Annotated in this window: 66 protein-coding genes (2 of these 66 only partly in view); 11 read left to right on the top strand and 55 right to left on the bottom strand. The window is 39.2% G+C overall.

All coding sequences use genetic code 11. From position 1 onward, the window contains the following. The 11 genes from AC0KUU_RS02675 to AC0KUU_RS02625 all read right to left on the bottom strand — a co-directional run. On the bottom strand, nt 1–55 hold the 5' end (the start) of the coding sequence (locus AC0KUU_RS02675; RefSeq protein WP_013084918.1) for an ATP-binding protein. 1,718 nt of this gene lie to the left of the window's left edge; only the first 55 of its 1,773 coding nucleotides appear in the window; the start codon lies at nt 53–55; its stop codon lies off the left edge, out of view. After that, complete coding sequence (locus AC0KUU_RS02670) at nt 55–771, bottom strand: response regulator transcription factor (RefSeq protein ID WP_013059051.1); 717 nt, start codon at nt 769–771, stop codon at nt 55–57. The genes AC0KUU_RS02675 and AC0KUU_RS02670 overlap by 1 nt, the downstream gene beginning before the upstream one ends. Before the next feature lie 349 nt (nt 772–1,120). Next, nucleotides 1,121–2,299 carry a c-type cytochrome biogenesis protein CcsB gene (ccsB, locus tag AC0KUU_RS02665; RefSeq protein ID WP_025750430.1) on the bottom strand — a complete coding sequence of 393 codons (1,179 nt, stop codon included), beginning with the start codon at nt 2,297–2,299 and terminating at the stop codon, nt 1,121–1,123. A gap of 11 nt (nt 2,300–2,310) precedes the next feature. After that, nucleotides 2,311–3,933: a cytochrome c biogenesis protein ResB gene (gene resB, locus AC0KUU_RS02660; RefSeq protein ID WP_043976340.1), complete on the bottom strand. Its 1,623-nt coding sequence runs from the start codon at nt 3,931–3,933 to the stop codon at nt 2,311–2,313. A gap of 12 nt (nt 3,934–3,945) precedes the next feature. Then, nucleotides 3,946–4,467 (bottom strand): thiol-disulfide oxidoreductase ResA, encoded by a 522-nt coding sequence (gene resA / locus AC0KUU_RS02655; protein ID WP_013059054.1) that lies wholly within the window; start codon nt 4,465–4,467, stop codon nt 3,946–3,948. A gap of 197 nt (nt 4,468–4,664) precedes the next feature. Then, nucleotides 4,665–5,390 carry a pseudouridine synthase gene (locus AC0KUU_RS02650; protein WP_013059055.1) on the bottom strand — a complete coding sequence of 242 codons (726 nt, stop codon included), beginning with the start codon at nt 5,388–5,390 and terminating at the stop codon, nt 4,665–4,667. 86 nt (nt 5,391–5,476) lie between these two features. Beyond that, entirely contained in the window at nt 5,477–6,010 is a 534-nt protein-coding gene (locus AC0KUU_RS02645) for a spore maturation protein (protein WP_013084923.1), read from the bottom strand. Beyond that, nucleotides 6,007–6,606, bottom strand: coding sequence for a nucleoside recognition domain-containing protein (locus AC0KUU_RS02640; protein ID WP_043976337.1), 600 nt, complete (start codon nt 6,604–6,606; stop codon nt 6,007–6,009). Before AC0KUU_RS02640 ends, AC0KUU_RS02645 begins: the two co-directional genes overlap by 4 nt. Next, nucleotides 6,599–7,747: a D-alanyl-D-alanine carboxypeptidase family protein gene (locus AC0KUU_RS02635; RefSeq protein ID WP_322552417.1), complete on the bottom strand. Its 1,149-nt coding sequence runs from the start codon at nt 7,745–7,747 to the stop codon at nt 6,599–6,601. The genes AC0KUU_RS02640 and AC0KUU_RS02635 overlap by 8 nt, the downstream gene beginning before the upstream one ends. 118 nt (nt 7,748–7,865) lie before the next feature. Continuing rightward, nucleotides 7,866–8,438: an SMC-Scp complex subunit ScpB gene (scpB, locus tag AC0KUU_RS02630; RefSeq protein WP_013084925.1), complete on the bottom strand. Its 573-nt coding sequence runs from the start codon at nt 8,436–8,438 to the stop codon at nt 7,866–7,868. Beyond that, the gene (locus AC0KUU_RS02625; RefSeq protein ID WP_080781556.1) at nt 8,435–9,190 is read right to left on the bottom strand and encodes a segregation/condensation protein A; all 756 of its coding nucleotides are present in this window, start codon (nt 9,188–9,190) and stop codon (nt 8,435–8,437) included. The genes scpB and AC0KUU_RS02625 overlap by 4 nt, the downstream gene beginning before the upstream one ends. Nucleotides 9,191–9,388: 198 nt before the next feature. Between AC0KUU_RS02625 and AC0KUU_RS02620 the strand changes: the two genes are divergently transcribed. Both AC0KUU_RS02620 and AC0KUU_RS02615 read left to right on the top strand, forming a co-directional pair. After that, a complete protein-coding gene (locus tag AC0KUU_RS02620; RefSeq protein WP_170836726.1) occupies nt 9,389–9,487 on the top strand; it encodes a YjcZ family sporulation protein in 99 nt (32 codons plus the stop codon). 132 nt (nt 9,488–9,619) lie between these two features. Beyond that, nucleotides 9,620–10,141, top strand: a complete 522-nt coding sequence (locus AC0KUU_RS02615; RefSeq protein ID WP_043976333.1) for a DUF309 domain-containing protein — start codon at nt 9,620–9,622, stop codon at nt 10,139–10,141. Nucleotides 10,142–10,215: 74 nt separating this feature from the next. Here the strand turns inward: AC0KUU_RS02615 and AC0KUU_RS02610 are convergent, their stop codons facing one another. Both AC0KUU_RS02610 and AC0KUU_RS02605 read right to left on the bottom strand, forming a co-directional pair. Further along, entirely contained in the window at nt 10,216–10,569 is a 354-nt protein-coding gene (locus AC0KUU_RS02610) for a GNAT family N-acetyltransferase (RefSeq protein WP_013059063.1), read from the bottom strand. A gap of 244 nt (nt 10,570–10,813) precedes the next feature. After that, nucleotides 10,814–11,248 carry a peptidylprolyl isomerase gene (locus AC0KUU_RS02605; RefSeq protein WP_013059064.1) on the bottom strand — a complete coding sequence of 145 codons (435 nt, stop codon included), beginning with the start codon at nt 11,246–11,248 and terminating at the stop codon, nt 10,814–10,816. A 388-nt stretch (nt 11,249–11,636) separates the two neighbouring features. Between AC0KUU_RS02605 and AC0KUU_RS02600 the strand changes: the two genes are divergently transcribed. Further along, a complete protein-coding gene (locus AC0KUU_RS02600; RefSeq protein ID WP_013059065.1) occupies nt 11,637–12,512 on the top strand; it encodes a DUF1002 domain-containing protein in 876 nt (291 codons plus the stop codon). A 50-nt stretch (nt 12,513–12,562) separates the two neighbouring features. Here AC0KUU_RS02600 and lysA read toward each other — a convergent pair whose 3' ends face one another. The 19 genes from lysA to AC0KUU_RS02505 form a co-directional block, all read right to left on the bottom strand. Beyond that, a complete protein-coding gene (gene lysA / locus AC0KUU_RS02595) occupies nt 12,563–13,882 on the bottom strand; it encodes a diaminopimelate decarboxylase (RefSeq protein ID WP_043976330.1) in 1,320 nt (439 codons plus the stop codon). Nucleotides 13,883–14,020: 138 nt separating this feature from the next. Beyond that, nucleotides 14,021–15,502, bottom strand: a complete 1,482-nt coding sequence (locus AC0KUU_RS02590; protein WP_043976329.1) for a spore germination protein — start codon at nt 15,500–15,502, stop codon at nt 14,021–14,023. Continuing rightward, complete coding sequence (gene spoVAEA, locus AC0KUU_RS02585) at nt 15,495–16,061, bottom strand: stage V sporulation protein SpoVABEA (RefSeq protein ID WP_043976326.1); 567 nt, start codon at nt 16,059–16,061, stop codon at nt 15,495–15,497. The genes AC0KUU_RS02590 and spoVAEA overlap by 8 nt, the downstream gene beginning before the upstream one ends. 6 nt (nt 16,062–16,067) lie before the next feature. Next, nucleotides 16,068–16,418, bottom strand: a complete 351-nt coding sequence (gene spoVAE, locus AC0KUU_RS02580) for a stage V sporulation protein AE (RefSeq protein ID WP_013059069.1) — start codon at nt 16,416–16,418, stop codon at nt 16,068–16,070. A gap of 3 nt (nt 16,419–16,421) precedes the next feature. Next, a complete protein-coding gene (gene spoVAD, locus AC0KUU_RS02575; RefSeq protein ID WP_322552418.1) occupies nt 16,422–17,438 on the bottom strand; it encodes a stage V sporulation protein AD in 1,017 nt (338 codons plus the stop codon). Between the two features lie 13 nt (nt 17,439–17,451). Then, the gene (gene spoVAC / locus AC0KUU_RS02570; protein WP_025750442.1) at nt 17,452–17,913 is read right to left on the bottom strand and encodes a stage V sporulation protein AC; all 462 of its coding nucleotides are present in this window, start codon (nt 17,911–17,913) and stop codon (nt 17,452–17,454) included. Between the two features lie 18 nt (nt 17,914–17,931). Then, nucleotides 17,932–18,354 carry a stage V sporulation protein AB gene (locus AC0KUU_RS02565; protein ID WP_014458301.1) on the bottom strand — a complete coding sequence of 141 codons (423 nt, stop codon included), beginning with the start codon at nt 18,352–18,354 and terminating at the stop codon, nt 17,932–17,934. After that, nucleotides 18,344–18,964, bottom strand: a complete 621-nt coding sequence (locus AC0KUU_RS02560; protein ID WP_043976321.1) for a stage V sporulation protein AA — start codon at nt 18,962–18,964, stop codon at nt 18,344–18,346. The genes AC0KUU_RS02565 and AC0KUU_RS02560 overlap by 11 nt, the downstream gene beginning before the upstream one ends. Before the next feature lie 161 nt (nt 18,965–19,125). Beyond that, on the bottom strand, nt 19,126–19,887 hold the full coding sequence (gene sigF, locus AC0KUU_RS02555; protein WP_013059074.1) for an RNA polymerase sporulation sigma factor SigF: 762 nt from the start codon (nt 19,885–19,887) through the stop codon (nt 19,126–19,128). 12 nt (nt 19,888–19,899) lie between these two features. Continuing rightward, complete coding sequence (gene spoIIAB / locus AC0KUU_RS02550) at nt 19,900–20,343, bottom strand: anti-sigma F factor (protein WP_013084935.1); 444 nt, start codon at nt 20,341–20,343, stop codon at nt 19,900–19,902. Then, nucleotides 20,343–20,693, bottom strand: coding sequence for an anti-sigma F factor antagonist (gene spoIIAA, locus AC0KUU_RS02545; protein WP_013084936.1), 351 nt, complete (start codon nt 20,691–20,693; stop codon nt 20,343–20,345). Before spoIIAA ends, spoIIAB begins: the two co-directional genes overlap by 1 nt. A 102-nt stretch (nt 20,694–20,795) precedes the next feature. After that, nucleotides 20,796–21,962 (bottom strand): D-alanyl-D-alanine carboxypeptidase family protein, encoded by a 1,167-nt coding sequence (locus tag AC0KUU_RS02540; protein ID WP_025750447.1) that lies wholly within the window; start codon nt 21,960–21,962, stop codon nt 20,796–20,798. A 116-nt stretch (nt 21,963–22,078) separates the two neighbouring features. After that, a complete protein-coding gene (locus AC0KUU_RS02535) occupies nt 22,079–22,909 on the bottom strand; it encodes a purine-nucleoside phosphorylase (protein WP_013084938.1) in 831 nt (276 codons plus the stop codon). 16 nt (nt 22,910–22,925) lie between these two features. After that, nucleotides 22,926–24,107: a phosphopentomutase gene (gene deoB / locus AC0KUU_RS02530; RefSeq protein WP_013084939.1), complete on the bottom strand. Its 1,182-nt coding sequence runs from the start codon at nt 24,105–24,107 to the stop codon at nt 22,926–22,928. 197 nt (nt 24,108–24,304) lie between these two features. Beyond that, complete coding sequence (gene xerD, locus AC0KUU_RS02525) at nt 24,305–25,198, bottom strand: site-specific tyrosine recombinase XerD (RefSeq protein ID WP_013059080.1); 894 nt, start codon at nt 25,196–25,198, stop codon at nt 24,305–24,307. Between the two features lie 6 nt (nt 25,199–25,204). Continuing rightward, nucleotides 25,205–25,432 carry a YqzK family protein gene (locus AC0KUU_RS02520; protein ID WP_013059081.1) on the bottom strand — a complete coding sequence of 76 codons (228 nt, stop codon included), beginning with the start codon at nt 25,430–25,432 and terminating at the stop codon, nt 25,205–25,207. Nucleotides 25,433–25,626: 194 nt separating this feature from the next. Further along, complete coding sequence (gene fur, locus AC0KUU_RS02515) at nt 25,627–26,079, bottom strand: ferric iron uptake transcriptional regulator (RefSeq protein WP_013059082.1); 453 nt, start codon at nt 26,077–26,079, stop codon at nt 25,627–25,629. A 112-nt stretch (nt 26,080–26,191) separates the two neighbouring features. Continuing rightward, nucleotides 26,192–26,836: a stage II sporulation protein M gene (gene spoIIM, locus AC0KUU_RS02510; protein ID WP_013084941.1), complete on the bottom strand. Its 645-nt coding sequence runs from the start codon at nt 26,834–26,836 to the stop codon at nt 26,192–26,194. A gap of 326 nt (nt 26,837–27,162) precedes the next feature. Further along, on the bottom strand, nt 27,163–27,714 hold the full coding sequence (locus AC0KUU_RS02505) for an NUDIX hydrolase (RefSeq protein WP_322552419.1): 552 nt from the start codon (nt 27,712–27,714) through the stop codon (nt 27,163–27,165). A gap of 71 nt (nt 27,715–27,785) precedes the next feature. On the opposite strand from AC0KUU_RS02505, the gene mciZ reads away from it, so the two are divergent. Beyond that, complete coding sequence (gene mciZ, locus AC0KUU_RS02500) at nt 27,786–27,950, top strand: Z-ring formation inhibitor MciZ (protein ID WP_013059085.1); 165 nt, start codon at nt 27,786–27,788, stop codon at nt 27,948–27,950. A 93-nt stretch (nt 27,951–28,043) separates the two neighbouring features. Continuing rightward, nucleotides 28,044–28,961 carry an aldo/keto reductase gene (locus tag AC0KUU_RS02495; RefSeq protein ID WP_322552420.1) on the top strand — a complete coding sequence of 306 codons (918 nt, stop codon included), beginning with the start codon at nt 28,044–28,046 and terminating at the stop codon, nt 28,959–28,961. 27 nt (nt 28,962–28,988) lie between these two features. Here AC0KUU_RS02495 and AC0KUU_RS02490 read toward each other — a convergent pair whose 3' ends face one another. From AC0KUU_RS02490 to AC0KUU_RS02475, 4 genes are all read right to left on the bottom strand, one after another. Beyond that, nucleotides 28,989–29,237 (bottom strand): YqkE family protein, encoded by a 249-nt coding sequence (locus AC0KUU_RS02490; RefSeq protein WP_016765509.1) that lies wholly within the window; start codon nt 29,235–29,237, stop codon nt 28,989–28,991. Nucleotides 29,238–29,301: 64 nt separating this feature from the next. After that, nucleotides 29,302–29,970: a 3-oxoacid CoA-transferase subunit B gene (locus tag AC0KUU_RS02485; protein WP_043976312.1), complete on the bottom strand. Its 669-nt coding sequence runs from the start codon at nt 29,968–29,970 to the stop codon at nt 29,302–29,304. Nucleotides 29,971–29,990: 20 nt separating this feature from the next. Further along, entirely contained in the window at nt 29,991–30,680 is a 690-nt protein-coding gene (locus AC0KUU_RS02480) for a CoA transferase subunit A (protein WP_025750456.1), read from the bottom strand. Nucleotides 30,681–30,915: 235 nt separating this feature from the next. Next, nucleotides 30,916–32,103: an acetyl-CoA C-acetyltransferase gene (locus AC0KUU_RS02475; RefSeq protein WP_043976310.1), complete on the bottom strand. Its 1,188-nt coding sequence runs from the start codon at nt 32,101–32,103 to the stop codon at nt 30,916–30,918. A gap of 177 nt (nt 32,104–32,280) precedes the next feature. Between AC0KUU_RS02475 and AC0KUU_RS02470 the strand changes: the two genes are divergently transcribed. Beyond that, nucleotides 32,281–33,177, top strand: a complete 897-nt coding sequence (locus AC0KUU_RS02470) for a hydroxymethylglutaryl-CoA lyase (protein WP_043976308.1) — start codon at nt 32,281–32,283, stop codon at nt 33,175–33,177. A gap of 68 nt (nt 33,178–33,245) precedes the next feature. Beyond that, nucleotides 33,246–34,157, top strand: a complete 912-nt coding sequence (locus tag AC0KUU_RS02465) for an alpha/beta hydrolase (RefSeq protein ID WP_043976305.1) — start codon at nt 33,246–33,248, stop codon at nt 34,155–34,157. On the opposite strand, the gene AC0KUU_RS02460 is transcribed toward AC0KUU_RS02465, so the two are convergent. After that, nucleotides 34,154–34,492, bottom strand: a complete 339-nt coding sequence (locus tag AC0KUU_RS02460; RefSeq protein ID WP_028410692.1) for an iron-sulfur cluster biosynthesis family protein — start codon at nt 34,490–34,492, stop codon at nt 34,154–34,156. The genes AC0KUU_RS02465 and AC0KUU_RS02460 overlap by 4 nt on opposite strands. A 130-nt stretch (nt 34,493–34,622) precedes the next feature. On the opposite strand from AC0KUU_RS02460, the gene AC0KUU_RS02455 reads away from it, so the two are divergent. After that, on the top strand, nt 34,623–34,838 hold the full coding sequence (locus AC0KUU_RS02455; protein ID WP_013059094.1) for a CDGSH iron-sulfur domain-containing protein: 216 nt from the start codon (nt 34,623–34,625) through the stop codon (nt 34,836–34,838). Nucleotides 34,839–34,911: 73 nt separating this feature from the next. Here AC0KUU_RS02455 and AC0KUU_RS02450 read toward each other — a convergent pair whose 3' ends face one another. After that, the gene (locus AC0KUU_RS02450) at nt 34,912–35,706 is read right to left on the bottom strand and encodes an SDR family NAD(P)-dependent oxidoreductase (RefSeq protein ID WP_043976303.1); all 795 of its coding nucleotides are present in this window, start codon (nt 35,704–35,706) and stop codon (nt 34,912–34,914) included. A 23-nt stretch (nt 35,707–35,729) separates the two neighbouring features. Then, nucleotides 35,730–36,686 carry an MBL fold metallo-hydrolase gene (locus tag AC0KUU_RS02445; protein ID WP_043976301.1) on the bottom strand — a complete coding sequence of 319 codons (957 nt, stop codon included), beginning with the start codon at nt 36,684–36,686 and terminating at the stop codon, nt 35,730–35,732. 268 nt (nt 36,687–36,954) lie between these two features. Between AC0KUU_RS02445 and proI the strand changes: the two genes are divergently transcribed. After that, nucleotides 36,955–37,803, top strand: a complete 849-nt coding sequence (proI, locus tag AC0KUU_RS02440; protein WP_013059097.1) for a pyrroline-5-carboxylate reductase ProI — start codon at nt 36,955–36,957, stop codon at nt 37,801–37,803. 137 nt (nt 37,804–37,940) lie between these two features. After that, complete coding sequence (gene namA, locus AC0KUU_RS02435; RefSeq protein WP_043976298.1) at nt 37,941–38,957, top strand: NADPH dehydrogenase NamA; 1,017 nt, start codon at nt 37,941–37,943, stop codon at nt 38,955–38,957. A 29-nt stretch (nt 38,958–38,986) separates the two neighbouring features. Here the strand turns inward: namA and rnz are convergent, their stop codons facing one another. From rnz to mce, 12 genes are all read right to left on the bottom strand, one after another. Next, complete coding sequence (gene rnz, locus AC0KUU_RS02430; RefSeq protein WP_322552421.1) at nt 38,987–39,916, bottom strand: ribonuclease Z; 930 nt, start codon at nt 39,914–39,916, stop codon at nt 38,987–38,989. A 68-nt stretch (nt 39,917–39,984) separates the two neighbouring features. Further along, nucleotides 39,985–41,343: an aspartate aminotransferase family protein gene (locus AC0KUU_RS02425; protein WP_043976294.1), complete on the bottom strand. Its 1,359-nt coding sequence runs from the start codon at nt 41,341–41,343 to the stop codon at nt 39,985–39,987. 94 nt (nt 41,344–41,437) lie between these two features. Then, nucleotides 41,438–42,907 (bottom strand): CoA-acylating methylmalonate-semialdehyde dehydrogenase, encoded by a 1,470-nt coding sequence (locus tag AC0KUU_RS02420; RefSeq protein ID WP_043976292.1) that lies wholly within the window; start codon nt 42,905–42,907, stop codon nt 41,438–41,440. A gap of 207 nt (nt 42,908–43,114) precedes the next feature. Next, the gene (locus AC0KUU_RS02415; RefSeq protein ID WP_322552422.1) at nt 43,115–44,746 is read right to left on the bottom strand and encodes a PucR family transcriptional regulator; all 1,632 of its coding nucleotides are present in this window, start codon (nt 44,744–44,746) and stop codon (nt 43,115–43,117) included. Between the two features lie 139 nt (nt 44,747–44,885). Continuing rightward, on the bottom strand, nt 44,886–45,077 hold the full coding sequence (locus AC0KUU_RS02410) for a hypothetical protein (protein WP_013084957.1): 192 nt from the start codon (nt 45,075–45,077) through the stop codon (nt 44,886–44,888). 393 nt (nt 45,078–45,470) lie between these two features. After that, a complete protein-coding gene (locus AC0KUU_RS02405) occupies nt 45,471–45,683 on the bottom strand; it encodes a hypothetical protein (RefSeq protein ID WP_043976287.1) in 213 nt (70 codons plus the stop codon). A gap of 33 nt (nt 45,684–45,716) precedes the next feature. Next, nucleotides 45,717–47,135, bottom strand: a complete 1,419-nt coding sequence (gene hydA / locus AC0KUU_RS02400) for a dihydropyrimidinase (protein ID WP_043976285.1) — start codon at nt 47,133–47,135, stop codon at nt 45,717–45,719. 19 nt (nt 47,136–47,154) lie between these two features. Further along, the gene (preA, locus tag AC0KUU_RS02395; RefSeq protein ID WP_097824574.1) at nt 47,155–48,435 is read right to left on the bottom strand and encodes an NAD-dependent dihydropyrimidine dehydrogenase subunit PreA; all 1,281 of its coding nucleotides are present in this window, start codon (nt 48,433–48,435) and stop codon (nt 47,155–47,157) included. A 21-nt stretch (nt 48,436–48,456) separates the two neighbouring features. Continuing rightward, on the bottom strand, nt 48,457–49,818 hold the full coding sequence (locus AC0KUU_RS02390; protein WP_043976281.1) for an NAD(P)-dependent oxidoreductase: 1,362 nt from the start codon (nt 49,816–49,818) through the stop codon (nt 48,457–48,459). 225 nt (nt 49,819–50,043) lie between these two features. Continuing rightward, nucleotides 50,044–51,162 carry a tripeptidase T gene (locus AC0KUU_RS02385; RefSeq protein ID WP_025750472.1) on the bottom strand — a complete coding sequence of 373 codons (1,119 nt, stop codon included), beginning with the start codon at nt 51,160–51,162 and terminating at the stop codon, nt 50,044–50,046. Nucleotides 51,163–51,187: 25 nt separating this feature from the next. Next, on the bottom strand, nt 51,188–52,738 hold the full coding sequence (locus AC0KUU_RS02380) for an acyl-CoA carboxylase subunit beta (protein WP_043976280.1): 1,551 nt from the start codon (nt 52,736–52,738) through the stop codon (nt 51,188–51,190). After that, nucleotides 52,731–53,156: a methylmalonyl-CoA epimerase gene (gene mce, locus AC0KUU_RS02375; protein WP_028411573.1), complete on the bottom strand. Its 426-nt coding sequence runs from the start codon at nt 53,154–53,156 to the stop codon at nt 52,731–52,733. Before mce ends, AC0KUU_RS02380 begins: the two co-directional genes overlap by 8 nt. A gap of 150 nt (nt 53,157–53,306) precedes the next feature. On the opposite strand from mce, the gene prli42 reads away from it, so the two are divergent. Then, complete coding sequence (gene prli42, locus AC0KUU_RS02370) at nt 53,307–53,402, top strand: stressosome-associated protein Prli42 (RefSeq protein WP_149917156.1); 96 nt, start codon at nt 53,307–53,309, stop codon at nt 53,400–53,402. A 75-nt stretch (nt 53,403–53,477) separates the two neighbouring features. Here prli42 and AC0KUU_RS02365 read toward each other — a convergent pair whose 3' ends face one another. From AC0KUU_RS02365 to AC0KUU_RS02350, 4 genes are all read right to left on the bottom strand, one after another. Beyond that, nucleotides 53,478–54,002 carry a L,D-transpeptidase gene (locus AC0KUU_RS02365; protein WP_043976277.1) on the bottom strand — a complete coding sequence of 175 codons (525 nt, stop codon included), beginning with the start codon at nt 54,000–54,002 and terminating at the stop codon, nt 53,478–53,480. A gap of 98 nt (nt 54,003–54,100) precedes the next feature. Continuing rightward, on the bottom strand, nt 54,101–55,051 hold the full coding sequence (locus tag AC0KUU_RS02360) for an aromatic acid exporter family protein (protein WP_013059112.1): 951 nt from the start codon (nt 55,049–55,051) through the stop codon (nt 54,101–54,103). 159 nt (nt 55,052–55,210) lie between these two features. Further along, nucleotides 55,211–55,933 (bottom strand): amino acid ABC transporter ATP-binding protein, encoded by a 723-nt coding sequence (locus AC0KUU_RS02355; RefSeq protein WP_097824577.1) that lies wholly within the window; start codon nt 55,931–55,933, stop codon nt 55,211–55,213. Continuing rightward, nucleotides 55,926–56,562, bottom strand: the 3' portion of a protein-coding gene (locus AC0KUU_RS02350) for an amino acid ABC transporter permease (protein WP_013059114.1). 23 nt of this gene lie beyond the right edge of the window; the window shows 637 of its 660 coding nt (coding positions 24–660); the start codon falls outside the window, past its right edge; its stop codon occupies nt 55,926–55,928. The genes AC0KUU_RS02355 and AC0KUU_RS02350 overlap by 8 nt, the downstream gene beginning before the upstream one ends.

The following is a 56,562-nucleotide window of genomic DNA, read 5'->3' as shown; positions in this document are numbered from 1 at the left end:
TGACGAGCAATAGGATAGTAAACCATAGTTTACCAACTACACTTCTCCAAAACATCAGTTATTTTCAACCTCAAATTTATACCCTACTCCCCATACGGTTACAATCATTTTCGCCGCTTGGGACGATACACGATTTAACTTTTCACGCAAACGCTTGACGTGCGTATCTACCGTACGAAGATCTCCAAAGAAATCATAATGCCATACTTCACGCAGCAGCTGCTCTCTGTCATATACTTTATCTGGCGTTTTTGCGAGATAGCATAATAATTCATATTCTTTTGGAGTTAAGTTAACTTCTTTTCCGTCTGCTGTAACGCGATGTGCATCATTATCAATCGTTAAGTGATCAAAGACAATAAGATTTTTCACGCTCGTTTCTGGTTGAATAAACGTTGCTTGAGAAGAACGTCGAAGCAGTGCTTTTACGCGAAGAACCACTTCTCTTGGGCTAAACGGCTTAACGATATAATCATCTGTACCTACTTCAAACCCTTGGACTCTGTTTACTTCTTCCCCTTTAGCTGTAAGCATGATAATAGGAGTTGCTTTTTTCTCCCGAATTTGTTTACAAACCTCAATACCATCTATGCCGGGCATCATTAAATCTAATACAATCAAATCATAATCTATGTGTAACGCTTTTTCGATTGCTTCATGCCCATCGGCTGCTTCTTCAATGATGTATCCTTCTTTTTCTAAGTACATTTTTAACAATCGTCTAATGCGATCTTCATCGTCTACTAGCAGTAACCTTTGTTCGTTTTGCATGTATTTTCAACCTCCTAGTCTTAGTGTACAAAAAAAAACCGGCGAGTTCTACTTATGATACCCAAACAATGTGACAATTCGTGAACACCTTTACGAAAAACAGCTTTTTTTACCAAAAAGAGGCTGAGACGCAACGAAATCCATGCAGTCTACAGCTGAATAAATAAAATAAAGAAGCTAGTAGGGATCGCTTGTTCCACGGCTATAAGCACCTACATACACGAAACTTGCGTTCACCATCTCAATGAAAAAATCCGAACGAATGAGATTCTCCATCAAGAATCTCATTCGTTCGGATCTTCCTTCAACTAAAATATCTTTGTTTCAGCCTCTATTCTATTTTTAAAGGTTACGCATATGAATGTAAACCTGCAATAATTAGGTTCACAGCCACTAAGTTGAACATAATGATGGCAAATCCGCCAACTGCAAGCCAAGCTGATTTTTCACCGTGCCACCCTTTAGACAGCCGAAGATGAAGAAAAGCAGCGTAAAATAAAAATGTGATCAGCGCCCACACCTCTTTAGGGTCCCACCCCCAAAAGCGCGTCCAGGCCATCTGAGCCCAAATCATAGCAAAAATAAGTGCTCCTAGTGTAAAAATAGGAAACCCAATTGCCACTGCTCTGTAGCTTACTTCATCAAGCAAGTCGCTGTTTACCTGCTTCACAAGCGGCTGCAGCGCGGCTCCAATTCGCTTCCGTAAAATGAAACGAATCAGCCAATATAAGACAAAGCCGCCGCCTAACGACCAAATAACCGTATTTAATTTTTTAGCATTGATAATAGCGGGCATATCAATAAGCGGCTGTATATCGTTCCCGGCTGTCCACTCACTTTGATGCGGCCCCACTAGCGGAACCATATGATATACGACTTGCTCCTGTTCTCCACTTTTATTAATCCAATTAAATGATGACTCGTAGTGAGCCGCATTAAAAGCCAGCGTCACTGCTACAAACCCAAGCGTACTAATAAGCGTATACAGGATGAATTCCAGCCAAAATGCTTTTTTATTTCGCTTGGATTGGTCAATCGTTTTGATTAAATAAATCAATCCTGCAACAAAGCTAATGGAAAGCACGGCTTCACCCGTAGCTGCGGTTGTAACGTGAATATGCAGCCAATTCGTTTGAAGAGCCGGTATCAGCGGCGTAATTTCAGTTGGAAACATGCTTGCATAAGCAATGATCAAAAGAGCCACCGGCAATGCAAACAATCCAAGCATGCTAAGACGATAAATAAAGTAAATAACAATAAATGCGCCAACAAGCATCATGCCAAAAAACGTCGTAAATTCAAATAAATTACTAACAGGAGCGTGGCCTGATGCAATCCACCTTGTAATAAAGTAGCCAATCTGTGCAATAAAGCCGATGATGGTAACCGCAATTCCAAACGTTGCCCACTTTGTTTTCTTTTGAGCTGCTCGCTTATCTCGAATAGCTCCTCCGAAAAAAAAGGTTGCAACTAAATAAGCAATAAACGCCACATACAGTAAATTACTACTTATACTCGCGTAATCCATGCTTTTTCCTCCTATTTTGTTTCTTTATCATTTTGGTCCTTCAGCTGTGTAAGGGATGTTGATTCTAATAAACCATTTAGTTCTTTTTTTAGCCCATACCAGTTTTTATTTGTATGTGCGGCCAACCATATCTCATTATTGACTTTTTGAATCCACATGCGGCGATGATTCCAATACATCCCTTGAACCACACCAATCATAAAGATGGCTCCGCCAATTCCTAAAAACCAAAGCGTATAGTCTCTGCGAACGGTTAATCCCGTTACATTTTTCGTTTCCACACCAGCAAAGGTCATTTTATAATCGTTATTTCCTAGCGGCTCCAAGTTCTCTCTAATTCCAACAAAAGCAACTTCCCCTTTTTTATGCTGAGGGGTAATCATTTTAAATACAAAAGCGGGATTGTTAGGCACTCTGGTCTTTGTATTTGGATTTCCTTCATCATCAAAGAAAAAGTCTGGAAAGTAGCTCATGAGCTTGACTTTATATCCGTTTTTTAGATCATATGTTTCTTTTGGATTATGTAAATCTACTGTAAGTGAACCAACGTTTCTATTTGCATTTTTATCTGTTAAATGGAAAGACATAGAGCTAAACTCATTTAACTTGAAGTCCACTTGGTACATGGCATATCCTTCAAACTTAAGCGGCTGATTCACACGAATCTCTGAATCTTTTATTTTCTTTAATTTTGGATCTGCTCCCGGTATAAGCTTTCCTTCGCGCTTATACAAACTAACATCCGCTTCATATTTTTTGGCCACTTTATTATTCCCTGCACGATCAATTGCTTCTTGAAACACGGCGCTTTCGCTATCTTTATCATACGTTTCAACAGTAAAACGATGGTTTTTCAAAAAATACTCTCCGTTCGTCCCGGGAATAACTTTTGTTTCACCTTCACGGATCCAAAGAACTTCATCTATATACATACCTGGTACAAACCTAAGCATAGCACCTAGTAAAAAGATAATGAGACCGATATGATTAACGTATGGACCCCATCTTGAGAAGCGTCCTTTTTCAGCCAGCAGATTGCCGTTTTCTTCACGAATAGAGTATCTTCTTTTTTTAAGCATACTTTTTACATGTTCATAATCTTGATCCGTCCACGATGATGAAGTGCTATATAAACGCTGTCTTTTTAAGAAGTTTGGATGTTTTGTTACACTCTGCCTTTTTAGAGCTCGGTACAAAGGCACTACTCGATCTAAACTGCAAATGACTAACGACATTCCTAAAGCAGCAATTAAAAGCAAGTACCACCACGATTCGTAGAGATGATGAAAACCTAACTTATAATAAAGCTCTCCTGTCCATCCATATTCCTTTTGGTAATACTCGTCTGCTGTCACATTAGGAGGTATGTAAGCTTCTTGAGGATAAATGGTTCCGACTGCAGACGCAACAAGCGTCACAATAATGATCCAAATACCTACTTTTACAGAAGAGAAAAAGTTCCATATTTTATCGATAACTGTTTTATTGTACGTTTGCGATCGCCTTGCGCTTCCTTCATAACGCATATCTACTAATTTATCAGTTGTTTCTTCTGCAATCGGCTTACCACAGGCTTCACACAAAATCGTACCATGCGGGTTAACGTGTCCACATTCACATTTTACGTGTTTCATTGTCAACACTCCCTATGGTTTAATTTCTTCCATATATTCTTTTATTTTAGATTCTTCCAATCCCCCAATAAAACTGTCTACAATCTTTCCGTTTTTATCAATTAAAAATGTAGTCGGCAGAGGATCTATTCCGTATGCACCCAACACTTGTGAATCTTTATCCATCAAAATCGGAAAAGATAGCTCATACTGTTTAGCAAATTGCTCTACTGCTATATTCGTTTCTGCAACGTTAACAGCTAGAATTTCGACACCTTGCTTTTTATATGATGCATACTGCTTTTCCATAGCCGGCATCTCTTGTTTACAGGGCTTGCACCATGTTCCCCAAAAATTCAAAAAAACTCCTTTGCCTTTGTAATCTGATAGCTGATGAGTTTCTCCATTAACATCTCTTAATATAAAGTCAGGTGCCTTATCTCCTACTGATACCTTTTGTTTATCAGCAAAAAATTGAGCATAAAGGGTATATCCAACCGCGCACAGCAAAACTGCCAATATAACTGTTCGAATAATCAAGCGCTTTTTTTTCATGGCACGAACTCCTTTTAACCGCTTTCAATACGCTTTTTTCTACCATTATATCATTTTTGTGGTAGTGGCTTTCCAATAATATTTCGACGTTTCTGTGAAGTCTTCCTCTCATTCTACAAGTTCGACATTTTTTCGAAAAACCTTGCTTGTTTTTCTAATTCACGACATTTTTCATAAAAAAAACAGGTAAGTGAAAATTACTTACCTGTTTGAGACATTGAATATAATTGTTTGACTTCATGCGCTGTAAGCTCACGAGCTTCTCCTGCATTTAATCCGCGTAAATCTAAAGGTCCGTAGCGTTCACGTTTTAATTTTAAGACAGAATGCCCAATTGCATCGAACATGCGACGTACTTGACGATTTTTCCCTTCATGAATCGTCAATTCCACAATCGCCGTCTGCTTGCTTTTATCAATAGAAAGAACTTTTGCACGAGCTGGTGCTGTTTTTCCGTCCTCTAGCATCACACCGCGCTGCAGCTGTCTGATTTTTTCACGACTTGGAATTCCTTTAATTTTAGCTACATACACTTTGTCCACTTCAAATTTAGGGTGCATTAGCTGATTAGCAAATTCACCGTCGTTTGTTAAAAGAAGTAAACCCGACGTATCATAGTCTAGACGTCCAATTGGATAAATTCTTTCTTCTACATGTGGAAAGAAGTCAACGACTGTTTTTCTTCCCTTGTCGTCGTTAGCAGCTGAAATTACGCCTCTTGGTTTGTATAACATAAAATAAACGGGCGCTTCGCTTTCTACAGGCACTTCGTCTACTTCAATTTTATCGTTAGGACCTACTTTCGTGCCCAATTCTCTTACAACTTTTCCATTTACTTTCACTCGGCCTTGGCCGATTAATTCTTCAGCTTTACGTCTTGATGCTACACCTGCGTGAGCAATCACTTTTTGTAATCGTTCCATTAACACTTCACCTCTTGTAACATCTTACTTGTTTACGAAGTAATACACAAGTGTATTTGCCACTCAGAGGTAGAATTTTCGATTTCTTACCGGCCAAACACAAGGATTACAATGACAACTGATGCAATAATTCCTACCAAATCTGCCAGTAAACCAACCTTCAGCGCATCTCCCATTTTTTTAATGCCAACCGCTCCGAAATAAACCGTTAAAATATAAAATGTGGTATCTGTACTTCCCTGCATGGTCGATGCCAAACGACCGATAAAAGAATCAGGTCCGTATGTAGAAATTAGATCCGTCGTGATACCAAGAGCAGCCGTTCCAGATATCGGTTTGATAAGAGCTAAAGGTACAATTTCAGCCGGAACGCCGACTGCTTGCAGCATAGGTTTTAAAACAGATAAGAAAAAATCAAGCGCTCCTGAAGCTCGAAAAATAGAGATGCTCACTAACATGCCGACTAAGTAAGGAATGATGGAAAAAGCAATTTGTAATCCGTCTTTCCCTCCCTCTACAAACTTTTCATACGTAGGAATTTTTTTATAGGTTCCATAAAGTAAAATGCATCCTACAATAAGAGGAATAAACATCAATGATACTTGATTAAGCATAGTCATTTTCGTTTTCCTCCTTTTCGTGTACGTCGATAATAAAAGAAGCGATCAATGATGATAGCTCCTATCGTAGCTACAACAGTTGCTAAAAGCGTGGTACCGACAATTTCAGTAGGATTAGCCGAGTTATACGTAATCCGAATGGCAATAACTGTGGTTGGTATAAGTGTTAAACTGGTTGTGTTAAGTGCTAAAAGTGTGATCATAGAGCGGCTTGCTTCGTCTCTATCGCCGTTTAGCTTTTTAAGCTGCTCCATCGCTTTAATGCCAAGAGGAGTTGCCGCATTCCCGAGCCCAAACATATTCGCCATCATATTGGACAATATGTACCCTAAGGCCGGATGATCTTTTGGAACATCAGGGAAAAGTCTTGTAATGATGGGTCGAAACAGTTTCGCTAACTTGTCGAGAAGCCCTGCACTTTGAGCAATATTCATCATCCCTAACCAAAAGACCAGCACGCTGATTAACCCAATGCTGATGGTCACTGCTTCGCCTGCTCCTTGAAAAATTGCTTTGTTTACATCACCAATTTTTCCATTTATAATCGCAAAAACAATTCCGATAATGGTCAGCAGCATCCAAATAACATTAACCATCTGTTTTGGCTCCAGACTGAATAAACATTAATCGCTTCACTTTATCAAAAAAACCTTTTTGCTGCTCGGACTGCTTTTCGAAATAAATTGGAACACTGTCAATCGTCTTTCCACTTCTATAAATATCGAGCTTTCCTACCACATTTGGAACTTCCCCTGTTTCTTTCCACTGCTTTTTAGGCTGAATTAACGTTGTTTTTACTTCTACAGAGCTTTGCTCTTTCTTTGTGAGCGGATAGACGACATTTCGTTTAATATACAGCTGATCTTTATAAAAAGAATCCTTTATATCTGCCAACTCGCCTTTTGCAGCTAAACTGGTCATATCATATTTATCAAATGCATTTTCATACATGGAAATGTGATCGTTCCAATCATCTGGGGCATTGATCGTTACGGCGATTAAATCCATTCCATCTTTTGTAGCAGTTGTCACAAGCGTTCGTTTTGCTAATTTTGTATACCCTGTTTTTCCGCCAGTACAGTATGCATATAGTGTTGTCAGCAGTTTATTTTTGTTTTTCCACACTCGATCCCATTTCTCTTCAGGATGCTTCATTCGATAGACTTTTGTTCCTGAAATCTCTTTGAAAATTTTATTATTCATTGCATAGCGCATGAGCAGAGCCATATCGTGCGCGGTTGAGCGATGATTTTCATGGTCGTCTAACCCATGCGGATTTTGAAATGTTGTATTTGTCATGCCAATTTCTTCTGCTTTTTTATTCATCAAATAAACAAATCCATCTTCGCTTCCTCCAACGGCTTCTGCGATAGCTACAGCAGCATCATTACCTGAACGAAGCATCAAGCCATATACTAAATCTTTTAATTTTATTTTTTCACCTTCAACTAAATACACAGAAGAACCTTCAACACCAACTGCGCTGTGGCTCACGGTAACTGTTTTATTTATTTTGCCAGATTCAATCGCCAGTATTGCTGTCATAATTTTTGTAATGCTAGCAATTCGGCTAACTTGATCTGCATTTTTAGCATATAACACTCTCCCTGATTTCTGTTCCATCAAAATAGCACTATGAGCACTTACGCTCCCTGCTGCAGATGATATGGAAGGCCAACCGCTGAGACATAGCAATACAATAAATAGATAGATGATACTTTTTTTGCTTCTTTTCATGTCATCCCCGTCCCTCTACCTGTTTGTACAAGTTTATGCTCGTCTTTTTTGGTTATGAATGAAAAGATTTGTCCATACAAAAAAGAACATAGAAAAAACTCTATGTTCTTTTACATTTTCACTTCATTTCTTGAAACGATTGAAAAAACAAGTCTGCTTCTTGATCGGTTCCTTCTTGTAATAAATCTTCTGGAAGCGGCGGCAGCTCTTCGATACTTTTAAGGCCAAAATAGCCTAAAAATTCTTTTGTCGTTCCGTATAAGATGGCCCGCCCTGCGCCTTCCGCTCGTCCCACTTCCTTTAATAAAACTTTTCCAATTAAAGTTTGAAGAGGTCTTTCCGTTTTCACTCCGCGAATCTCTTCGATTTCAGCTCTTGTAATTGGCTGCTTATACGCTACAATAGCTAACGTTTCAAGCGCTGCTTGTGATAATGATTGATTAGCGGGAGCTTCTACGAGCTTCTCAATATATGGTGCATAGTCTTTTTTTGTGACAAGCTGATAGGCCCCTCCTATTTCAACAAGTGTAACTCCTCTGAACTTACACTCTTGCTCTAAGCTCTCCAAAGCACCTTGAATGTCTTCATGAGGCTTTTCTATAATCTCAGCTAACCGGCTAATGGATAGACCTTCATCACCAGAAACAAAAAGTAAGCTCTCAATAATAGCCTGTAGATTATTCGTTGTCATTCCTCTTCATTCCTTTCTCGATACGATACATAAAGCTCGTCTAGATTGTGCTGCTGTTCCACAACGATTTCATTTTCTTTCATTAATTCCAGCACAGCTAAAAACGTTACAACAATATGATCACGCTCTTGATAAGGAAACAGCTGATAAAAACTTTTTTTCCCTTTAAAGACTTTTAATTCATTCACAATTTCACTCATGCGCTTGTCAATTGGAATGTCTTGCCTTGCTATTTTTGTCTGCATAGGCTTTTTATTTTGCTTTCGTTTCATCAACTTTTGAAAAGCACTTAGCATATCATACAGTGATATATCCAATCCTTCATCCTGAGGCTGCGTACGTTCTTCTGCATTTATTTGCACATTACTTGGAGGTTTTGTATACACATGACTTTGGTCTTCTTCCAGCTTTTGAAGCTCTACAGCCGCTTCTTTAAACTTTCGATATTCAATTAAGCGCTGCATCAATTCTTCACGCGGATCTTCTTCATCGACCATTTCAATTTCATCCATATCTTCTTCATACGTAGGCAGAAGCATTTTACTTTTAATTTGAAGCAAAGTTGCTGCCATGACTAGATATTCACTGGCAACGTCTAGCTGAAGCTCATTCATTGTATGTATAAACATCATATATTGCTCAGTAATTGTCGCTACTGGGATATCGTAAATATCAATTTCAAATCGGTTAATCAAATGCAGAAGAAGATCTAAAGGTCCTTCAAACGCATCTACTTTTACACTATACTCCACTTTTATCTCACCAACACTTTTCAATTGCTTATCATTTCTGCCGCTTTATATAACGTTACTATCATTAGTATAGAGGATTATAGACACATGTCCAATACAAATTAACGTAAAAATAGGTCATTTGCCCATACAAAAAGTTTAAACATACATATGATGTCAAGGTAATAAGATTTTGAAATGGCTGAAGGAGGAACTCGCATGGGTGAAAAATCTTGTGGATACGGTAGCGGTTTCGCTTTAATTGTTGTACTGTTTATTTTATTAATTATTGTTGGTTGTTCTTGCTTACGCTTCTAACCACACATATTGAATAAAAACAAACGTGTTCGCCATACCTTGAGCACGTTTGTCTCTTTAAAGGCACCGCGCTGATGAATAGCTAATTTTTGTGATACACTACATATAGAGCCTTACCAGGAGGGAACAAGATTGTATTCACAAGCCTATATTGATTATTTAGTTCATTTTCATGGCGACCGGGATTACTTTGAATGTCATGAACTGCTAGAAGAACACTGGAAAAAAGACCAAAGAGGACACCGCAATATTATTTGGGTTGGCCTTATTCAAATTGCTGTTTCACTCTATCATCATCGACGCCAAAATTTCGCTGGAGCCAAAAGAACGATGCAAAAGGCGCTGGCAATTTTAACGAAGGAAGAAGAAAATATTGCACAGCTTGGACTTAATTATCCTTCACTGCTTAAACTTCTTCGCAAACAATTAGCTTTAATCGATACCTATCAGCCATATAAAAGTATTAACTTGCCCATTGAAGATCCAGCATTATTACGAGCTTGCAAACAAAGAAGCACTGATAAACAGCTTGTCTGGTTATCAGCTTCTAATCTGCAAAATGATGCGATTGTTCATCGTCACAGCACGCGAGATCGGTCAGATGTGATTGCGGAAAGACAAGCGAACTTATTGGCAAAACAAAACAACAGGTAGCTTCTAGCTACCTGTTGTTTTATGATGACTAAGATGTGAAAGAAGCTTTCACACCTTACCTAATCATGCTTTTTTTATTCATCCGCCTGACACTTTTCATAAAACGGAGCGATGATTTCACTCGGCTTAATTTGTGCAGTCGTATACATTTCTTTAAGAGCTTTAATCATTTTTTTGCCAATGCCCTGTTGGCGGTGTGAAGGGTTTACACTGACGTGTTGAACCTCAATCAAACTTTTATCGAGCATGGAAATGCCAACAATCCCAATAATATCTTCTTCTTGCTTCCAAAGATACAGCTGCCAATGTTCGTTTTGCTCATATTCTTTCATCGTTTGTTGAAGTTTTTTTAAATCTTTTTCCGTAGGTACAAACGATAGAAGACCCATGGCAATTTTTTCATAGTTTCGTTTATAGCGAATAAGCATACGATTCTCCCTCGTCCTCAAACTTTCCTACAAATTAATGCGCTGCGTTTTTTACTGCTTTTATCATACAAAATTTATAAGTAAATAGCAATATTACACAAAAGCTTGTCCTATGTCATGCGTGTATGAGAAACCTAATCTATTACGCTTTTTGAGCTGTTGCGCGAAGAAAAAACGCCGTAACCCCCTGTAAAAGGTTGTTATGACGTTTTATCAGCTAATATCCATTTATAGCAGTATGCTCTTATTCTTCCCAGACTTTTACTTCTTTCATTACGTCGCCATTTTTCATTTTTAACACTGTATCAAGTCCTTCTGTTACTTTTCCAAATACAGTGTGAACACCGTTCAAATGAGGCTGTGGCTCATGAACAAGAAAGAACTGACTGCCGCCTGTGTCTTTACCAGCATGTGCCATTGATAGAGAACCCGCTTCATGTTTGTGAGGGTTTCCTTCTGTTTCACATTTAATTGAGTAGCCAGGGCCGCCAGCACCTGTACCAGTTGGGTCTCCTCCTTGAGAAACAAATCCAGGGATAACGCGGTGGAACGTTACGCCGTTGTAGAATCCTTCATTAGCTAACTTTTCAAAGTTTTCTACTGTTCCTGGTGCTTCGTTAGGAAATAAATCGATTAGAATTTTTTCGCCATTTTCCATTAGAATACTTGCTTTTTTCATATAAATGACCTCCAATATATGTATTAGTACCGCTATAGGCTCTGTTTTTCCTATCAAAGCGGCAAAACGTAAAAGTTGTAAGTGCCACCTAGAGTAGAACACTTACATTTATAAACTCACTCTATTCTACTACAAACAAGCTCATGAATTCAATGAATGCACTTCTTCACTTTCTTCTCGTAGGGATCTAAATAAAAAATAGTAGTTGTGAGATGAAACTTTTTATAGTATCATCCGTCTAATACAGTGACAGAGATACATAGATTTCATTTCATATAGAAATCTACGCCTCTAGACTGATTTATGGGAAAATGATGAATTGACTCTGTTACTTCAGACCTGCCCGTATTATAATAGGGCAAGTATGGGATTAAAGGAGGAAAAAGGTTTGAAATTAACGATAAAAGCAATGATGGTGACATTAGGTCTTCTTCTATTCCTAACCGCACCCTTAAAAAGTTTTGCAGATGCTGCTCCGGGCGATGTTATTATTACATTAGGTCAGGACTTAACCAGCTCTCAGAAGCAGCAGGTATTAAATGACCTTGATGCACCAAGCAATGCTCAAACAGTAACCGTGACAAACCAAGAAGAGCATGAATATTTAGGTGACTTTATTCCAAAGGCTACTATTGGATCTCGTGCTATTTCATCTTCTAGTATTACCCTTGGTTCAAAAGATTCAGGTTTAAGCGTATCAACTCAAAATATTAATGGTATTACAGACGACATGTATATTAATGCTTTGATGACCGCCGGCGTTAAAGATGCAAAAATCCAGATTACCGCTCCATTTGAAGTATCTGGTACAGCTGCTTTAACAGGTATTATGAAAGCATATGAAGTTCAAACAGATCAAAAAATCCCAGAAGAAGTAAAAAAAGCAGCCAATGAAGAGATGGTCCAGACATCTGAGCTTGGTGAAAAAATCGGTAAAGAAAAAGCAGCGCAGTTTATGGCAACGATTAAAGAAGAAATTGCCAAAGAAAATCCTCAAACAAAGGACGATTTACGCACGTTAATTCAGCGAGTGGCTGATGATTTAGGTATTAAATTAACAGATTCAGAGCTTAATACACTTGTTGATTTTTTCAATCGTTTAAAAGATATGAACATCGATTGGAATCAAGTAAAAGACCAACTTTCCGCGACAAAGGAAAAAGTAACAACATTTCTTCAGTCAGAAGAAGGCCAATCATTTCTTGATAAATTAAAGCAATTCTTTGTTGATATTATTAATGCTATTAAATCGTTATTCTCATAAAAAAAAGAGCCTCTTGAACAAGAGGCTCTTTTTTTTACGTTAATCACTCGTTACTTTTTTACCGTCACCTTGTATTTCACGTCATTTTTTACAATGTCTTCATACGTTTCGCGTTTTACGACTAGCTGTGCTTCTCCATCTTCCACGAACACGACAGCTGGCTTTGGCAACCGGTTATAGTGACTTGCCATAGAATAACCGTATGCCCCTGTACAAAACATCGCTAATAAATCATCTGGGTTTGCTTTTGGAAGGTGTACATCCCACATCAGCATATCCCCCGATTCGCAGCACTTACCCGCAATAGATACAAGCTCATCACTCTCATCATTCATTCGATTGGCAATGACCGCTTCATATTTCGCTTGATACAGCGCAGGACGGATATTGTCGTTCATTCCTCCATCAATGGCTACATATTCACGTACATTAGGTACATGCTTACGAGAACCAATTGAATACAGAGTCGTTCCAGCATCTCCTACAAGAGAGCGGCCAGGCTCAATCCAAATTTCAGGGATTTCTACCTCTAACTGTTTAGACTGCTTTTTGACCTCTTCTATAATAACTTCCACATACTGCGAAACAGGAATAGGCTGATCTTCTTCCGTATAACGAATGCCAAAGCCGCCGCCTAAATTTAATACTTGCGGAACAAATTCTATACGTTGTTTCCACTCTTTCATTTTTGCAAAAAGCTTTTGAGTCGCCATAATAAATCCGGTTGTTTCAAAAATTTGAGATCCTATATGACAGTGAATACCTAAAAGTTCTAGCCCCTTGCTATCTTGCACAAGACGCACAGCTTCGTCTGCTTGACCGTTTTGAAGATCAAACCCGAACTTCGAGTCTTCCTGCCCTGTCAAGATATAATCATGTGTATGAGCTTCAATTCCGGGTGTTAATCTGAGAAGAACAGGCATCTTTTTTTGATACTGTTCCGTTATTTCCTGAAGCAATGCAATTTCATAAAAATTATCAACTACAATGCATCCTACATCTTCTTTGATGGCCATTTCTAGTTCTGCTCGGCTTTTATTGTTTCCATGAAAATGAATCCGTTCTTTCGGAAAGTCAGCTGCTAAAGCCGTATACAGTTCTCCTCCCGAAACAACGTCTAACGAAAGACCTTCTTCATGAACGACTTGGACCATGGCAATTGTAGAAAAAGCTTTGCTTGCATAAGCGACCTGTGCTTTTACCCCATACTTTTCAAATGTTTCTTTAAACCCTCTAGCACGCTGCCGAATTAAAGCCACGTCATATACGTAAAGGGGCGTCCCAAAATTTGATGCTAATTCAACCGTATCAACTCCACCAATTTCAAGATGACCCTGTTTATTTATGCGACTTGTTCCGTGTAAAAACATGTTTAGACCCCGTTCCTGTGTATAGTGTAAAAAAGACAGTTAACGGCAATTCGCTGCTAACTGTCTAAATATTTATTATTTTCCATATTTAAAACAAATCTATCACATCTTCATACAGGTTTCAACCACATATTTTGTTTAAGGTTTTGCAGGCTGGCGGTCTTTGTCCTGCGGATGTACAATACTAGGACGCGGATTTGCTCCAGGAACCGGTGTACGAATAATAATCTGCCATAAAGCCTGCGGGTTGAATGGAAGAAACGGCCACAAATAAGGCGTATTCAACGATTTTAATCGCGCCATATAGAGAATGATACACGTTGTTGCAATAAGAAACCCTGGAGTATGAAAGGCCGCCACAAAAATTAACAGAAACAATCGCAGCATTTTATTTGCTACTGCTAACTCATAGCTTGGCGTTGCGAATGAACCAATTGCTGCAATAGCCACATACAAAATAACCTCCGGAACAAAGAGACCTACATCAATAGCAATTTGCCCAATAAGCGCAGCGGCAATCAAGCCCATCGCCGTGGCGAGCGGCGTCGGCGTATGAATGGCCGCCATCCTCAGAAATTCAATCCCAAAATCAGCTAGGAAAATTTGAACAACAGTTGGAATATTTGTTGCTTCGTTTGGTCCAATAAACTGCAATTTTGACGGCAGCAAGTCTGGCTCAAGTACAAATAACAGCCATAGCGGTAATAAGAAAAGAGAAGCAAGAATTCCTAAAAACCGTATCCAGCGGATAAACGTACCGACAGAAGGAGCCTGCCTGTATTCTTCTGCATGCTGCACGTGATGAAACAGCGTAGTTGGCGTAATAATAACGCTTGGAGACGTATCGGTAATAATGATCACATGCCCTTCTAGTACATGAGCTGCTGCTGTGTCCGGACGTTCTGTATAGCGTACCATTGGAAAAGGATTAATTCCTTGTTTGACTAAAAACTCTTCAATTGATTTGTCAGCCATCGGCAAACCATCTATATCAATTGCTTCCAGTTCATCTTTTATCAGTTTAACCAGCCCTGGATCAGCTACGCCATTTATGTACCCAATCGCTACGTCCAGTTTTGATCGTTCGCCTACCTTCATAATTTCAAAACGAAATCTTCCGTCACGAATTCGTCTTCTTGTTAACGCTGTATTGATAATGATGTTTTCAGTGTATCCATCTCGTGCTCCGCGAATCACTTTCTCTGTATCCGCTTCTTCAGGGGATCTGCCAGGATATGTACGCACATCGACTTCAAAGCCAACTTCTTCACCGTCAATTAAAACGAATAGCAGTCCTGATAAAACCGACACCATTCCATCATCCAGCGTCTTTAAAGGCTTGACTTGCTGATGAATAAGACGGTTTTCAACAATATCCTTTAGCTTTGCTCGTTCAACTTCATTATCATTAATTTGAACGAGCACTTTTGTAATTTCAATAATAAATGAACTATCGCACAGTCCTGTTACATAGTAAACATGAACTTCTCGATCCAGAATAAGTAGTTTACGCACGCCCACATCAAAGCTTGTATTCATACTAGCGTTTTCTTTGAACCACTGATCGTTTTTTTGTACTTTCGAAAAAATAGCTGTTTTCTGCTCTGCTAGCTTATCCAAACGAACCGCTCCTTTCTAAAATAAGTCTTGCTGCTTTTTCTGTAATAGGACATCCCAGTTTAACATCATCCATCCTAGCCATTTTGCCGATATCCCCTATTCCTACGACTAAGGGAATATCGAGCTGATCCAAGCAGTAAACTGTATCTCCATTAATTCGTCCGACTTCTAACTCTTGAATTCCGCTTTTATCCACGCCGTAATGCGATATTTCTCCAAAACGATCAATGGTTACATCCACTCTTGTCCATTCGCTTTGATGAGTACGTGACGCGACAGCGATCACTCCAAGAACTTCTACTTGAGGATGCTTTGCTACATGAAGCAAAGCAATTTCCCCAGGTCCTTCCTCTAAGAAACCGCTATCGTCAAACATTACAAAGACAGGGTCATATGGTGCTTGAAGAATTAAATCTACCGTTTGACTACCTGTTAACGTAGTAGGGTTTCCATATGACCTGGAAATGCATCTGCCACCAACCGCTTTAGCTACATGCTCAATTGCTTTGCGTGCATATTCATCCCCATCAGTTACAATAATGACCCTTCTTTTTTCCATAATCTTTTATCCTTTCGGTTTAAAGATTAACGCGATAATAAAAGCAAATAAAATAGCTGCTGAAATTCCAGCTGAGGTAAGTTCAAAAATCCCAATCCCAATCCCGATAAATCCATGGTCATCCGCTTGCTTCATCGCTCCGTGCAGCAAAGAATGACCAAAGCTTGTAATTGGAACCGTCGCTCCAGCGCCAGCAAATTCAATTAACTTATCATAAAGACCAAATCCATCTAAAATCGCTCCTGCAACTACAAACGAACTCATGACGTGTGCTGGAGTAAGCTTAGCAAGATCAAGCAGCAGCTGCCCAATAACGCAAATGATTCCTCCTACAGCAAAAGCTATTACATACTCCATTGATCATCCCCCCCCCCCAATATGTTCTAAGACGACGCCATGAGCAATTGTTGGAATTGACTCTTTTTGCTGAATCATCGTTGGACTTAAAAGAGCTCCTGTTGCCACCATAAACACTTTCTTTAAGTTTCCTGATTTTAATTCATTTAAAATATGCCCATACGTGACAATAGCGGAGCAGCCGCAGCCGCTTCCTCCTGCAAATACATTTTGATCAGGGCGATATACCATTAATCCGCAATCATTATGATTGGTTGATATATCGTAGCCTTCGTCCTTGAGCAGCTGTTTTAAGATTGGACTTCCTACACCTGATAAATCTCCTGTTAAAATAAGATCATACTCGCTTGGAGCAATGTTTAAGTCTTCCAAATGTCTTTGAATGGTATCTGCAGCAGCTGGTGCCATAGCAGAACCCATGTCGTTTGCATTTTTAATCCCGTAATCCATTACCCGACCAATCGTTGCAGACGTGAGACGCACAATACCTTTTTCTTTCGAGACCAGCGCTGCCCCTGCTCCCGTAATGGTTGCCGTTGCTGTATCTGGTTTTTGTCCTCCGTACTCCGTAGGATTTCGAAATTGGCGTTCAGCCGTTGCGTTATGACTGCTCGCTGATGCAATAACACGATTAGCAAACCCTGCATCTACAAGAGCTGCTCCCGTTGCGAGCGTTTCCATTGATGTGGAGCAAGCGCCAAACATGCATAGAAATGGAATTTGGTTATGTCGGGCTACAAAATTAGCCGTTACGTTTTGATTTAATAAATCTCCAGCCAAAAACAAATCAACGTCTTCATAAGATAAATTTATTTTTTGCAAGCAGGAATCAATAGACTCCGTCATAAGCCTTCTTTCAGCTAGCTCCCAGTTGTCTTCTTCACAGTGCAAATCTTTATGTGTAATATCAAATGTTTCTCCTAACGGTCCATCTGCTTCTTTTGGTCCTACAGCTGTTCCTGTGGCATTAATATAAATAGGGTTTTCATAAACCCACGTTTGCTTTCCAGTTTTTCTCATAATCCCCCTCTTTTCATAGCAAATAAGTTTTAAAAAGGTAGCGAATGATTCCTACAACGTAAGCCGAAACCGTCCCAAATACAATGACGTTTCCAGCCAGTTTGAACATGTTCGTCGCAATTCCAAGAACAATCCCTTCACTTCGATGTTCAAGCGCTGCACTCGTCATGGAATTGGCAAAACCCGTAACAGGAACAGCTGAACCTGCACCTGCGAATTGACCAATACGATCGTATATCCCAAACCCGGTTAAAAGCGCAGATATTAAAATAAGGGTTGCAACGGTAGGATTACCTGCATTTTTTTCATTAAAGTCAAAAAATGCAATATAGAAATTTTGAATTGCCTGTCCTAATGTACAAATGATTCCCCCTACCAAAAAGGCTTTTAGGCAATTTGCCACATATGAAGGTTTAGGCTGAAATGGTTTAATGCTTTCTTGATAGTTATCTTTTAATTTTTGATTATTTGCCATGTTACATACATCCTTTTCTTATTGATTAACAAAATAAATCCAATGAAATAATGATCCGCATACTTTGCCTAGTACAATGGCCATTAACAATAAAATAAGCTTGCCTTCCATCCCTATTCGTTTCGTTAACGTCGGCAATACATTAAGCACTTCTGTTAACGCTGCTGCCAGCATCCCAATAAAAATACCGCTCGTTAGACCTATGATCATAATAAGCACCGCAGGAAACTGCCACGTGTATTGATGAAGACTGCACCACCCGCCTGTAACAGCGCCACCCACCACTCCCCATTCATATGCTTGAATATATTTCATGGTTTTGGTCAGCTGCATCAAACGCGGAATAATGCCCAGCACCGTTAAAAATGCTACAAACCCAGCACCTGCAGCCAGTCCTCCCGCAAGTCCAATTACAATGGTCATCACAATGTTAATGATCATCAATTTTTTTCATACTTTCTTTATTCTCGTGCATAATGACGTATTGATCTAAGTCTTGCTGGTAATTAAACATTTCGACTTCGAGAGGACTAGGCTCTTCATTAATTCGTTTTCTAAAGACATGGTTAAAAAACAGAATCATTCCTAGGCCTAAACCGATAGAGTAAGGTACTTGAATCAGCAAAGGCTGCTTATCTCTCAGACCGGTCAGCATATAGAACAATTTTTGATGGACTTGTCTCATACTCACATCTTCGTGAAAGTTCATAATTGCCAAAGCAGCTCCGATGAAGAGAAGAAACCAAACAGCTAGAAAAAACAAAAAGGAATATTGTTTCTTTTTATACACGACCTCTACAATCGTTTGAGCGGGTCCAATCGTCTGAATGTCTAAATGCGGATACCGAGAGGCAACTTTTTCAATTACCTTCATTAAATCAACAATGATAATATTTCGATCACTCATACTTACTTGATATACAACTAGCTTTTCAATTTGCTTTTGAACAGAATCTCCTGCTATAACCATTGCTAATTGTCCAATATTTACAGCTTCATCAGGTTTTACTTGAATACGATGTCTCATTTTAAGATAAAGAACGTTTTCCATTCATATCACACCTTACGATTCATTATCTCCCTGTACGTGTAGTATGGATTTTCTTAAATTTTCTAATTCACGTTTCTGAACAGACCATTAATTACCAAATAAAAAAAGCAATCCGTTTCACTATTCTTCTTTGAATAGCAAAACGGATTGCTTCTTAAGTATTACGTATCATTCATATGCAGCTTCATTTGTTTTAAGATTTTCTTCTCAAGCCTCGATACCTGAACTTGAGAAATTCCCAGCCTTGCGGCCACTTCGGACTGAGTTTGATCTTTGTAATACCTCAAATAGACAATGAGCTTTTCACGCTCATCAAGTTCTTCAATTGCTTCTTTTAAGGCAATTTTATCAAACCACTTCGCTTCCGTATGATCAGCAATTTGGTCAAGAAGGGTAATTGGATCTCCATCATTTTCATAGACGGTCTCGTGAATAGACGAAGGAGCACGATTAGCTTCTTGAGCTAGCACTACTTCTTCAGGAGTGAGATCCAAATGTTCTGCAACCTCAGCGACTGTAGGGACGCGTCCAAGTAATTTGGAAAGCTCGTCTTTTGCCTTACGTATTTTATTGCTCATTTCTTTCAGAGAACGGCTAACTTTTACCGTGCCATCATCACGAATAAATCGCTGAATTTCACCAATAATCATTGGAACAGCATATGTTGAAAATTTAACATCATACGATAAGTCAAATTTATCAACGGACTTTAATAGCCCTATGCACCCAATTTGAAATAAATCATCGGGCTCATAACCACGGTTAATAAAACGTTGAACAACCGACCAAACGAGCCGCATATTTTTTTGGACAATTGTATCTCGTGCAATTTGATCACCTTGCTGACTGCGCTTGATGAGGTCTTTAACTTCATGATCCTTTAAATACGGTTCGTTTTTATTTTTTTTGACCTCCACATCCATTGGCAAGTCTCCTTAATTACATAGCGCTTTACTATTTGTTAAGTGCTTTTTTAAATATAAGGTCGTACCTTCTAATACAGTAGACTCCACTCGAATTTCGTCCATAAAGTTTTCCATTATGGTGAAACCCATTCCAGAACGTTCTAGATCTGGTTTGGTTGTGTATAAAGGCTGCTTGGCTTCATCCACGTTATCGATACCAATTCCTTCATCACGAATCATCAGCTCGACTACACCGTCTTCATGAAGCGTCACAGAAATATATACCACACCATCCGGATTGCTTTCGTAGCCGTGAATAATAGCATTTGTTACTGCTTCAGATACGACTGTTTTAATTTCTGTTAACTCATCCATTGTTGGATCTAACTGCGTAATAAATGATGCTACCGTGACGCGGGCAAACGATTCATTTTGACTAAGCGCGGAAAATTGGAGGTTCATTTGATTTTTCATTATGCCACCCCCAATTTTTGAAGCGCGTTTTCTTCATTAGGTTCAAAACGAATAATTTTAAATAAGCCTGACATATTAAACAAACGTTCTACGGCGGGAGAAATAGCGCATACAACCATTTCCCCGCCGTTATTATGAACCTGTTTGTATCTCCCTAAAATAACCCCCAAGCCAGAGCTGTCCATAAAGGTTAAATGCTGTAAATTTAAAATCAAATGGCTGATAGATTCCTTCTCTATCGCTTCGGTGATTTTGCTTCTTAGCTCTTCTGCCGTATGATGATCTAATTCTCCTGTTAATCGAACCAACAAGACATCTTGTTTGAATTCCAATTCAATCGAAAGACTCACTATACAAACCTCCTCGGAAATCTTATAGTCAGTCTTTCGCTGCCGACAGAATAGAATCCTTCTCACCGACAAAACTAGTTCTATTTCGTCACATTTAGCTGTTTAAGATGTTTGAGAGAAAATAGAGAATGTACGTTTGAATATCTTCCACCAAGAAGCAGCATCAATATCTTCTTTTGCAAGAAGCGGTGAAGAACTAACTACTTTGTTATCCTTCTTAATGGTCAACATTCCAATTTTGTCGCCTTTTTGAATAGGCGCATTTAGCTTCTCGTTCATTTTCACTTCTGTTTTAACGTCTTTGGCTGCATTTCCTTTTTTCAATAAAACCGAAATAGGCTCGGACGTAACAGCTGTTACCTGATCTTCGCTACCCTTGTTTACATCTATCTTGGTAATAACGTCTCCTTTTTTGTATAAAGGCTTCGTTGTATATTGACTGAATGCGTAGTCTAACATTTTGGTTACTTGATTATTGCGATCTTTTGGCGTGCTTGCACCGAATACAACCGCTAACACACGCATATTTCCCTTTTTAGCGGTAGCTGTCAGGCAATACTTAGCTTGACCTGTAAATCCGGTTTTGAGTCCATCAACGCCGGGATAAAACTTTACTAAGCGATTTGTATTTACTAACCAAAACTTCTTATCTGTATCCGTGCGCAAATAAGCTTCGTATTTACTTGTATAGTTAATAATTTTTTCATACTTTAGCAGCTCTCTGCCCATCATGGCCATATCATGAGCTGTACTATAGTGATTTTCTACAGGCAGGCCTGTCGGATTTTGAAATTTTGTATGAGTCAAACCAAGCTCTTTGGCTTTTTGGTTCATCTTTGCTACAAATTTTTCTTCTGATCCAGCTAAATATTCAGCCATTGCCATAGAAGCATCGTTACCGGAACCTATCGCAATCCCTTTTAGCAAATCATTTACCGTCATTTCTTCTCCGGGCTCTAAAAAGATTTGTGAGCCTCCCATTGAAGCGGCATATTCACTTGCCCGCACTTTATCTTTTAAGGTAATTTTCCCTTTATCCAAAGCCTCCATAATTAAAATCATTGTCATAATTTTAGTCATACTGGCAGGGGGAAGTTCTTGATTACTATTTTTTTCGTATAGAATTTTCCCTGTATCCCGTTCAATTAAAATAGCTGACCTAGCACTGTCAGCAAGCTCGGAATTCTTTTTTTCTGCGGCTAAAACAGGTTGCGTCATAAGTGGAAATAAAAATATGACAACGAGTAACTTTACAATAGTTCGCTTCATCTCCACAAACCTCCATTCTTTATACAACCTATTTTTTCCAAGGTATAATCGATTTATACTAAGGGAAATAAAAAAAGCATCGAGAAATTCTCGATGCTTGAATTCATATTTTCTTCTTATTTTTGATAAGCTGGAAGCTGCTTTACTACTTCTTTTACAAGCGATAAAAACTGCTGTTTTACTTTTTCAGTCGTTTCAATTACTTCTTCATGATTTAACGGCTGATCTAAAATACCAGCTGCCATATTAGAAATACAAGAAATACCTAGCACTTTCATACCTGCATGGCGTGCCACAATAACTTCTGGCACTGTAGACATACCGACCGCGTCTCCCCCGATAATGCGAAGCATACGCACTTCAGCAGGCGTTTCATATGTTGGACCTGTATTTCCTACATATACACCTTCTTGTAAGGCGATATTTAAATCAGCTCCTACCTTCTTCGCTAATTGACGAAGATCCTTGCAGTAAGCAGTTGACATATCCGGGAACCTTACTCCGAAATCAGAGTCATTAGGTCCAATCAAAGGATTGGTTCCAAAATTATTAATATGATCAGAAATAATCATTAAGTCTCCTGGATTAAAGGATTCGTTTACTCCGCCCGCTGCATTCGTTACAATCAACGTTTCTACACCGATTTCTTTCATTACGCGCACTGGAAATGTTACTTTATCAAGGGCGTACCCTTCATAAAAGTGAAAACGTCCTTGCATAGCTACAACCGGTACGTCATGAATAGTACCTATTACTAATTGACCTGCATGACCTTCAACTGTTGAAACCGGGAACTCAGGAATGTCGTTATAAGGAATTTTTACCGCGCCTTCAATTTCGTCGGCTAATACCCCTAGTCCAGAGCCTAAAATAAGCCCAATTGTTGGTGTAACAGCTGATTGATTTTTAATATATGCTGCTGCTTTTTCAATATATTCTTTTTTCATACTCCATTCCCCCTGCTTAATTCAACTCTTTTAAAAAACTTTTTCCATGCTTAGGCATTGCTACGCCAAAATTTTCTGCTACCGTTGCGCCAATATCCGCAAACGTTTGACGAATAGAAAGTTCTTTTCCTTCTTGCATGCCTTTATTGTACACAAGAAGCGGCACGTATTCACGCGTATGGTCTGTCCCATGATGAACAGGGTCATTTCCATGATCCGCTGTAATAATCAATAAATCATCTTCTTTTAATAAATCAAATACTTCTTCTAAGCGTGCATCATATTCTTCAAGTGCTTGCCCATATCCTTGTGGATCGCGGCGATGACCATAGAGAGCATCAAAATCAACTAAATTTAAGAAGCTTAAGCCTGTGAAGTCCATGTTTAATGTATCAACTAGCTTATCCATGCCGTCCATATTCGATTTGGTACGAAGAGATTTTGTTACCCCTTCTCCGTCGTAAATATCAGAAATTTTACCGATAGCAATAACATCGATGTCATTGTCTTTTAATTCATTCATTACTGTACGTCCAAAAGGCTTTAATGCATAGTCATGACGATTGGATGTACGTGTAAAGTTACCTGGTTCACCTAAAAACGGGCGAGCGATAACACGTCCAATCATATATGGATCATCAAGCGTTAATTCACGAGCAATCTCACAAATTTTGTACAATTCATCAATTGGAACAATTTCTTCATGAGCAGCAATTTGCAAAACAGAATCTGCTGATGTATAGACGATTAAGTCACCTGTTTCCATATGCTGTTTTCCTAGCTCATCCAAAATTTCTGTACCAGACGCTGGTTTGTTCCCAATGATTTTTCGACCTGTTTTTTCTTCTAATTGTGAAATCAGCTCTTCTGGAAATCCATCTGGAAATACATTAAAAGGCGTATCAATATTGAGGCCCATAATTTCCCAATGACCTGTCATTGTATCTTTTCCTGCAGAAGCTTCCTGCATTTTTGTATAGTAAGCCAACGGTTTTTCGGCTTTATCGATTCCTTTAATTTCACGGATATTACTTAGGCCAAGCTTAGCCATATTAGGCATACGAAGACCGTTGCAGTGCTCTGCAATATGACCAAACGTATCCGCACCTTTATCATTGTATTTTTCAGCATCCGGTGATTCACCGATACCCACTGAATCCATGACAATTAAAAATACGCGTTTATATGTATGCGCCATTTTATTCCCTCCAAATATCAATTTATTTATTCTCTATAAAATTCCCGTTTGGAAATAATTTAACCATCTTCTCTTATTGGTCAGAAGTCTGACCTCTCTATTAGTATAGACGCTTTTTATTTTTTTGTACACATGAATGAAAGTGTTTTCAATCAAAAAAACCAATGTCTATGAACTCATTGGACATTGGAATCTTCCTACGCTCGCGGATGAAACTGATTGTATACATCTTTTAAACGTGCTTTTGTAACATGTGTATAAATTTGAGTGGTCGAAATATCCGCATGCCCGAGCATTTCTTGAACGGCTCTCAAGTCCGCGCCGTTCTCTAACAAATGAGTAGCAAACGAATGCCGTAACGTATGTGGAGTTAATTCTTTTTCAATTTTTGCTTCAGAAGCTAACTTTTTTAATATTTTCCAAAACCCCTGCCTTGTTAAACGCCTTCCGTGATGATTAACAAAGAGTGCTTTGTCCTGTTCCTTTTGCTTTGTTAAAACACTCCGGCTATGCTGTAAATACTCTTCGATAGCCTCCGTTGCCAACCTTCCGATGGGGACAATTCTTTCTTTATTTCCTTTTCCGATACAACGAATAAATCCCATCGTCAAATGTGCATCATCAATATTTAAGTTAACGAGTTCAGACACACGAATTCCAGTAGCATAAAGCAACTCAAGCATCGCTTTGTCTCGTATGCCAAAAGGCGTCGAAGTATCAAACACATTTAACAGCGCCTCTACTTCTTCTGCATTTAGCACTTTTGGCAGCTTGCGCTCAAGCTGCGGGGTATCAATATGAACAGATGGATCTGTATCCGCTGCTTTTTCTCTTAGTAAGAATTGATGAAAAGATCTAGTTGAAGCCACATGTCTCGCAATCGTTTTAGATGACTTTTGCTGATCACTTAAATATTTCAGAAAATTAACGATGTGGAGTCTTGTTACTTCATTAAATGATTTGAGCTGCTCTACATGTTCTAAATATTGAGCATACTTTTTTAAATCTCGTTCATACGAATCAATTGTATTTTTCGCTAGTCCCCGCTCTACTACTAAATAATGAATAAAATCTTGAATTTGATCATTCAATAGCCTCTACTCCCCGTTTTGATAAAACATAAATAAACGCTCTAGCCACGTCTGATCTTTGTTCACACTTGCTTGCATGACCTTAACTGCTGAACCCGACGGCTCATCATAACGTTTATAATTTTGATACTCTTGAGATACCCATATCATTCCAAAATAAAACAAAAGAGTAAACCCGGTAAATAAGATAAATACTTTACATGTATTATATACCATTTCAGCCCATGATTTCATGAAACAATTCCTCCAATTTTTGATTCTATTAGAAGATATGCCAATTGGGACAGGTTTTATACATGTTTCTTGCCTTTATACACTGAGTTCTCTCCTGCTCATTTCCTTTCTTTCTATAAAACCATGTAGCTTATAAACTCGTTATTTTTTTATTTATGTACAACAAAAAACCTTCTCCATTAGGGAAAAGGCTTTTACTGCTTGTCTTCTTTATCCTGACAGCGATGGCAAATGCCATGAAATGTCAAGCGGTGATCTTTAATTTTAAAATTCCATTGCTTTTCCACAATTTCTTCAACGTCTTCAAGCAAATCTTCTTGAATTTCGTCCACAGATCCACATTCCATACACACAAGGTGATGATGAAAGTGTGCGGCTCCTTCTTGTCTTAAATCGTAGCGAGAAACGCCATCGCCAAAGTTTATTTTATCAACAATTTTAAGTTCAGTTAACAATTCTAACGTACGATAAACAGTTGCCAATCCAATTTCCGGAGACTTTTCCTTGACGAGGAGATATACATCTTCGGCACTTAAATGATCCTCTTCATGTTCAAGAAGTACTCTTACAGTCGCCTCACGTTGAGGTGTCAATTTATAGCTAGCTGAGTGCAACTGCTGCTTAATTCGCTCAATTCGACTTTCCATAATTATTCCCTCCCTCGCCATTCACTAATCCATTATATCAGATGTGTCGAGGGTGTCAAAATAAAGTTATTATTAATAAGAAAAAAGAATTCTTTTTACTTAATACTTATTCTTATTTATTTAATAGAGCCATTACACTTTTCATTAAAGTAGGTGATACGTAAGCTTCAATTGTAGCTGCACAGGCAACCAAACATATCATAGCAATCATGGTTCCGCTGTAGCGTAAAAATGAGGCGGAAATAGGCTCCGCTGCTTTTTTAAAAAACTGCTGCCGCACAAGCTTCAAAGAAAAGGCAACTGAAGCTGCAGACAAGATCAGAAATGCCGGTATGAGAAAGATATTTTGCGGCATAACAGATACAAAAGATAGCGCAAACCCAGAGAGTCCCATTTGATTGACTAAAAAGCCTACGGTAAAACCAATCACCATTCCTTTTAAAAACAGCAAAATTAACACTACAGGCAAACCAATAATGGCGATTCCTAATATCCAAATGAGCCCCAAGTATTTAACATTATGAAAAAAACTTTGCTGAAACATTTCAACGCTGCTTGCTACTTCTCCGCTCTTTACCTGTCCGAAAAACCGGTTTAAATAGAAGTACAGGTCTTCTTTTTGATCAAGCGTTAAACTATTTACAACAATAGCCCCAAAAATGATTCCCATTAAAAACAGCACGGTCACAAACAAATAAATAGAACTGTTTTCTTGAAAATGTCTTGCATACGATAATGGCAATTGTTTTTTTCTCATCGTCTTCCTCCTATTAATCGCTTAATAGAGTGTATGATAGAGTACAAAAACTATGCCAAGAATCTTTTGAATCTATCAAATAAAAAAAGAGAATGAAACATAATGAAATCTACATTCACCATCACCTTAAAAAAATCCGAACGAATTTGATTCCCTATCAAGAATCTCTATTCATCGTTCGGATGTTCCTTTAACTAAAATATGGTTGTCACACATTTTTTTTAGTTAGAGATACACGCATGCCTGTTTTTTCTCACACCAAATGACGTTTCAATGTAAACCTCTAATTGCTAGATTGCCGTTCGTATGTAAAAGAAAAAACTCTCTTACTCTCCTAACCCGCTTTTTAACTGTAAGTACTGCACAGCATAGGCTGTTTTTGCATCATAAATTTCCTTGTTTTGAATAAGAGTAAGGGCCTCATCTACCGCAACTTCCATCACTTCAACAAATTCATCTTCGTCTAATTCCGCTTTGGTGGTCATCACTTTTAAATCTTCCGCTAAATAAAGGTGCACCAACTCATCCGCAAAACCTGGTGATGTATAAAAAGAAATAATATGGCTAAGCGAATCTGTCGTATAGCCCGTTTCTTCTTCTAACTCACGTTTTGCCGTCACAATCGGCTCTTCTCCTTTTTCTAGCTTGCCGGCTGGAATTTCGACTAAAATACGATCCATCGGCCTGCGATACTGTTTGACCATAACCATTTTGTGGTCGCTTGTTAACGCAATGACAGCTACGGCTCCAGGGTGCTTAACTACTTCTCTTGTACTCGTTTTTCCGTTTGGAAGCTCTACTTCTTCTAAGTACAAATCAATCACTCTGCCTCCAAATAGCTTTTCAGAAGACAGCATTTTTTCTGTTAAATGATCCATTTTCTACACCTCGTTCTATTTTTTTGACTCTTACATATATTCTATCATACGAACCTTGGGAGGTAGAAAAAATGAAAGTTTATGTTCACGAGAAGCAAATCATTTTGGTCGGTAAAGCATGGGAAATCAAGCAAAAGTTAAAAGAATACGGCGAACAATTTCAGTATGTAGATGAATGGACGAACGCTATCTCTCAAAATTTTAATTCTTACAAACAAGCAGACTGCAGACACTAATTGTGCTGCAGTTTTCTAATCTTCTTATTTGAGTTTCCCTCTATCATAGCGCTACAATAGATAGAAACAAGTAAAAAATAAGGAGTGACATATATGGAAAAAAGACGCTTAGGTACTTCAGACTTGCTTGTCAGTACATTAGGTTTAGGATGCATGTCTCTTGGAACGGAACAAAAACACGCTGTCAATATGATTGATGAAGCTCTCGAATATGGCATTAATTATTTCGATACAGCAGATTTATATGATTTTGGCTTAAACGAGGAGTTTGTGGGACAAGCCCTAAAAAAACGCAGAAATGATATTATTTTAGCCACAAAAGTGGGGAATCGCTGGAATGATGCAAAAGACAGCTGGACATGGGATCCGTCTAAAGCTTACATAAAAGAAGAAGTAAAAGAAAGCCTGCGCCGTCTTCAAACAGATCACATCGATTTATATCAACTGCACGGAGGAACCATTGAAGACAATATTGAGGAAACGATTGAAGCATTTGAAGAATTAAAACAAGAAGGCGTCATTCGCTACTATGGCATTTCATCTATCCGCCCAAATGTGATTCGAGAGTATGTGCAAAATTCTTCTATTGTTAGCGTCATGATGCAATACAGCTTGTTAGACAGACGCCCTGAAGAAAGTTCACTTCCTCTTTTACATGACAACGGCATTAGCGTTGTAGCGAGAGGTCCAGTAGCCAAAGGGCTGCTAACCGAAAAAGGGGAGCAAAAACTTGCTGCATTCGAGGGCAAGGGCTACTTAGATTATAGCGGTACGGAATTAGCAAAAACGATAGAAGAATTTCGTCACGTACGACCAACTCACTCTCTAAACTCAACGGCACTTCAATACTGTTTAGCTAATCCTACGGTAGCCTCGGTTGTAGCAGGAGCAAGCTCTTCTTCACAGCTTCGTGAAAACGTCAAAGCTGTCGAGGCTTCCCCGCTTCAGCCTACTGAAATTAGCAAGCTGCAATCAATCTTTAAAGCAAATCAATACGAAGCTCACCGTTAAAAAATAAAAGCGCCTTTACCGGCGCTTTTATTTTTTAAATTCAGACCAGTTCAAATCACTTTCATTTAACAGTTCTTCAAACGACTTATTTTTTTCTTTTTCTTTTCGAATTCGAGCAGCTTCTTTACGCTCTGTTTCTTTCTGCTCTTCTTCTTTTAAAGAAAGCGCCTGTTTTTTAGCTTGAAGCTGTTTTAATAAGCTATCATTTAGCTGATCTTTGATACTGAGCTGATCATTTTGTTTTTGTGCTGATTGTTTTTGCTTTTTTTTAGCCATCACAATTCCCCCGCTACTTTAATTGAGAGATATTGTATCATATTCTTGCTTTTGTTACCAAAAATCAAAATGCATCTAGTTTTACATGTTCATCAATAATTAAAGTTGGCTCTGTAGATTGTTGTATATCTTCTATCGTATAGCCTTTCGCTACTTCAACAAGCTTTAGACCTTCTGCCGTAATATCAATGACCGCTCGATCTGTAATAATGCGATCCACTACCTCTTTTCCTGTCAGAGGGAGGCTGCACTCATTTAAGATTTTAGGCTCATCTTTTCTCGTCACGTGTTCCATAATAACAATGATGCGCTGTGCTCCGTGAACTAAATCCATTGCACCGCCCATTCCTTTAATCATTTTTCCAGGAATCATCCAGTTTGCCAAGTCACCAGTTTTTGAGACTTCCATTCCTCCTAAAATCGCAATATTAATGTGCCCTCCGCGAATCATTCCAAACGATTCAGCACTATCGAAATAAGAAGCGCCTGTTGTCGCCGTGACGGTTTCTTTACCTGCATTAATTAAATCAGGATCTACTTCTCCTTCTTTCGGATATGGTCCAATGCCTAACAGACCGTTTTCGGACTGAAGCACCACCGTTTTATTATCTGAGATATGATTAGCCACAAGCGTTGGAATACCAATTCCAAGGTTTACATAAAATCCGTCCAAAATTTCTTTTTCAGCACGTTTTGCAATTCGCTCTCTCACGTTCACGCCGTTTTCAATCATGAAAAATCTCTCCCCTTTTGTTATTTTTGAACGGTTAAACGCTCAATACGTTTTTCTTGTTCACCAATAATTAACGATTGAACATATACACTAGGTGTGTGAATAATATTTGGATCAAGTGAGCCTGTTGGATGAAGTTCCTCCACTTCTGCTATCGTCACTTTTCCTGCTGCTGCAATCATTGGGCTGAAATTGCGCGCTGTCTTGTTATACACTAAGTTACCCATATGATCGGCTTTCCAAGCTCTAACCAAACTAAAATCAGCTTTTAACGCCTCTTCTAGTAAATATTCTTTTCCTTCAAACACGCGAACTTCTTTTCCTTCAGCAATGGGTGTTCCCACTCCCGCTGGTGTATAAAATGCAGGTATGCCCGCTCCGCCGGCGCGAATCTTTTCAGCTAGCGTGCCTTGAGGTAGCAATTCTACTTCAATTTCTCCTGACAATACTTGTCTTTCAAACTCTTTATTTTCTCCCACGTAAGAACCAATCATCTTTTTAATTTGTTTGTTTTTCAGAAGCAGTCCAAGTCCCCAGTCGTCTACGCCGCAGTTATTTGAAATTACGGTTAAATCTTTTACCCCTGTTTCAACTAACGCTAAAATCAAATTCTCCGGAATTCCACATAAACCAAAACCACCGACCATAATCGTAGCACCGTCGTGAATATCTTTCACCGCTTCTTTAAACGACGTATGTACTTGTTTCATACATAACCACCCCTTCGTTATTTTTGAAAACGCTTTCTAATCTATTATAAAAGATTTTTATTTCTTTTTAAATATATATATAACTGAAAATTATAATTTAATCATTTTTTTGTCAAAAAAGTTATATTACTAGACAAATTAAAGGAAAAACAAAAACGCCACGAGTTCCAAAGCTGTATGTTTGGAATCTGTGGCGTTGTGATATAGCTTTAATGTTTGTTAAAACTATATCAAATTAAGGACGTTCAACGATTGTTGCAACGCCTTGGCCTCCGCCAATACATAACGTTGCTAACCCAAGTTTTGCGTCGCGTTTTTGCATTTCATGAATAAGTGAAACTAGGACACGTGCACCACTTGCACCAATAGGATGTCCAAGCGCAATTGCTCCACCGTTTACATTTAAAATATCATGATTAAATTGAAGTTCACGATCCACAGCGATTGACTGTGCAGCGAATGCTTCGTTTGCTTCTACTAATTGAACATCTTCTAATGAAACAGCAGCTTTTTCCAGCGCCTTTTTCACTGCGCTTACAGGACCGATTCCCATAATGCTTGGGTCTACTCCCGCAGTTGCATTACCTTTAATTGACACTAATGGTGTTAGGCCTAACTCGTCTGCTTTTTTACGGCTCATTACCACTACTGCCGCTGCACCGTCATTGATACCAGATGCATTACCAGCTGTTACAGAACCGTCTTTTTTGAAGGCTGGACGTAGTTTCCCTAAGCTTTCAGCCGTTGTGCCTGCACGTGGGAACTCATCTTGTTCAAAAATAGTTACTTGACCTTTTCTTCCAGGCACTTCTACTGGCACGATTTCATCTTTGAAACGACCAGATTGAATAGCTGCTTCTGCTTTTTGCTGACTTGAAGCTGCAAACGCATCTTGTTCGTCACGAGTAATTTCATATTTATCACACAGATTTTCAGCTGTAACGCCCATATGGTAGTCGTTAAATGCACACCATAATCCATCTTGAATCATGCTGTCAACTACTTTTTGGTCGCCCATTTTAAACCCGTTGCGTGCATTTTTTAATAAGTATGGTGCTTGGCTCATGTTTTCCATTCCACCAGCAACAATCACATCAGCATCCCCAGCAAGAATCGCTTGTGTAGCGAGATGTACTGCTTTTAGTCCTGATCCGCATACTTTATTGATGGTTAATGCTGAAACAGTTTCAGGTAAACCTGCTGCTAAAGTTGCTTGTCGTGCTGGATTTTGTCCTAAACCTGCTTGTAGGACATTTCCCATAATAACTTCATCTACTTCGTTTGCTGATACCCCTACTTTGTTTAAAGCTTCTTTAATTACAGTACCACCTAAAGTTGTTGCGGATACATTTTGTAAGCTTCCCCCAAAGCTGCCGATTGCTGTACGTACAGCGCTTACAATGACTACTTCTGTTTGACCCATGTCGAAAACCTCTCCTTACTGTTTGATTACTGTGATTAACTGTCACCTGTATTAATTTCGACATCGCTTGCGAAATTCCTCTTTTTTTGTAAAAATTTATAATTTTTATTGAATTTTAATTTTTTAGAATTAAAATAAATATTAGTAAGCGTTTACAATGTAGGAGGAGAGCGGTTTATGGGATTTCCTGAAAAAGTAACAATTATAGAAGTTGGTCCACGAGATGGCCTTCAAAATGAAAAAAATTTTGTTCCAACTGAAAAAAAAATTAATTTTATCAAAAAATTAAAAGAAGCTGGACTATCCGAAATCGAAATTACATCCTTTGTTTCTCCAAAATGGGTTCCTCAAATGAAAGATGCTTCTACTGTTGCAGATACATTTCAGCCTGATACATGCCGAAACATTGTGCTTGTGCCGAACCAAAAAGGCTTGGAAAAAGCACTGCAAGCTAATTGCCGCTCCGTTGCGCTGTTTATTGGCGTAAGCAATACCTTTAATCAAAAAAATATTAACAAAAACACCAAAGAAGCTGTACAAACGCTGCTTCCTCTCATTCAGCAGCTCAAGCAGCAAGAATGTTTTATTCGAACTTGCATTTCCACCGCCTTTTATTGCCCGTATGAAGGAAAAATACACGAACGCGACGTGCTGGCCCTTTGCGAAAGCTTTGTGGAGGCTGGAGTGAATGAGCTAAGCGTTGCTGATACAATTGGTATGGCAAACCCTAAAGATGTATTTTCACTTTTCTCGAAATTAAAACAAAACTTTCCCCACACGCTACTTGCTGCGCACTTTCACGATACGAGAGGATTAGCCATTGCAAATATCTATGCAGCTCTGCAAGCCGGTATTAACAGGTTCGATTCATCCGCTGGGGGGTTAGGTGGATGTCCATTCGCTAAGGGAGCAACGGGAAACGTAGCTACGGAAGATCTCGTCTTTATGCTTCATGAAATGGGTATTTCCACTTCTATTAATGAAGAAAAGCTGCTCGAAGCGGTCGCTTTTATCGCTCCTCACATTTCAAGACCGATTGAAAGCAAGCAATACTCTTTATTTGCACAGCGTTAAAAATTAGGTTTTTATGAGAGCGATGCTATAATAAATAATAGCTATATTAACAAAAGGAGCCGCTAATCATGAAAAAATGGCTATTATTAATAGGAAGTGTTTTTGGAGCATTTGCCGCTCTTGGCATCTTTTTTACAAATCAAATGATGTACATCCGTAAAAAGACCGACAAAGTTATTATTGACCGCGATACGGAAGATGGCTTTTATGATGAGAAAGTCTATAGCACTCTTCCTAAAGAAGCATTTGTGCTTCCTTCTTCTTTAGGCTATAACATAGCTGGGACCGTTATTAAACAACACGAACACAACCGATTTATGATTCTTTCGCACGGAGTTACAGTTCATTCATTGAACTCTATGAAATATGCTCGGCTTTTTCTAAAGCTTGGATGGAACGTCGTTCTTTATGATCATCGCCGACACGGCAAGTCTGAAGGGAAAACAACGAGCTACGGCTATTATGAAAAACTGGACCTTCAATCCGTTGTTCATTGGGTAAAAGAACAATTCGGTTCAACTATTTCCCTTGGGATTCACGGGGAGTCTATGGGAGCTGCGACCACTCTTTTGTATGCTGGAATGGAAGACGGAGCTGATTTTTATATTGTCGACTGCCCTTTTTCTGACTTGGAAGAACTTCTTGCCTATCGCTTAAAACAAGATTTCCACCTGCCCAAACAGCTTGTCATGCCAGCAGCTAATATTATTTTAAAATGGCGAGAAGGTTACTCATTTAAAGACGTATCACCTATTTCAGTCGTAGATCAAATCAAACATCCTGTTCTGTTTATCCATAGTAAAGAAGATGACTATATTCTTCCTAAAATGACGGAGCAGCTGCATGCCAAAAAAATGGGAGCAAAACGGATGTATTTAGCACCTGTAGGCACTCATGCCCGCTCGTATGCTGATAATCCAGAAGAATATGAACAAGTTATTGAATCATTTTTAGAAAAAATACAAAAAGAAGCGCTTTAAAGCGCTTCTTTTGTTTTATCGATAAATGACATGCGCGGATTTAAAATTTGAGAAGGACATTTTAGCATAAACGCATAGGCACTTTCATTGTAGTCAATCGTCATATTATCATCTAAAAATACTTGCTTTGTTTTTTCGACAAGAACAGGAACAAAATTCGTCTCAATGGTTACATCATCGCTCTCTTTTTCATCAACAATCCATAGCGTCGTTACACCGCTCACAACACAGCCGCATCCATCCGTATCGTATTTTAATTTTAAATATAGTGAAGAATCTTTCCCGTACTTTTCTTGTACTTTTGCTATTGCTTTATCAGTAAAGGTAATATTCATTTTCCTTTAACTCCTTTTAAACTAATTGTATAAACAAACGAAAATTGCTTATATAATGAGTATAATACACATCTCGCTTTCATTAAACTCTGGCGCTTCATATAGATGTGTACAAAAAGGAGGTTTTTTTATGTCAAAAGTACAAATTAAAGTAATGGATAACGGCTCTTTCCGTGTCACTGGAGACGTTGAATTAATTGATGCAGACGGCAACAAATTTGAAACAAAGCCGACATTTTCACTATGCCGATGTGGCCAGTCGCAAAAGATGCCCTTTTGCGACGGAAATCATAAAGGAAAATTTGACTCTTGTGTGCGCGCTGCAAAAATTTTAGACGAGCAGTAGATTCATAGATATACAGCCTTACTGAACGAAACCATTAACGAAAAACATTGATAACCTGTGGTTAAAGCACAGGTTATTTTCTATTAAACGCATCCCCTGCCAATTTTTCTACGAGCCCCGGGGCAAGCTGATACATCTTCGAGCCTATATTCATCCACTTAGGCAAGTTGACTTCTCGTTTTGGTTTCCCAATAATATTGACCGTTTTTTCAGCTACGTATTGAGGGGTTAACATAAACTTTTCTACACTTTTTTCATAGTTTCCTGATTGGTCTGCTATTGAAAAGAAGTTGGTTTGAATAGGACCTGGATTCACTGCCGTTACATAGACATCTGTTTTCGCTAATTCCATTCGCAGGCTGTTGGTAAACCCTAGCACGGCATGTTTAGAAGCTGAATAGCCACTGGATTTAGGCGTCGCAAGTTTGCCTGCTTGAGAAGCAATGTTAATAATATGTCCTTTGTTTTCTTTTAGCATATAAGCTAAAATTTCTTGTGTACATGCAATTAATCCAATAACATTGACTTGAAACATTGAGGCAATTGTCTTAATCGATGCTTCTTTCACTTCTTCAAATACACCAAAGCCTGCATTATTAATCAGGACATCAACACGCTTAATTTCACTCATCATTTTCTGAACGACTCTTTTGACTTCCTCTACGTTCGCTACGTCAGCTTTGTATATGTAAGAGGTAATCCCATATTTTTGACTAATTTGCTCGGCTACTCGGTGCAGCTTTTCTTCTGTACGTGCAAGTAAAACGGGGACGCCCCCTCTTTTGGCCACTTCATAAGCTAAATGCTCTCCAAGACCTCCCGAAGCGCCTGTAATCACGACATGTTGGTTCTTTAACGAGGATTTCAAATATAACACACCTTTTTTATAAGTTAAGAGCACACAGAATAAATAAGCGTACTTTCTTTTTCATGTGTACTGATTTTATTTGCATCTTCTAAAAAATCGAGCTGACCAATTGTTTCAGAAAGAGTTAGCCCTAGTTCTTTTTCATAAATAGTAGGAAATAGCTGTTTGCAAATATCAAATGCTGTTTGAGGACGTTCTTTTATCATGCTAAGCACTTTATCCGCTCGGTCGCTCTGCTTTTGTAACCGCTCTTGTACAAGTTCGCGAACATGTAACACTTCATCTCCATGACCTGTATAGATACAGTTTATCTCTAAATCAAGCAGACGTCTTAATGAATGATTATATTGAAGAAGCGTTTTAGGTCGCTCGCCGCTTGGTTTCATAGGAGGTTCAATGAGCGGATTAGATGAAATATGCTTTAACAGTAAATCTCCTCCAATCATAACCGCTGTTCTTTCATTGTATAATGCAATATGGCTTTGAGCATGACCTGGTACTTCAAGTACTTTCCAACTCTCTAGGCCCGGAATGTAATCTCCTTCCTGCACAGAAGTTGTAAGAGAACGATGACATGAATACTTCATTGATGCTTTTAAACGTTTTAAATAAGAGCGAAACCTTTCATCTACGCCGGCTTTCATAAAGTGGTCTTCAAAAAACGCATCGTACCACTCAAAAAAATCTGGATTTTGGGAGATCCAAGGCTGATTTTTCGCATGACCGACTATGGCGATATCTTTATCAAAAAAATCAAGCATTCCTACGTGATCAGGATGGTGATGAGTTAGGACAACTTGCTTAATATCATCTGGTTTTAATCCTATTTCATTAAGCTTTTCTTTAAATACAGACCACGCCGCCTCCGTTTTAATACCAGCATCAATTAGCGTAACGGTCTGACCTTTTATAACAAAAACATTCACATCTCCTACCGCAAAAGGAGTAGGCAGCACAATTTTATATAATTGCTCATTCATCTGTATTTTTGCTCCTTTACCATCGCATTTTCTTTTAAGTTTACACGATTTTTCCTGTTATTTATACAATTGTATTCGTTTTCTGAAAATTACATTGACATCCTTCTCTTTTTCATTGCATAATGACAGAAATATAGTGAAGTTTTATTCATATCTTTAGATAACTATGCATTTTATAAAGAAGAGATACACAAACACAAACCTTTAACAGATACTGAAATCTCAGTATCTGTTTTCATTGGATAGCAAATGACTGGAGGAACTTTTAATGAAAACGGATTTAAACATCGCCTTTATTGGAGCTGGATCAATGGCTGAAGCTATGATCTCAGGGCTGCTGTCAGATAAAAAGCTTCGCCCCAATCAAATCACCGTAACAAATCATAGCAACGATAAAAGACTTCACGAACTTCGAAACGCATATGAAATTAACATTACGCGTAATCATGCCTTGTTAATCGAAAAAAGCGATATCGTCGTGCTTGCTATTAAACCAAAAGACGTAGCGGAAAGCATCGATACGATTAAGTCTTATATTCGTCCGCACCACCTCGTTCTCTCTGTTTTAGCAGGGGTATCGACTGCCACAATTGTAAACTTGTTTGACCAAGAAGTAGCGGTTGTAAGAGCTATGCCAAATACATCGGCCTCTATTGGATTATCGGCTACAGCCATTGCACCCGGCAAGTTTGCTACAGCAGAGCATATGAACGTTACTACTGCTTTATTTGAAACGATTGGTACGGTTACAACTGTAGAGGAAGAGCAGCTTCACGCTGTAACAGGACTATCTGGAAGCGGCCCAGCGTATGTCTACTATCTAGTAGAAGCAATGGAAAAAGCAGCTGAAAAACAAGGCTTGGATACGTCAGTGTCAAATGAACTAATTCTTCAAACTCTTATCGGTGCTGCAGAAATGCTGAAACAGTCACCTAAAACGCCAGCCGTACTTCGAAAAGAAGTGATGAGTCCGGGCGGCACAACGGAAGCAGGAATCGAACAGCTTATTTCTCATAACTTCCAAGAAGCCATGATGCAGTGTATTGAACAAGCTACAATTCGCTCCAAATATTTAGGAGATACGATTGACGAAAAAATCTCGAGTAAACGTTCGTAAAGGTTCACCTCTTTCTAAAAAAAGAAAGAGGTTTTTTTATGATTAAAAATGGATAAGCAGATTATGTGAAAGAAAATTCAATGCGGTGATATAATAACTTTTGTTTAGAGTATCGAAATAATTGGAGGTTAAACCGAATGACAACAAAACTATTTTCACCTTATACAGTGAAAGATGTAACATTAAAAAACCGAATTGTAATGTCACCAATGTGTATGTATTCATGCGAAAAGGAAGACGGCGTAATAACCGACTTTCATATGGTTCACTACACAACTCGTGCGGTTGGACAAGTAGGTCTCATTATGGTTGAAGCCTCAGCTGTCGTGCCACAGGGTCGTATTTCAGCTCAAGACTTGGGAATTTGGAATGATGAACAAAAAGATGGATTAACGAAACTTGTGACACAGCTAAAAGAAAACGGTGCAAAAACAGCTATTCAACTTGCACACGCAGGACGTAAAGCAACTGTTGAAGGCGATATTTATGCTCCTTCCGCTATTGCTTTTGATGATAAAAGTAAAAAACCTGTGGAAATGACCACAGAACAAATTCATGAAACGATTTCTGCCTTTAAAGAAAGCGCTCGACGCTCAAAAGAAGCTGGATTTGATATTATCGAACTTCACGCTGCACACGGTTATTTAGTACATCAATTTCTATCGCCGCTAAGCAATAAACGCAGCGACGAATATGGCGGCAGCGCAGAAAATCGCTATCGTTTCTTAAAGGAAATTATTGAAGCTGTGAAAACAGAGTGGGACGGCCCTTTATTTGTCCGTGTTTCTGCTTCTGACTATACAGAAGGCGGATTAACAGTCGATGATCACGTTGCATTTGCAAAATGGATGAAAGAACAAGGCGTCAACTTAATCGATGTTAGTTCCGGTGCTCTTGTACACGCTCCAATCAACGTATACCCTGGCTATCAAGTGCCGTTTGCAGATAAGATTAAGCAGCAGGCAAATATTGATACAGGCGCAGTTGGATTAATTACAACAGGACGACAAGCAGAAGAGATTCTGCAAAGCGAACGCGCTGATTTAATTTTTGTTGCGCGCGAACTTCTGCGCGATCCGTACTTCCCGCGCACGGCGGCAAAAGAACTAAATGAAACAATTTCAGCACCCGTTCAGTACGAACGCGGATGGTAAAAAAAAGACGAGGATATCCTCGTCTTTTTTTATGAAATCGTAAACCGTTTCAAATCTTCTGCTATGTCGGTATTTGGAAAAATTTCTTTTGCTCCTTCTGCTAGCCGGCTGACTGCGTCTCCTTGGTAACGCGAACTAATATGAGATAAAATAAGACGCTCGGCCGATGCTGTTTTAGCGATTTCAGCGGCTTCTTTTGCAGTAGAATGAAAATAGTTGTAAGCAAGCTCCTCGTCTCCCGCTGAAAAAGTAGCTTCATGGACTAAAACATTTACATGCATAGCAAGCTGAACACTTTGCATGCACTTTCTTGTATCTCCTAAAACCGTGATGACCTTCCCTTTTTTAGGCTCTCCTACAAATTCTTGACCATTGATTATACGCCCATCTTTTAATACTACTTCTTTCCCTTCCTTTAACTGCTGATAATGAGGCCCCGGGGGAATATTCATCTCTTTTAAACGCTGAACGTCCAGTGATCCTGGTAAATCTTTTTCGACAACTCGATATCCATAAGATAAAATGCCATGTTCAAGTTTGCCAAACTCCACTGAAAAAGTTTCATCTTCAAAAATCGTTCCACTTTCACTTTCCTCTTCTATTTCAACAATCTCTAGAGGATATTGCAGATGAGTTTGACTTACAGCCAGCGTGACTTGAATAAATTCTTTAATTCCTTTTGGCCCGTATACAGTAAGCAGCGATTCTCCGCCTTGAAACGAACGGCTTCCAAGGAGTCCAGGCAATCCGTAAATATGATCACCGTGAAGGTGCGTAATAAAAATTTTCTCAATTCGCCTCGGTTTAACGGTTGTATGTAAAATTTGATGCTGAGTTGCTTCTCCACAATCAAAAAGCCACACCGCCCCTCTTTCTTGCAAAAGTTCGAGCGCAAGAGATGAAACATTCCGCTGTTTCGCCGGTACTCCTGCACCCGTTCCTAAAAATAACAATTCCATTTTCTACTTCCTCCTTCACACGCACAAAAAGCCTGTAAGTATATTATACAGGCTTTTTGCAAACTTACCTATTTGATGCTGTCAAGCGCATACGTAATAGTAGCTAATAACAGCTCAATATCACTTTCCTCAATGTTGAGAGGCGGCGAGAGGGTGAGAACATTATTATAGCCGGCCACCGTTGCTCCATTTTTCCCAATAATGACTCCTTTGCTTTTGCATTTAGCAATCACTTCATTTACAAGATTAACGTCTAACGGTGCCTTCGTTTGTTTATCAGCTACAAGTTCAATTCCAATTAAAAGCCCTTTACCTCTTACGTCTCCAACGTATGGGTGGCTATCGATAAGCGGCTTTAGCTCACTTAATACGTAAGCTCCAAGCTGTTTAGAACGGTCAAAAAGATTTTCTCTCTCCATAATTTCTAAATTCTTTAATGCCAGTGCACACGCAGCTGGACTTCCTCCAAATGTATTAACATGGCGAAAATACTCGTACTGATCGCTATCTTTGAACGCTTCATAAATTTCTTTTTTAACAGCAGTTGCAGAGAGCGGAAGATATGCGCTTGTAATTCCTTTTGCCATGGTAATGATATCTGGTTTTACATCGTAATTCATAAAACCAAAGGCTTCTCCTGTACGTCCAAAGCCGCAAATAACTTCATCTGCAATTAAAAGTGCACCGTGTTTTTCACACGTTTCTTTTACGCCTTTCATATAATTTTGAGGCGGTAAAAGAATTCCTCCTCCTGTAATAATTGGCTCCATAATAACAGCGGCAATCGTTTCACTTAGCTCCCACGTCATAACATTGTCAATATCTTTTACAGATTGAAGCTGTTCTTTCGGTGCATCGTAGTCATCTTGCCCTCGGTACGAATCAGGCGGAGCAACGTGAATAAAGCCAGGGGCAAGCGGTTCATATTTATATTTACGCTGAGCTTGGCCCGTTGCTGCTAGTGCGCCCATTGAATTCCCATGATACCCTCGGTAACGCGAAATAAATTTGTAGCGAGAATGCTCTCCTTTTTGCTGATGGTACTGACGCACAATTTTAAAAGCCGTTTCATTTGCTTCAGATCCGCTGTTTGAAAAGAAGATAACATAGTCATCACCTAGCATTTCATTTAGCTTCTCTGCCAGTTTGATAGCAGGTACGTGAGATTGAGTAAGGGGAAAATAAGCCAGTTCTTTTAGCTGCTCATAGGCTGCGAGCGCTAACTCATCCCGTCCATACCCGGTATTTACACACCAAAGCCCTGCCATTGCATCTAAATAGCGATTTCCTTGCTCATCTGTAATCCAAGCACCTTTTGCTTTTGTAGCTACCATCGTTGCATCCGGACTGTATGGTTTCATTCCATGCCATACATACTGCTCATCTTTTGCACGCAGATCTTTTTCATTTTGACTGACCTGTACCATCTTATCCACTCCCAAATCGCTAGCGCGGTATTTTTTTTCTGTATGAAAAGACTTCGACAAAATGCCGAAGCCACTTGCTATATTCATCTATATGTTAAAAGTCAAAGCGTGATGTAACCATCTTTTTACGTGTAAAGAAGTTCAAACCGTCTTTGCCGTTGACATGCAAATCTCCGTAAAAAGAGTCTTTCCAACCGGAGAATGGGAAGAAGGCCATTGTAGCAGGTACTCCTACGTTAATACCGAGCATACCAGCATCTGCTTCTTCTCTAAATTGACGCACCGCTTTTGCATCTTTGGTATAAATCGTTGCTCCATTTCCAAAACGGGATTTTTCCATATAGCGAAGTGCTTCATCTAATGTGTCAGCACGAAGCAAGCTTAGTACAGGTGCAAAAATCTCTTCTTTAGCAATGGTCATATCAGGAGTTACGCGGTCAAAAATTGTTGCTCCTAAGAAATTGCCTTCCGTATGTTCATCCATTTCTTTACGTCCGTCACGAATGAGTTCCGCTCCTTCTTTCATGCCAAGTTCAATATAATCCAGCACCTTATCACGGTGCTCTTTTCGAATCACAGGCGTTAGAAGCACTTCATCATCAAAGCCGCTTCCCATAATTAATTCATCTGCTTTTTGCTTTAATTTTGCGACGAATTCATCGCCTTTTTCACCAACCACGACCACGGCGCTGCACGCCATGCATCGCTGGCCGGCACTTCCATAAGCGGAGCTGATAATATGTGATACCGCTTTATCCATATCGCAGTCTGGCATCACAACATGATGATTTTTAGCTCCAGATAAAGCCTGAACTCGTTTCCCTTGAGATGCAGCTTGTTCATAAACATATTTTGCTACCGGCTGCGATCCGACGAATGAAATCGCTTTAACTTTTTCATGCTCTATTAATCCGTTCACAACGTCGTGTGCCCCGTGCACAATATTTAATAATCCATCCGGTGCTCCTGCTTCTGTAAAAAGTTCAGCAAGTCGCGTTGCTAAAAGCGGCGTTCGCTCAGACGGTTTTAATACAAACGCATTTCCACATACAATGGCAAGAGGGAACATCCAAAGCGGTACCATCATCGGAAAGTTAAAAGGTGTGATGCCGCCAACGACACCCAGTGGAAAACGGAACATCTCAGAATCAATTTCTTCCGCTATGTTATTTAATGATTCCCCCATTAATAAAGTAGGAGCACCCGCGGCAAACTCCACGCATTCAATACCGCGCTGTACTTCACCGTAAGCTTCTTTAAAAGCCTTGCCGTTTTCTTGCACCACTAATTTAGCTAACTCTTCATGATGCTTAACTAGTAAATGCTGAAACGCAAACATTAATCTTGCTCGTTTTGGAGCAGGAACGTTACGCCATGTTTCAAATGTTTTTTGAGCTGTTTCCACCGCATTGGCTACGTCTTCTTTTGTAGAAAGCGGTACTTTTGCAATGACTTCGCCCGTCGATGGGTTAATTACCTCTCCAAATTTTCCCCCTGCCGTATCAACCCATTTTCCGCCCACGTAATTTTTTAAAACTTGCGTATCATTATTCACAACTGACATATCGCTTGGCCTCCTCAAAAAATAAGAAATGACAAATCTACCTTTATTATTGAATAAATAAATGGTGGTTGCATTAGACAAAATGTGAAACAACTCTAGATTCTCGTTTCACATTTTGCGCAGTGAACTAGGAGAAAGCATGAACTAAAATGAACATATAGTAAAATCAGCCTCAACATAAAAAAACAGCTGTTTCCAGCTGCTTACTTATCCGTTTATAAATTCCGCGCGCGACTTTTTCATCATAAACAAATATTCATATGCCATAATCATAAACTCAATTGCCAGTCGTTTTTCCGGCTCCATAAAGTCTTCACCCAGCAGCTTTTCTAGTTTTTCGATACGGTGATACAGCGTTTGCCGGACAATGTATAAACGCTTAGCCGTCTCTTGTTTAGATCCGTTGCATGCTAAATAAATTTTTAATGTTTCCATGAGTTTTGCATTATACGTTTCATCATATGTAATAACGGGCTGCAGATATTCAAACACCACTTCCTGTAGGTCTTCATGCTGATGTAAAAGCGAAATAATCCGGTACATATGCAAATCATCATAAAAATGAATAATGGTTTGTTTTTGCAGCATTTCTTGAATCGAAATCGTTTCTTTAGCCGTTTCATAGCTTTTATGCATGCAGTCAAGCTGTTCACAGTATTGGCCAATTCCGATAAAGCTAATGGCGTTCCTCTTTGAATTTTCATCCGATTCATATTGATTCATCCAGCGATGAAGGCTGTTTTCTAGTCTCTCTCTCCACGTGCTAACCATTCGTTTGTTCAAAAGAATAAATAATACTTCGCGATTTCGCTCGGAGACTAATAAGTGAAAGCCTTCTTGTTCAAAAATGCTTCGCAAGATCAGCTTAAAATATGTTCGATCAAACTTCTCCCGCTTTTGCCACTTACAGCAAACAACGACACCTCCGCGGATAGGCGAATCTGAACACACTTCGTGCATAGAGTCTTTTATTTGTTCAAGAGTTAACTCTCCGTTCATCCATTTCGTCATCCATTCGGTTTCATCTACTCTTTTTTTCTCTTCGACATACAGGTCCTTCAAAAAATGCTGAGCAAGTGCAGTCGCCGTTCGGTCAACGGTGAGCACTTCAAGTTCTGTTAACGCTTCATTTATAGAAGCAACATATAGCTGAGCATAATCTTGTCCTAATAAATGAATAGGCTGCTCAGTAAAATGCGGACTTTCATTTTCCCTGCTTATATAATGAAGTAGAAGCTGCTGTTTGAGCAAGTCCATCTCAGGAGCAAAGGTAAGCAATTCATTTGAAACTTTAAGGCCGACAAGAAGCCCCGTAGATTCATATAAACACTGTAAGATGAGGGCCGGATCATTAACTGTTAACAGCAGCTGATTTAGCCTATGAGAATACTGTTCTAAATCGGAAATCATTTGATAGTGCTGATTAATTAAAAGCGAGTGAACATCTTGCGTAATTTCAACGAACGGAACTTCCTCGTGAAATAAAATAATCGGAAAATCACATTCGTTCGCTTTATCAATTACAATTTGCGGAATCTTAGAAGTATAAGTGCCAAGTTCAATACACAGTCCTGATGCCTTGCAAGAAATTAATTGCTGAAGAAATGATAAACAAGATTGAGAATCTTCTCCCCAGCCTACCCCTGTTGATAAAATGAGCTCGTTTCCTTTTAGCAGCTCATTAATGCGCGTCACTTCCATCACGTGCACCCACTTAACAGAATTAGTAAGACCTTTCTCTCCAGCTATTACTTCACAGTTTACAAAATGTTTCCTTGTTAAAATCTCTGTTACTGTTAAATATGATTTCAAGTCAACACCGCCCCTAGCGAATTTCACATCATGTCTCCTGGATCATTAACGCGTATTTCGCATATGTGTAGAACAAAAGCTATATCTTCTTACATTATATTAAATATTTAGAAGAAATAAAATATTTAATGAAAGAAACGAAAAAAGCTGTAACGATAATGGATCGTTACAGCTTCTGAGCTGTTTGCTGTAATTTATTAAAAAAACCTTGGCGTTTAACCGCTTGTTCTTTAATTCGATGAATTTCTTTTTTATAAAAACGCAAATCTTGTAGTGACACTGCATTTAACATTTCCATTTTTAATTTATCAATAATTTTTGTTTCTTCCTGTGTCATACACTGCATAGCTTGATCCATCCGTGTCACACCCTTTTCGTATTTAATAGATTTAGTTTGAAAACGTTCTACTATAATATTTACTACAATTTACTAGATAACTAAACCTTTTCTCTTTCGATGTAAACGAAATGTAACAACTGTAATACAGTCAATGGATAATATCTAGTTATTTTGTTTCACATCCAAAACGAAAAAAACACAAAAACGGATCACTTTTATCAGACAATATAGTAAAAAACTTATAGGGATTAGTAAACAAATAAAGAGATTGAAACATAATTAAAATTCCAATCAACAGCTAGAAGCACCTACGTACATGAAACCTGCGTTCACCCTAGCAATAAAAAAATCCGAACGATTCATCGTTCGGATCTTCCTTCAGCTAAAATAATTTTGTCCCGGCCTCCGTTTTTATACTTGTTGAATCAGTACGGATGAAAAATATTTTCTAGCATCCGCCGTCAATATATGAAGGGTTTCTTGTTCGGTTTGGTTATTTTCGATGCGTTCAAACGTCACAAATGCCCCGCTTAGATTCTCCGTTACGGCTGTTATTTTAAATCCTTTTTGCAGCAAAAAATCAATCTTTTCTCGCTCTGCCATATATTCATGGTAACTTGACATTTCCCTGCCCCCGATCTATTTCTTCATCTGTTTTTATAACATTAATTTTTCAGCTTCGTTAGCCGTGTTTAACTCATTAAACTTTGCTCGTTTTGTAAATTGTCCGTAGCCTTTTTGACCGACAAATTGCTTATCTTTTACGATAAATTCCCCGCGGCAAAGTACTGAAACCGGCTCACCCGTGACTTTCATTCCCTCAAATGCGCTATAATCGACTGCCATATGATGCGTGTTTGCTGAAATCGTACGTTCAACAGAAGGGTCAAATATAAGCAGATCCGCGTCTGCGCCAACCGCTATTGTTCCTTTTTTCGGGTACAGTCCGAACAGCTTAGCAATTTTTGTTGATGTTATATCTACAAACTGATTGATATTAATTCGTTTCTTCACTACTCCTTCTGAAAATAAAATACTCATGCGATCCTCGATAATAGGGCCTCCGTTTGGAATTTTCGTAAAATCTCCTTTTCCCAGATCTTTTTGACCGTTAAAATCAAACGAACACTGATCTGATCCAATCGTTTGCAAGTCGCCATTACGCAGAGCATTCCACAAAACATCTTGGTTCCATTTTTCACGTAAAGGCGGCGACCATACGTATTTTGCTCCTTCAAAATTCGGTTTTTCTAAATAGGTTTGGTCAAGCGTCAAATATTGCGGACACGTTTCGCCCCAGATATTTACGCCTTTTCCCCTTGCTTCAGCAATCTTTTTAACCGCTTCAGCGCACGACACGTGAACAACATAGAGCTGTGAGTCAGCCAGCTCCGTTAGCACCGCGGCTCTTCCCGTAGCTTCTCCTTCTATTTCTGGAGGACGAGTCAGTGCATGATAGATAGGATCGGTTTGTCCTTGTTCTAGTGCTTGTGCCGTTAAATACTCAATAACATCTCCATTTTCAGCATGTACCATCACAAGCGCCCCTAGTTTTTTAGCTTGCACTAGCGTTTGATAAAGGGTAGCATCGTCTGCTTGAAAAACATTTTTATAGGCCATGAACACTTTAAAAGAAGTAATTCCCTCTTTTTCAATAATCGTAGGAAGCTCATTTAATACATCTTCCGTGATTTCTCCAATCATTAGATGAAAACTATAATCGATAGCCGCTTTTCCTGTCGATTTTTCATGCCATGTGCCGATCGCTTTTTGCAGCGGTTCGCCTTTATTGGTTAAGCAAAAATCAATAACAGTTGTCGTGCCTCCAAAAGCTGCTGCTCTTGTACCTGTTTCAAAGTCATCTTTTGTAACGGTGCCTCCAAACGGCATATCTAAATGAGTATGAGGATCGATGCCTCCTGGAAATATATAGTTACCTTTTGCATCAATCACTTCACAGCCCTGCTCTTCAAATGCCGAGCCAATTGCCGAAATAACTCCATTTTCAATTAAAATATCCGCTTTATACGTATCTGTTGCTGTGACTACCACACCATTTTTAACGATTTTCTTCATTTCTTCATCCCCTTTGTATTTATACGTCTAATCGCTGTGCAGCCGTCGCTTGTAAAGCAGCTTGGCGTTCATTCCACGTCATTGGAGGCTGTTCATTCGGTAATTCAACCATGGATATAGCCCCGTCCACCGGACATACAATCGAACATAAATTACAGCCTACACAATCTTCTTCTCTTACTTTTAAATAAGATTTCCCTGAAGGGTCTTTCAGCATATCAATACATTGGTGAGAAGTATCTTCACAAGAAATATGACATTTATTGCAGTTAATACACGTCTCCGGATCGATGCGAGCCACTACTTTATAATTGAGATCTAAGTTGCCCCAGTCGGAATATTTTGAAACGGCTTTCCCTACAATATCACTTACTTTTTCGATTCCTCTTTCATCCAAATAATAATTGAGACCTTGAATCATATCCTCTACAATGCGGAACCCGTGATGCATAGCAGCTGTACATACTTGCACACCTGTAGCACCCATGAGCATAAATTCGACGGCTTCTTGCCAGTTCGAAACGCCTCCCATACCTGATATTGGAACGTTAATAAACGGACTTCTCGCACATTCAGCAACCATGTTTAATGCAATCGGCTTAACAGCCGGGCCGCAATAACCTCCGTGAGCGCCTTTTCCTGCTACGTGTGGAATCGTATTCCATGAATGAATGTCTACTCCTGCTAAACTATTAATAGTGTTAATCATGCTCACAGCGTCAGCACCGCCTCGAACCGCTGCTTCTGCTGTAACGGTGATATCTGTGATATTTGGGGTTAATTTAACAATGACCGGCGTTTGGGCAACTTCTTTAGCCCAATACGTTTGTTTTTCAACCAAATCTGGGACTTGCCCAGAGGCAGCACCCATCCCTCGTTCTGCCATCCCATGCGGACACCCAAAGTTCAGCTCTAATCCATCCACTCCTACGTCTTCTACTTTTTTGACAATTTCATGCCATTTTTCTTGCTGAGGCTCTACCATAAGAGAGGCAATAATTGCGTGGTTAGGAAACTTCTTTTTCGTTTCATAGATTTCCTTCAAATTAACTTCAAGAGGACGATCGGTGATTAACTCAATATTATTGAAGCCGGCTACGCGCTGACCGTTGAAGCCAACGGCAGCAAATCGTGAGGAAACATTTAAAATCGGATCACCAAGCGTTTTCCAAACTGCGCCTCCCCATCCTGCTTCAAATGCACGCTGCACTTGATAACCTGAATTGGTTGGCGGTGCGGATGCCAGCCAAAACGGATTTGGTGATTGAATACCTGCTAAATTTGTTGTTAAATCTGCCATAGATTTCTCCTCCTCCTGATTTTAAGCTGTTTCCATTGTTTCTTTTGTTAACTGCATATGAATATTTAACGCCGTTTGTTTTCCTTGCTGAGCAGCGGTCACAACCATTGCTTCTCCTTGCCCTTTACCAAAAATAACGTCTCCGCAAGCAAATACTTTTGGATTGGATGTTTGAAACGTCTCTTGATTAATTAAGACAACTCCGTCTTCATGATGCAGCTGAAATTGTTGAATCAAAGACAGGTACCGTTCTTGACCAATTGCTTTAACAACAGCATCGACTGGAATGGTAAACGTTGAACCTTCAACAGGAACAGGCTTTCTTCGGCCGTCTGCATCTGGATCTGTTAACGTCATTTTTACACATTCAATCCCGCTCACCTTATCATTTTCATCTCCAATAATTCGTATAGGAGCCGTTAACCAGCGGAATTCAACACCATCTTGTTTCGCAAATTCAAATTCAAAATCATAAGCCGTCATTTCTTCTCGTGTACGACGGTATAAAATTTGAACATTTTCAGCCCCCAAGCGCACGGAACACGTAGCACCATCAATCGCAGTATTTCCCGCACCAATGACGGCAACACGCTTACCCACAAATTCTGTCGATAACGCTTCTGACTTCGTTTTTTTCACAAAATCAATCGCATCATACACACCGTCTAGCTCTTCACCTTCAACATGTAGAGAAGGCACCTTGCTCATACCAATAGCTAATACAACCGCGTCATACGACTGCAGCAATTCGCTTGGAAGAATATCTTCTCCAATTCTTACGTTTGTTTTAATTTTCACATCTAAATTTTTCACTTGTTCAACTTCCCAGAATGAAATCGCTTGAGGAAGACGAAACGACACGATTCCATATGTATTTAACCCTCCTGCTTGTTTTTCCGCTTCAAAAATGGTTACGTCATACCCAAATCGGGCCAGTTCTCTTGCTGCAGAGAGACCAGCCGGACCCCCCCCAACAATTGCTACCTTTTTGCCGTTTGCTCTTCCTTTCTCAAACAGCACCTGTTCATTTTGAATAGCCCAATCCGTTGCGTAGCGCTGCAAATCTCCAATCATAATTGGTTTGGTTGAATGGTTAAGCACACACGCTCCTTCACATAGTTCATCGGTTGGACAAACTCTCGAACAGCTTGCTCCTACGGGATTAGAAGACATAATCGTTTCGGCAGACCCCTTTAAATTGCCCGATGCAATTTTTTTAATAAACGTCGGGATGTCAATTCCTGTAGGGCATGCCTGAATACAGGGTGCATCATAACAGTACAAACATCGATTAGATTCTTCGACCGCTTCTCTATTTGACAACCCTTTTTCTACTTCATTAAAGTTTTGAATGATGGACTGCAAACTTTCCTGTGATCGCATTGCATCAACCTCCCAAGGATATCTGTTGATAAAACTAAAATTGAAAGCGCTTACATATTTTTTATATACGTTATTCTCAACTTCTACTTTGGTAAAATGTATTACTAACTTTATTGTACAAAACGACCGTCTTTTCTTCATTATACATTATGTTAAAAAATTCAGACTATTTACTATTCACTATGTAAAAAGCCTTGCTTTTATATAAAAGCAAGGCTGCAACTATTATTTTGCTACTTCTTTAATAATCGACACTACTAGTTCAGATGTCTTCACCAGTTCTTCTACCGGAATTTTTTCATTTGTTGTATGAATGTCTTCATAACCAACTGCTAGATTTACTGTTGGGATATCAAAGCCTGCGATTACATTTGCATCGCTTCCGCCTCCGCTTTGAAGCAGGCGTGAAGGACGATCGATATTAGCCACGGCTTTTTTAGCAACTTCGACAACATGATCTCCATCGCCAAATTTAAAGCCTGGATACATCACTTTAATATCCACTTCCGCACGTCCGCCCATTTCTTGTGCAGCTGTTTCAAACGCTTCTTTCATTTTCGCTACTTGTGCTTCCATTTTTTCTGGAATTAATGAACGAGCTTCTGCTAAAATATCGACGCGGTCACATACGATATTCGTTTGCGTTCCACCTTCAAAACGTCCAATGTTCGCTGTAGTCTCTTTATCAATACGTCCAAGTGGCATTTTAGAAATGGCTCTTGAAGCAATCGTAATAGCAGAAACGCCTCGTTCAGGAGCTACACCTGCATGAGCTGTTTTTCCATAAATTGTTGCATTTACTTTCGCTTGCGTCGGCGCAGCAACGATAATGTCTCCCACTTTGCCATCGCTATCTAAAGCATAGCCGAATTTTGCCGTTACGAGGCTAGAATCAAGAGCTTTAGCGCCCACTAAGCCAGATTCTTCTCCTACTGTAATAATAAATTCAATTTTTCCGTGCGCGATGTTTTCTTCTTTTAATACGGTGATGGCTTCTAGCATTGCTGCTAAGCCTGCTTTATCATCCGCTCCAAGAATTGTCGTGCCGTCACTTTTAATATAGCCATCTTCAATAGATGGTTTAATACCGTTTCCAGGTACGACTGTATCCATATGAGAAGTAAAGTAGATTGTGTCTACGCCTTCTTTTGTAGCTGGCAGTGTGCAGATTAAGTTGTTGGCTCCGTGGCCCGTTTTTTCTTTGGCATCATCTTCTACTACTTCGACGCCTAATGCGGTAAATTTTTCTTTTAGTACAACAGCAATTTTTTCTTCATGCTTTGTTTCTGAGTCTACTTGTACTAATTCAATAAATAAATCAACGATTCGTTGTTCATTAATCATAATATGTAATCCCTCCAAAAATAACCTACAATGGTATGTTACCATGTTTCTTTGCTGGACGCTCTTCCTTTTTATTGTGCAACATTTCAAGCGCTTGTATTAATTTTATTCGCGTTTCCCGAGGATCAATAACATCATCCACCATTCCAGCGCTTGCCGCTACGTAAGGATTAGCAAATTTCTCGCGATACTGTTCAATTTTTTCATGTCTTGTTTCATCTGGGTTTTCGCTGCCTCGAATGTCGTTTGCAAAGATAATATTTGCAGCACCTTGAGGACCCATAACAGCGATTTCGGCATTGGGCCACGAATACACAAGGTCCGCTCCAATCGATTTACTATTTAAAGCTACGTATGCACCGCCGTACGCCTTTCGCAAAATCACCGTGATTTTCGGAACGGTAGCTTCGGAGTATGCATATAAAATTTTAGCACCATGACGTATAATTCCGCCATGTTCCTGCTTGATACCTGGGAAAAAACCTGTAACATCTTCAAATGTAATAAGTGGGATATTAAATGAATCGCAAAATCGAATAAACCTTGCTGCTTTGTCTGAGGAGTTAATATCTAAACTGCCTGCCATTACTTTAGGCTGGTTACACACAAGTCCGACAACTTTTCCATCTATGCGGGCAAAACCAATGACAATATTTCTTGCAAAGTCTTTTTGCACTTCAAAAAATGAGTGCTCGTCCACTACTTGGTGAATGACTTGACGCACATCGTAAGGGCGCACGGCATCAAACGGGACAACATCTAATAAATCCGGACGATAATGATCAGACTCTGCCTTTGAGGCTAAAGGAGGCTGCTCTTGGCTAGACTGAGGAAGATAGCTTAAGAGCGTTCGTACTTGTTCTAGCACCTCTTGTTCTGTTGCGCCTCTAAAATGGGCATTACCGCTAATTTCGTTATGAACAGCTGCTCCTCCAAGATTTTCAGAGGAAATGCTTTCTCCCGTTACCGTTTCAATTACTTTTGGTCCTGTAATGAACATTTGACTTGTTTCTTCTACCATAAAAACAAAGTCCGTAATCGCCGGTGAGTAAACGGCCCCGCCTGCACAAGGACCCATAATAACAGATATTTGAGGCATGACACCCGAATAAATGGCATTTCGATAAAAAATATGACCGTATCCATCGAGAGACATGACGCCCTCTTGAATACGAGCCCCGCCTGAATCATTTAACCCAATAAACGGTACGCCTGTTTTAGCCGCTAAGTCCATTACGTGCGCAATTTTTTTAGCATGCATTTCACCTAACGCGCCTCCAAATACTGTAAAATCTTGCGAAAACAAATAGACTGAGCGACCGTTTACCTTGCCGTAACCTGTTACTACCCCGTCTCCTGGTCCTACTTGATTATTCATACTGAAATCTGCACACCGATGTTCAATAAACGGATTTAATTCGACAAATGTATGTTCATCCAAAAGAATTTCAATTCGTTCGCGTGCCGTTAGTTTTCCTTTATGGTGCTGTTTTTCAATTTTTTCGTCTCCGCCGCCTAACTCGATCTTTCGGCGCTTATCGTACAATTCATTTAATTTATCATAAATGTCAACCATGTTTCTTCTCCTCCTCTAGTGTTTTTTCACAGAGCTCATAAAGAACACCGTTTGCTGACTTTGGATGCAAAAAAGCAATGGATGCTTCCCCTGCGCCTTTGCGCGGAACATCGTCAATCATTTGCACACCCTTTTCCTTTAACTCGTTAATCCGTTCTTCAATCGTGCGCACACCTAAAGCAACATGATGAAGACCTTCACCTCTCTTTTTGATAAACGCGCCGACCGCACTGTCTTCAAAGAGCGGCTCTAATAATTCAATTTTTACGTTGCCGCACTGAATAAAAGCAACTTTTACGCCTTGTTCTTCTACTTCTTCTACTTTTAATAGAGACAGTCCTAATACCTTTTCATAAAACGGGAGGCTGCCTTCAATTGATTTTACAGCTATTCCTATGTGATCAATTCCTTTTATCACTTTCTCACCTCTTTTAAAAAAGCGTTTTCATTTACACATATTCTTGAAAACAAAAGAAATCTCCTGCTCGCGTACCTACAGAAAGTTGTTTGTCTAAGCAGCGGAAGACATGTAAAATAGGAAAAAAACGTGTAGGAGGACTTTGGTTGTATGTCTAATAAGAAAATCCAAAAAACCATTGTGTTTTTAATGCTTCTTGTCATGTTAATATCTACGCTTTTAGCGGGACTTGCCATGTGGTTTTAATCGAGACTGATGACTAAAAACATAGATGCACTGCTGCTTCTTTGTGCAATGCAAACATATAAAAAAGACTGGTGACTAGTCACCAGTCTTTTGCTGTATATTCACAATGCCTTTTTGAGCGGCTAACTCTTCAAAAGATTGATCTGTAGATACAATCCATACTTTTGTACCTAACGGGACTTGATCATATAAATGGCTTACTTCACGATTTTCTACGCGAATACAGCCATTCGATACATATTTACCGATGGAATCCGGCTGATTTGTACCATGAATGCCATAAATACGTCCGTCAGTCTCTCTTGCATCAAACCCAATCCACCTTACACCTAGAGGATTTTGAGGAGCGCCTCCTTCAATATTACTTCTCCGATAATAAGGATTAACAGCTTTTACTGTTACCGTGAACTCCCCTTCCGGCGTCAGATTAACTGTTTTCCCCGTTGCTACTTTAATAATTTGTTTAATTTCTTTATTTTGAATATAAGCAAGCTCATTGCTTTGTTTATTAATAATAATATAAGGATCATTTGGCAACGGAGTTTCTCCTAATGGCCAAACCGGAGATAGTAGTAAAAGGATAAAAGCAAACACATGCACGTAATCCACCACCTTACGTTAGTCCTAAGTAGAAGACAAGAGAGATATCTCTTGTCTTGTTTAGTGTTCGTAAGCAAGATAAACAACATGCATACTGTTTAACTTATTTTTAAGGTTTGTTTAATAACCAAATATTGTTCAATTTCTTTGACTACGTGCAGTAAATCGGCACGCGCTTCAAACTCTTCCCGCGTTTTGGGAAGCGGCATCTCTGCAAACGCTTCTCGTAAATGCTGAAGTTTGGCTAAAAATAATTTTGCTGTATTACCGGGGTGGATGGATAGACTTAATTCTTCAATGAAATCGGCAATCATGTAGCGCTGTTCTACCACCAAGTCAATAGCGGTAATGAGAGGAAGCGTTCGCTCAATAATTTCAAGCTGTTTTTCACGAATTTTAAAATAGCGGTAATAATAGTTTTCCCCACGCACAAAATGATTTTCTACATCACGAAACGCAAGGCTTTTTGCTTTTTCTAAAATTTTTACCGTATCTGCAATTTCCTTACCGTCCCAACTGCTGTCATTGGTTCTGAGATACAAGGCAATTTCTTTTAACATCGACCGGAAATTCTCTTCAATTTCTTGCTGATACGTGCGAAGCTCTTGATCTAAACTTGGCATGTATAAATTCACAAGCAGGGCAACACCTATCCCAATTACAATTAAGCCAAGTTCATTAAAGACGATTCCCCATGTCATATTGCCTTTGGAGTAAATATGAAGCAAAATAACGGAGCTTGTAACAATGCCTGCATTAACTTTGAATATAACCGTAACCGGGATAAACAAAAGCAGCATCAGTCCTATAACAAGTGGATGATAAGCAATCCCTTCAAAGAATATAAACGAAAACAGAATGGATAAAGAACAAGCAATAAAACGATCGCTTGCACTTCGCAACGATTTTTTCTTTGAATTTTGAATGCACAAAATGGTGATAATTCCAGCTGATACAAAAAACTCGAGGTGAAAGAACTGAGCTATAATAATAGCCAGTGATGTACCGACGGCTGTTTTAATTGTCCGGTACCCAATTTTAAATTTCATTTTCTAGACTCCTACATGTTGGTTTCTTTTTAGTGTGATAAAATACTCTATTCTTTATTAACACGAATAGAAAAATAACACAACCTTAAATCTTGCTGTACCGTATAAATTCCAATAAAAAAAGTGCAGAAAAGATCGTACTCTTCCTGCACTTTTTTATTATAAAATCTTTTCTAAGAAATCTTTAGCACGCTTGCTTTTAGGCGCTGAGAAAAATTCAGCCGGAGGCGCATCTTCAACAAGAACACCGCCGTCTAAAAACAGCACACGATCCGCTACTTCTCGTGCAAATCCCATTTCATGCGTTACAATGACCATCGTCATTCCTGTTTCTGTTAGCGACTTCATTACATCTAGTACTTCTTTTACCATCTCTGGATCCAATGCTGATGTTGGTTCGTCAAACAGCATCACTTTCGGCTCCATTGCCAGTGCTCTCGCAATAGCTACACGCTGCTTTTGACCACCCGATAAGCGACTTGGAAACTCGTTGGCTTTTTGAGAAAGTCCCACTTTTTGGAGTAATTCTTTGCCTTTAGCAACAGCCGTTTCTCTTGACACGCCTTTTACCGTCATCGGAGCATACGTCAAATTTTCAAGCACTGTCATATGTGGAAACAAGTGAAAATGCTGAAATACCATTCCTACGTTTTCACGCACACGCATAATGTTTGTTTTTTTATCTGTAATCACTTGACCGTTAATTGAAACGACTCCGCTCGTCGGTTCTTCAAGCAGGTTCATACAGCGTAAAAAAGTAGATTTACCAGAACCAGAAGGGCCAATAACAGCCACGACTTCTTTTTCTTTAATCGTAGTTGAAATACCTTTTAAAACTTCATTTTTACCAAATGATTTGTGTAGATTTTCAACATTAATCACCTTTTCTCATTCTCCTCTCGACTGCTTTACCAAGGAGCGTTAAGCCCATTACCATTACATAATAAATCAACCCTGCAAAAATTAACGGTTCAAGGTAGGCGAATTTTTCTCCACCTACAATGTAAGCACGTCGCATAATGTCGAGTGCTCCGATAACTGTAACGATAGCTGATTCCTTTGTTAATGTAATGAACTCATTCATTAAAGCAGGTAAAATATTTTTGAGTGCCTGTGGCAAAATAATTTGTCCCATCATGCGGCGATAAGGAATTCCTAACGCTAATGCCGCTTCACGCTGTCCTTTATCAACAGCTAAAATACCAGCGCGAATAATTTCAGATATATATGCTGCAGAGTTTAGCCCGAACGCAGCAACGGCCGCTGGAAACGGGGCAATATCAAACCCGAGCAGCTGAGGTAATCCAAAGTATATTAATAATAATTGCAGTACTAGCGGTGTTCCGCGAAACACAGACGTATATGCATCCGCAAACCATTGAAGAGGTTTATTGCGGCTGATTTTACATAAAGATAAAATAACTCCCAGCACAAACCCTAAAATTGCTGAAGCTAGGACTATCTGTATCGTTACCCCTATCCCTTTTAAAATATAAGGCATAGAAGGCACG

This window comes from Priestia sp. ST2, assembly GCF_055810735.1.
Note: the sequence above shows the minus strand (reverse complement) of the source record. Positions and strands in the feature narration are given on the sequence as shown.

What these genes read in the sequence shown, in the direction of transcription:
- AC0KUU_RS02670 (WP_013059051.1), bottom strand. Translation starts at nt 771, where the DNA reads ATGCAAAACGAACAAAGGTTACTGCTAGTAGACGATGAAGATCGCATT.
- ccsB (WP_025750430.1), bottom strand. Translation starts at nt 2,299, where the DNA reads ATGGATTACGCGAGTATAAGTAGTAATTTACTGTATGTGGCGTTTATT.
- resB (WP_043976340.1), bottom strand. Translation starts at nt 3,933, where the DNA reads ATGAAACACGTAAAATGTGAATGTGGACACGTTAACCCGCATGGTACG.
- resA (WP_013059054.1), bottom strand. Translation starts at nt 4,467, where the DNA reads ATGAAAAAAAAGCGCTTGATTATTCGAACAGTTATATTGGCAGTTTTG.
- AC0KUU_RS02650 (WP_013059055.1), bottom strand. Translation starts at nt 5,390, where the DNA reads ATGGAACGATTACAAAAAGTGATTGCTCACGCAGGTGTAGCATCAAGA.
- AC0KUU_RS02645 (WP_013084923.1), bottom strand. Translation starts at nt 6,010, where the DNA reads ATGACTATGCTTAATCAAGTATCATTGATGTTTATTCCTCTTATTGTA.
- AC0KUU_RS02640 (WP_043976337.1), bottom strand. Translation starts at nt 6,606, where the DNA reads ATGGTTAATGTTATTTGGATGCTGCTGACCATTATCGGAATTGTTTTT.
- AC0KUU_RS02635 (WP_322552417.1), bottom strand. Translation starts at nt 7,747, where the DNA reads ATGAAAAGAAGCAAAAAAAGTATCATCTATCTATTTATTGTATTGCTA.
- scpB (WP_013084925.1), bottom strand. Translation starts at nt 8,438, where the DNA reads ATGACAACGAATAATCTACAGGCTATTATTGAGAGCTTACTTTTTGTT.
- AC0KUU_RS02620 (WP_170836726.1), top strand. Translation starts at nt 9,389, where the DNA reads ATGGGTGAAAAATCTTGTGGATACGGTAGCGGTTTCGCTTTAATTGTT.
- AC0KUU_RS02610 (WP_013059063.1), bottom strand. Translation starts at nt 10,569, where the DNA reads ATGCTTATTCGCTATAAACGAAACTATGAAAAAATTGCCATGGGTCTT.
- AC0KUU_RS02605 (WP_013059064.1), bottom strand. Translation starts at nt 11,248, where the DNA reads ATGAAAAAAGCAAGTATTCTAATGGAAAATGGCGAAAAAATTCTAATC.
- lysA (WP_043976330.1), bottom strand. Translation starts at nt 13,882, where the DNA reads ATGTTTTTACACGGAACAAGTCGCATAAATAAACAGGGTCATCTTGAA.
- spoVAEA (WP_043976326.1), bottom strand. Translation starts at nt 16,061, where the DNA reads ATGGAAAAAAGAAGGGTCATTATTGTAACTGATGGGGATGAATATGCA.
- spoVAE (WP_013059069.1), bottom strand. Translation starts at nt 16,418, where the DNA reads ATGGAGTATGTAATAGCTTTTGCTGTAGGAGGAATCATTTGCGTTATT.
- spoVAD (WP_322552418.1), bottom strand. Translation starts at nt 17,438, where the DNA reads ATGAGAAAAACTGGAAAGCAAACGTGGGTTTATGAAAACCCTATTTAT.
- spoVAC (WP_025750442.1), bottom strand. Translation starts at nt 17,913, where the DNA reads ATGGCAAATAATCAAAAATTAAAAGATAACTATCAAGAAAGCATTAAA.
- AC0KUU_RS02565 (WP_014458301.1), bottom strand. Translation starts at nt 18,354, where the DNA reads ATGATCATTAACATTGTGATGACCATTGTAATTGGACTTGCGGGAGGA.
- AC0KUU_RS02560 (WP_043976321.1), bottom strand. Translation starts at nt 18,964, where the DNA reads ATGGAAAACGTTCTTTATCTTAAAATGAGACATCGTATTCAAGTAAAA.
- sigF (WP_013059074.1), bottom strand. Translation starts at nt 19,887, where the DNA reads ATGGATGTGGAGGTCAAAAAAAATAAAAACGAACCGTATTTAAAGGAT.
- spoIIAB (WP_013084935.1), bottom strand. Translation starts at nt 20,343, where the DNA reads ATGAAAAATCAAATGAACCTCCAATTTTCCGCGCTTAGTCAAAATGAA.
- AC0KUU_RS02540 (WP_025750447.1), bottom strand. Translation starts at nt 21,962, where the DNA reads ATGAAGCGAACTATTGTAAAGTTACTCGTTGTCATATTTTTATTTCCA.
- AC0KUU_RS02535 (WP_013084938.1), bottom strand. Translation starts at nt 22,909, where the DNA reads ATGAAAAAAGAATATATTGAAAAAGCAGCAGCATATATTAAAAATCAA.
- deoB (WP_013084939.1), bottom strand. Translation starts at nt 24,107, where the DNA reads ATGGCGCATACATATAAACGCGTATTTTTAATTGTCATGGATTCAGTG.
- AC0KUU_RS02520 (WP_013059081.1), bottom strand. Translation starts at nt 25,432, where the DNA reads ATGAAATCATGGGCTGAAATGGTATATAATACATGTAAAGTATTTATC.
- fur (WP_013059082.1), bottom strand. Translation starts at nt 26,079, where the DNA reads ATGGAAAGTCGAATTGAGCGAATTAAGCAGCAGTTGCACTCAGCTAGC.
- spoIIM (WP_013084941.1), bottom strand. Translation starts at nt 26,836, where the DNA reads ATGAGAAAAAAACAATTGCCATTATCGTATGCAAGACATTTTCAAGAA.
- AC0KUU_RS02505 (WP_322552419.1), bottom strand. Translation starts at nt 27,714, where the DNA reads ATGGATCATTTAACAGAAAAAATGCTGTCTTCTGAAAAGCTATTTGGA.
- mciZ (WP_013059085.1), top strand. Translation starts at nt 27,786, where the DNA reads ATGAAAGTTTATGTTCACGAGAAGCAAATCATTTTGGTCGGTAAAGCA.
- AC0KUU_RS02495 (WP_322552420.1), top strand. Translation starts at nt 28,044, where the DNA reads ATGGAAAAAAGACGCTTAGGTACTTCAGACTTGCTTGTCAGTACATTA.
- AC0KUU_RS02490 (WP_016765509.1), bottom strand. Translation starts at nt 29,237, where the DNA reads ATGGCTAAAAAAAAGCAAAAACAATCAGCACAAAAACAAAATGATCAG.
- AC0KUU_RS02485 (WP_043976312.1), bottom strand. Translation starts at nt 29,970, where the DNA reads ATGATTGAAAACGGCGTGAACGTGAGAGAGCGAATTGCAAAACGTGCT.
- AC0KUU_RS02480 (WP_025750456.1), bottom strand. Translation starts at nt 30,680, where the DNA reads ATGAAACAAGTACATACGTCGTTTAAAGAAGCGGTGAAAGATATTCAC.
- AC0KUU_RS02475 (WP_043976310.1), bottom strand. Translation starts at nt 32,103, where the DNA reads ATGGGTCAAACAGAAGTAGTCATTGTAAGCGCTGTACGTACAGCAATC.
- AC0KUU_RS02470 (WP_043976308.1), top strand. Translation starts at nt 32,281, where the DNA reads ATGGGATTTCCTGAAAAAGTAACAATTATAGAAGTTGGTCCACGAGAT.
- AC0KUU_RS02465 (WP_043976305.1), top strand. Translation starts at nt 33,246, where the DNA reads ATGAAAAAATGGCTATTATTAATAGGAAGTGTTTTTGGAGCATTTGCC.
- AC0KUU_RS02460 (WP_028410692.1), bottom strand. Translation starts at nt 34,492, where the DNA reads ATGAATATTACCTTTACTGATAAAGCAATAGCAAAAGTACAAGAAAAG.
- AC0KUU_RS02455 (WP_013059094.1), top strand. Translation starts at nt 34,623, where the DNA reads ATGTCAAAAGTACAAATTAAAGTAATGGATAACGGCTCTTTCCGTGTC.
- AC0KUU_RS02445 (WP_043976301.1), bottom strand. Translation starts at nt 36,686, where the DNA reads ATGAATGAGCAATTATATAAAATTGTGCTGCCTACTCCTTTTGCGGTA.
- proI (WP_013059097.1), top strand. Translation starts at nt 36,955, where the DNA reads ATGAAAACGGATTTAAACATCGCCTTTATTGGAGCTGGATCAATGGCT.
- namA (WP_043976298.1), top strand. Translation starts at nt 37,941, where the DNA reads ATGACAACAAAACTATTTTCACCTTATACAGTGAAAGATGTAACATTA.
- rnz (WP_322552421.1), bottom strand. Translation starts at nt 39,916, where the DNA reads ATGGAATTGTTATTTTTAGGAACGGGTGCAGGAGTACCGGCGAAACAG.
- AC0KUU_RS02425 (WP_043976294.1), bottom strand. Translation starts at nt 41,343, where the DNA reads ATGGTACAGGTCAGTCAAAATGAAAAAGATCTGCGTGCAAAAGATGAG.
- AC0KUU_RS02420 (WP_043976292.1), bottom strand. Translation starts at nt 42,907, where the DNA reads ATGTCAGTTGTGAATAATGATACGCAAGTTTTAAAAAATTACGTGGGC.
- AC0KUU_RS02410 (WP_013084957.1), bottom strand. Translation starts at nt 45,077, where the DNA reads ATGGATCAAGCTATGCAGTGTATGACACAGGAAGAAACAAAAATTATT.
- AC0KUU_RS02405 (WP_043976287.1), bottom strand. Translation starts at nt 45,683, where the DNA reads ATGTCAAGTTACCATGAATATATGGCAGAGCGAGAAAAGATTGATTTT.
- hydA (WP_043976285.1), bottom strand. Translation starts at nt 47,135, where the DNA reads ATGAAGAAAATCGTTAAAAATGGTGTGGTAGTCACAGCAACAGATACG.
- preA (WP_097824574.1), bottom strand. Translation starts at nt 48,435, where the DNA reads ATGGCAGATTTAACAACAAATTTAGCAGGTATTCAATCACCAAATCCG.
- AC0KUU_RS02390 (WP_043976281.1), bottom strand. Translation starts at nt 49,818, where the DNA reads ATGCGATCACAGGAAAGTTTGCAGTCCATCATTCAAAACTTTAATGAA.
- AC0KUU_RS02385 (WP_025750472.1), bottom strand. Translation starts at nt 51,162, where the DNA reads ATGATTAATGAACAACGAATCGTTGATTTATTTATTGAATTAGTACAA.
- AC0KUU_RS02380 (WP_043976280.1), bottom strand. Translation starts at nt 52,738, where the DNA reads ATGGTTGACATTTATGATAAATTAAATGAATTGTACGATAAGCGCCGA.
- prli42 (WP_149917156.1), top strand. Translation starts at nt 53,307, where the DNA reads ATGTCTAATAAGAAAATCCAAAAAACCATTGTGTTTTTAATGCTTCTT.
- AC0KUU_RS02360 (WP_013059112.1), bottom strand. Translation starts at nt 55,051, where the DNA reads ATGAAATTTAAAATTGGGTACCGGACAATTAAAACAGCCGTCGGTACA.